This window comes from Massilia sp. 05N420, from assembly GCF_056397205.1.
Genome location: NZ_JBFTMX010000002.1, coordinates 1 through 57671, shown reverse-complemented (window position 1 = coordinate 57671; position 57671 = coordinate 1). Strand labels below are relative to the sequence as shown.

53 protein-coding genes (1 of these 53 running past the window's edge) are annotated in these 57671 nt (G+C 66.1%); 20 read left to right on the top strand and 33 right to left on the bottom strand.

Going from position 1 to position 57671, the window contains the following annotated elements:
• From lnt to AC1DIX_RS01280, 6 genes are all read left to right on the top strand, one after another.
• Positions 1–1506: the 3' portion of an apolipoprotein N-acyltransferase gene (lnt, locus tag AC1DIX_RS01305; protein WP_477321402.1), read on the top strand. The gene continues 78 nt to the left of window position 1, outside the view; the window shows 1506 of its 1584 coding nt (coding positions 79–1584); its start codon lies off the left edge, out of view; its stop codon occupies positions 1504–1506.
• A 114-nt stretch (positions 1507–1620) separates the two neighbouring features.
• Positions 1621–2583 (top strand): glycine--tRNA ligase subunit alpha, encoded by a 963-nt coding sequence (gene glyQ / locus AC1DIX_RS01300; protein WP_441934700.1) that lies wholly within the window; start codon positions 1621–1623, stop codon positions 2581–2583.
• 24 nt (positions 2584–2607) lie between these two features.
• The gene (glyS, locus tag AC1DIX_RS01295) at positions 2608–4719 is read left to right on the top strand and encodes a glycine--tRNA ligase subunit beta (RefSeq protein ID WP_477321400.1); all 2112 of its coding nucleotides are present in this window, start codon (positions 2608–2610) and stop codon (positions 4717–4719) included.
• A gap of 12 nt (positions 4720–4731) precedes the next feature.
• Complete coding sequence (gene gmhB, locus AC1DIX_RS01290; RefSeq protein WP_477321398.1) at positions 4732–5292, top strand: D-glycero-beta-D-manno-heptose 1,7-bisphosphate 7-phosphatase; 561 nt, start codon at positions 4732–4734, stop codon at positions 5290–5292.
• A 54-nt stretch (positions 5293–5346) separates the two neighbouring features.
• Complete coding sequence (locus AC1DIX_RS01285) at positions 5347–6078, top strand: lysophospholipid acyltransferase family protein (RefSeq protein ID WP_441934697.1); 732 nt, start codon at positions 5347–5349, stop codon at positions 6076–6078.
• Between the two features lie 65 nt (positions 6079–6143).
• On the top strand, positions 6144–7052 hold the full coding sequence (locus AC1DIX_RS01280) for a M48 family metallopeptidase (RefSeq protein ID WP_477321396.1): 909 nt from the start codon (positions 6144–6146) through the stop codon (positions 7050–7052).
• A 19-nt stretch (positions 7053–7071) separates the two neighbouring features.
• Here the strand turns inward: AC1DIX_RS01280 and AC1DIX_RS01275 are convergent, their stop codons facing one another.
• From AC1DIX_RS01275 to AC1DIX_RS01250, 6 genes are all read right to left on the bottom strand, one after another.
• Complete coding sequence (locus AC1DIX_RS01275) at positions 7072–7557, bottom strand: YcxB family protein (RefSeq protein WP_441934695.1); 486 nt, start codon at positions 7555–7557, stop codon at positions 7072–7074.
• A gap of 118 nt (positions 7558–7675) precedes the next feature.
• Positions 7676–8962, bottom strand: coding sequence for a lipid IV(A) 3-deoxy-D-manno-octulosonic acid transferase (gene waaA / locus AC1DIX_RS01270; RefSeq protein WP_477321394.1), 1287 nt, complete (start codon positions 8960–8962; stop codon positions 7676–7678).
• Complete coding sequence (gene waaC / locus AC1DIX_RS01265; protein WP_477250808.1) at positions 8959–9942, bottom strand: lipopolysaccharide heptosyltransferase I; 984 nt, start codon at positions 9940–9942, stop codon at positions 8959–8961. Before waaC ends, waaA begins: the two co-directional genes overlap by 4 nt.
• Positions 9943–9953: 11 nt before the next feature.
• Positions 9954–11336, bottom strand: coding sequence for a phosphomannomutase/phosphoglucomutase (locus AC1DIX_RS01260; RefSeq protein ID WP_477321392.1), 1383 nt, complete (start codon positions 11334–11336; stop codon positions 9954–9956).
• A gap of 230 nt (positions 11337–11566) precedes the next feature.
• Positions 11567–11896, bottom strand: coding sequence for an H-NS histone family protein (locus tag AC1DIX_RS01255; protein WP_441934840.1), 330 nt, complete (start codon positions 11894–11896; stop codon positions 11567–11569).
• An 86-nt stretch (positions 11897–11982) separates the two neighbouring features.
• Positions 11983–13077, bottom strand: a complete 1095-nt coding sequence (locus tag AC1DIX_RS01250; protein WP_441934691.1) for an MraY family glycosyltransferase — start codon at positions 13075–13077, stop codon at positions 11983–11985.
• Positions 13078–13381: 304 nt separating this feature from the next.
• Here AC1DIX_RS01250 and AC1DIX_RS01245 point away from each other — a divergent pair, with 304 nt between their 5' ends.
• A complete protein-coding gene (locus AC1DIX_RS01245) occupies positions 13382–14233 on the top strand; it encodes a symmetrical bis(5'-nucleosyl)-tetraphosphatase (RefSeq protein ID WP_441934839.1) in 852 nt (283 codons plus the stop codon).
• 49 nt (positions 14234–14282) lie between these two features.
• On the opposite strand, the gene AC1DIX_RS01240 is transcribed toward AC1DIX_RS01245, so the two are convergent.
• From AC1DIX_RS01240 to AC1DIX_RS01215, 6 genes are read right to left on the bottom strand one after another with little or no spacing between them, the layout of a single operon-like run.
• On the bottom strand, positions 14283–15029 hold the full coding sequence (locus tag AC1DIX_RS01240; RefSeq protein ID WP_477321587.1) for a lysophospholipid acyltransferase family protein: 747 nt from the start codon (positions 15027–15029) through the stop codon (positions 14283–14285).
• A 16-nt stretch (positions 15030–15045) separates the two neighbouring features.
• On the bottom strand, positions 15046–16329 hold the full coding sequence (locus AC1DIX_RS01235) for a dihydroorotase (protein WP_477321390.1): 1284 nt from the start codon (positions 16327–16329) through the stop codon (positions 15046–15048).
• An 8-nt stretch (positions 16330–16337) separates the two neighbouring features.
• The gene (locus AC1DIX_RS01230) at positions 16338–17303 is read right to left on the bottom strand and encodes an aspartate carbamoyltransferase catalytic subunit (RefSeq protein ID WP_441934688.1); all 966 of its coding nucleotides are present in this window, start codon (positions 17301–17303) and stop codon (positions 16338–16340) included.
• Entirely contained in the window at positions 17296–17820 is a 525-nt protein-coding gene (gene pyrR / locus AC1DIX_RS01225) for a bifunctional pyr operon transcriptional regulator/uracil phosphoribosyltransferase PyrR (protein WP_477321388.1), read from the bottom strand. Before pyrR ends, AC1DIX_RS01230 begins: the two co-directional genes overlap by 8 nt.
• Complete coding sequence (ruvX, locus tag AC1DIX_RS01220; protein ID WP_477321386.1) at positions 17804–18199, bottom strand: Holliday junction resolvase RuvX; 396 nt, start codon at positions 18197–18199, stop codon at positions 17804–17806. Before ruvX ends, pyrR begins: the two co-directional genes overlap by 17 nt.
• Before the next feature lie 30 nt (positions 18200–18229).
• Complete coding sequence (locus tag AC1DIX_RS01215) at positions 18230–18886, bottom strand: YqgE/AlgH family protein (protein WP_477321384.1); 657 nt, start codon at positions 18884–18886, stop codon at positions 18230–18232.
• 181 nt (positions 18887–19067) lie between these two features.
• On the opposite strand from AC1DIX_RS01215, the gene AC1DIX_RS01210 reads away from it, so the two are divergent.
• Complete coding sequence (locus tag AC1DIX_RS01210; protein ID WP_477321382.1) at positions 19068–20498, top strand: cryptochrome/photolyase family protein; 1431 nt, start codon at positions 19068–19070, stop codon at positions 20496–20498.
• Positions 20499–20541: 43 nt separating this feature from the next.
• On the opposite strand, the gene AC1DIX_RS01205 is transcribed toward AC1DIX_RS01210, so the two are convergent.
• The 6 genes from AC1DIX_RS01205 to AC1DIX_RS01180 all read right to left on the bottom strand — a co-directional run bounded on the left by AC1DIX_RS01205 (position 20542) and on the right by AC1DIX_RS01180 (position 29901).
• Positions 20542–25905, bottom strand: a complete 5364-nt coding sequence (locus AC1DIX_RS01205; RefSeq protein WP_477321380.1) for an Hpt domain-containing protein — start codon at positions 25903–25905, stop codon at positions 20542–20544.
• 9 nt (positions 25906–25914) lie between these two features.
• Entirely contained in the window at positions 25915–28239 is a 2325-nt protein-coding gene (locus tag AC1DIX_RS01200) for a methyl-accepting chemotaxis protein (protein ID WP_477321378.1), read from the bottom strand.
• Positions 28240–28275: 36 nt separating this feature from the next.
• A complete protein-coding gene (locus AC1DIX_RS01195; RefSeq protein WP_477321376.1) occupies positions 28276–28794 on the bottom strand; it encodes a chemotaxis protein CheW in 519 nt (172 codons plus the stop codon).
• A 2-nt stretch (positions 28795–28796) separates the two neighbouring features.
• The gene (locus AC1DIX_RS01190) at positions 28797–29165 is read right to left on the bottom strand and encodes a response regulator (RefSeq protein WP_441934681.1); all 369 of its coding nucleotides are present in this window, start codon (positions 29163–29165) and stop codon (positions 28797–28799) included.
• Positions 29166–29182: 17 nt separating this feature from the next.
• Entirely contained in the window at positions 29183–29572 is a 390-nt protein-coding gene (locus AC1DIX_RS01185) for a response regulator (protein WP_477321374.1), read from the bottom strand.
• A 176-nt stretch (positions 29573–29748) separates the two neighbouring features.
• Positions 29749–29901 (bottom strand): rubredoxin, encoded by a 153-nt coding sequence (locus AC1DIX_RS01180; protein ID WP_441934837.1) that lies wholly within the window; start codon positions 29899–29901, stop codon positions 29749–29751.
• 227 nt (positions 29902–30128) lie between these two features.
• Between AC1DIX_RS01180 and thiD the strand changes: the two genes are divergently transcribed.
• The 4 genes from thiD to AC1DIX_RS01160 all read left to right on the top strand — a co-directional run bounded on the left by thiD (position 30129) and on the right by AC1DIX_RS01160 (position 34432).
• Positions 30129–30947 (top strand): bifunctional hydroxymethylpyrimidine kinase/phosphomethylpyrimidine kinase, encoded by an 819-nt coding sequence (thiD, locus tag AC1DIX_RS01175; RefSeq protein WP_441934679.1) that lies wholly within the window; start codon positions 30129–30131, stop codon positions 30945–30947.
• On the top strand, positions 30940–32241 hold the full coding sequence (gene hemL / locus AC1DIX_RS01170; protein WP_441934678.1) for a glutamate-1-semialdehyde 2,1-aminomutase: 1302 nt from the start codon (positions 30940–30942) through the stop codon (positions 32239–32241). Before thiD ends, hemL begins: the two co-directional genes overlap by 8 nt.
• A gap of 107 nt (positions 32242–32348) precedes the next feature.
• On the top strand, positions 32349–33632 hold the full coding sequence (locus AC1DIX_RS01165; protein ID WP_441934677.1) for an NRAMP family divalent metal transporter: 1284 nt from the start codon (positions 32349–32351) through the stop codon (positions 33630–33632).
• Between the two features lie 392 nt (positions 33633–34024).
• On the top strand, positions 34025–34432 hold the full coding sequence (locus tag AC1DIX_RS01160) for a hypothetical protein (RefSeq protein ID WP_441934676.1): 408 nt from the start codon (positions 34025–34027) through the stop codon (positions 34430–34432).
• A 575-nt stretch (positions 34433–35007) separates the two neighbouring features.
• Here the strand turns inward: AC1DIX_RS01160 and corA are convergent.
• The 8 genes from corA to mpl all read right to left on the bottom strand — a co-directional run bounded on the left by corA (position 35008) and on the right by mpl (position 43616).
• On the bottom strand, positions 35008–35973 hold the full coding sequence (gene corA, locus AC1DIX_RS01155) for a magnesium/cobalt transporter CorA (RefSeq protein ID WP_441934674.1): 966 nt from the start codon (positions 35971–35973) through the stop codon (positions 35008–35010).
• Positions 35974–36288: 315 nt separating this feature from the next.
• Positions 36289–37041 (bottom strand): monofunctional biosynthetic peptidoglycan transglycosylase, encoded by a 753-nt coding sequence (mtgA, locus tag AC1DIX_RS01150; protein ID WP_441934836.1) that lies wholly within the window; start codon positions 37039–37041, stop codon positions 36289–36291.
• Positions 37041–37865, bottom strand: coding sequence for a shikimate dehydrogenase (gene aroE, locus AC1DIX_RS01145; protein ID WP_477321371.1), 825 nt, complete (start codon positions 37863–37865; stop codon positions 37041–37043). The genes mtgA and aroE overlap by 1 nt, the downstream gene beginning before the upstream one ends.
• Before the next feature lie 6 nt (positions 37866–37871).
• Entirely contained in the window at positions 37872–38756 is an 885-nt protein-coding gene (locus AC1DIX_RS01140; RefSeq protein ID WP_441934672.1) for a TonB C-terminal domain-containing protein, read from the bottom strand.
• A gap of 232 nt (positions 38757–38988) precedes the next feature.
• Positions 38989–41049 (bottom strand): ribonuclease catalytic domain-containing protein, encoded by a 2061-nt coding sequence (locus AC1DIX_RS01135; protein ID WP_477321369.1) that lies wholly within the window; start codon positions 41047–41049, stop codon positions 38989–38991.
• A 1-nt stretch (position 41050) separates the two neighbouring features.
• The gene (locus tag AC1DIX_RS01130) at positions 41051–41647 is read right to left on the bottom strand and encodes a chorismate--pyruvate lyase family protein (protein ID WP_477321367.1); all 597 of its coding nucleotides are present in this window, start codon (positions 41645–41647) and stop codon (positions 41051–41053) included.
• Positions 41644–42234: a YqiA/YcfP family alpha/beta fold hydrolase gene (locus tag AC1DIX_RS01125; protein ID WP_477321365.1), complete on the bottom strand. Its 591-nt coding sequence runs from the start codon at positions 42232–42234 to the stop codon at positions 41644–41646. Before AC1DIX_RS01125 ends, AC1DIX_RS01130 begins: the two co-directional genes overlap by 4 nt.
• Positions 42231–43616, bottom strand: coding sequence for a UDP-N-acetylmuramate:L-alanyl-gamma-D-glutamyl-meso-diaminopimelate ligase (gene mpl / locus AC1DIX_RS01120; RefSeq protein ID WP_441934668.1), 1386 nt, complete (start codon positions 43614–43616; stop codon positions 42231–42233). Before mpl ends, AC1DIX_RS01125 begins: the two co-directional genes overlap by 4 nt.
• 88 nt (positions 43617–43704) lie before the next feature.
• Here mpl and AC1DIX_RS01115 point away from each other — a divergent pair, with 88 nt between their 5' ends.
• The 8 genes from AC1DIX_RS01115 to AC1DIX_RS01080 all read left to right on the top strand — a co-directional run bounded on the left by AC1DIX_RS01115 (position 43705) and on the right by AC1DIX_RS01080 (position 50945).
• Positions 43705–44337: a hypothetical protein gene (locus AC1DIX_RS01115; protein ID WP_477321363.1), complete on the top strand. Its 633-nt coding sequence runs from the start codon at positions 43705–43707 to the stop codon at positions 44335–44337.
• The gene (locus AC1DIX_RS01110; protein WP_477250817.1) at positions 44330–44887 is read left to right on the top strand and encodes a TlpA family protein disulfide reductase; all 558 of its coding nucleotides are present in this window, start codon (positions 44330–44332) and stop codon (positions 44885–44887) included. Before AC1DIX_RS01115 ends, AC1DIX_RS01110 begins: the two co-directional genes overlap by 8 nt.
• 127 nt (positions 44888–45014) lie before the next feature.
• Entirely contained in the window at positions 45015–45452 is a 438-nt protein-coding gene (gene aroQ / locus AC1DIX_RS01105) for a type II 3-dehydroquinate dehydratase (RefSeq protein WP_441934665.1), read from the top strand.
• A gap of 88 nt (positions 45453–45540) precedes the next feature.
• Entirely contained in the window at positions 45541–46008 is a 468-nt protein-coding gene (gene accB / locus AC1DIX_RS01100; protein ID WP_441934664.1) for an acetyl-CoA carboxylase biotin carboxyl carrier protein, read from the top strand.
• A gap of 103 nt (positions 46009–46111) precedes the next feature.
• Positions 46112–47512, top strand: coding sequence for an acetyl-CoA carboxylase biotin carboxylase subunit (accC, locus tag AC1DIX_RS01095; protein WP_477321361.1), 1401 nt, complete (start codon positions 46112–46114; stop codon positions 47510–47512).
• Positions 47509–48423, top strand: a complete 915-nt coding sequence (prmA, locus tag AC1DIX_RS01090; protein WP_477321359.1) for a 50S ribosomal protein L11 methyltransferase — start codon at positions 47509–47511, stop codon at positions 48421–48423. Before accC ends, prmA begins: the two co-directional genes overlap by 4 nt.
• A 5-nt stretch (positions 48424–48428) precedes the next feature.
• On the top strand, positions 48429–49988 hold the full coding sequence (locus AC1DIX_RS01085) for a zinc-ribbon and DUF3426 domain-containing protein (protein ID WP_477321357.1): 1560 nt from the start codon (positions 48429–48431) through the stop codon (positions 49986–49988).
• Between the two features lie 18 nt (positions 49989–50006).
• On the top strand, positions 50007–50945 hold the full coding sequence (locus tag AC1DIX_RS01080) for a carbohydrate kinase family protein (RefSeq protein WP_477321355.1): 939 nt from the start codon (positions 50007–50009) through the stop codon (positions 50943–50945).
• A 16-nt stretch (positions 50946–50961) separates the two neighbouring features.
• Here AC1DIX_RS01080 and AC1DIX_RS01075 read toward each other — a convergent pair whose 3' ends face one another.
• The 7 genes from AC1DIX_RS01075 to AC1DIX_RS01045 all read right to left on the bottom strand — a co-directional run.
• Positions 50962–51486, bottom strand: coding sequence for a YggT family protein (locus tag AC1DIX_RS01075; protein ID WP_477321353.1), 525 nt, complete (start codon positions 51484–51486; stop codon positions 50962–50964).
• Positions 51487–51562: 76 nt separating this feature from the next.
• Positions 51563–52876, bottom strand: coding sequence for a transcriptional regulator (locus AC1DIX_RS01070; RefSeq protein ID WP_477321351.1), 1314 nt, complete (start codon positions 52874–52876; stop codon positions 51563–51565).
• Positions 52877–53285: 409 nt separating this feature from the next.
• Positions 53286–53537, bottom strand: a complete 252-nt coding sequence (locus AC1DIX_RS01065) for a hypothetical protein (RefSeq protein WP_477321349.1) — start codon at positions 53535–53537, stop codon at positions 53286–53288.
• 21 nt (positions 53538–53558) lie between these two features.
• Entirely contained in the window at positions 53559–55106 is a 1548-nt protein-coding gene (locus AC1DIX_RS01060; protein WP_477321347.1) for a glycosyltransferase family 4 protein, read from the bottom strand.
• The gene (locus tag AC1DIX_RS01055) at positions 55103–56359 is read right to left on the bottom strand and encodes a glycosyltransferase family 4 protein (protein ID WP_477321345.1); all 1257 of its coding nucleotides are present in this window, start codon (positions 56357–56359) and stop codon (positions 55103–55105) included. Before AC1DIX_RS01055 ends, AC1DIX_RS01060 begins: the two co-directional genes overlap by 4 nt.
• Before the next feature lie 70 nt (positions 56360–56429).
• A complete protein-coding gene (locus AC1DIX_RS01050; protein WP_477321343.1) occupies positions 56430–57110 on the bottom strand; it encodes a purine nucleoside phosphorylase YfiH/LACC1 family protein in 681 nt (226 codons plus the stop codon).
• A 118-nt stretch (positions 57111–57228) separates the two neighbouring features.
• On the bottom strand, positions 57229–57671 hold a 443-nt coding region (locus AC1DIX_RS01045; protein ID WP_477321341.1), incomplete at its 5' end, for a ribonucleotide-diphosphate reductase subunit beta.

The window sequence follows — 57671 nt, the reverse complement described above, 5'->3', positions numbered from 1 at the left end:
CTCGCCCTTGCCGCCATCGCCGGCGCGGCGAGCCTGTTCTCCTTCGAACCCTTCGGCTGGTGGCCGCTGCAGTTCCTCTGCCTGGCCTACTTCTTCTACCAGGTCGGCATGGGCAGCTCGACCCGCCGTGCGCTGTGGCTCGGCTGGGCTTTCGGCTTCGGCTGGTCGATTGGCGGCATGCACTGGCTGTATATCGCCCTGAACCGTTTCGGCGGCCTGGCCGCGCCGCTGTCGGCCGCCGCCATCGCCCTGCTCGGTCTCTACATGGGCCTGTTCGCAGCGTTCGCGGCAGGCGCCTCGAGCTGGTTGCGCAAGCGCTGGTCGCTGCCGGTGCCGGCCTTTTTGCTGCTGGTATTCCCGGTGCTGTGGGGCGTGTCGGAATGGATGCGCGGCTGGGTCTTCACCGGCTTTCCCTGGGCCGCTTCCGGCTATGCGCACAACACCGCGCCCCTCGCCGGTTTCGCGCCCATCCTCGGCGTCTACGGCATCGGCGTGCTGGTGGCCCTGTGCGCCTCCTGCCTGGTGATGCTGACCCAGCGCCGACGCCTGCCGGCGCTCGGCCTGGCGGCCGGCGTGCTGCTTGCCGGCTGGGGCCTCGGCCACGTGGAGTGGACCCATCCGGCCGGCCAGCCGATCAGCGTGCGCCTGCTGCAGGGGGACATCCGCCAGGACGAGAAATTCGCCTCCGCCTACCTGAACCAGATCCTGACGCGCTACCGCGACATGATCACGGCCGCGCCGGCCGACCTGATCGCCGCGCCGGAGACCGCCATTCCCGTGTTCCCGCAACAGCTGCCGCCGGACTACCTGGCCGGCTTTGGCGACTATGCGAAGCGCAGCAGCAGCTTCCTCATGTTCGGTATCCCGCTGGCCGACGGTCCCGACGCCTATGCCAACAGCGTGGCCGGCATCGGTCCGCAGGGCCAGACCTACCGCTACGACAAGCACCACCTGGTGCCTTTCGGCGAATTCATCCCGGCCGGCTTCCGCTGGTTCACGAACCTGATGAACATCCCGCTGGGCGACTTCACCCGCGGCCAGGCGGTGCAGGCGCCGTTTGCCGTGAAGGACCAGCTGGTGCTGCCCAACGTCTGCTACGAAGACGTGTTCGGCGAAGAGATCGCCAGGCAGCTGCGCGACGCCCCCCGTCCGGCCACGCTGCTGCTGAACGTGTCGAACCTGGCCTGGTATGGCGAGTCGGTGGCGATCCCGCAGCACCTGCAGATCTCGCGCATGCGCTCGCTCGAGACCGGGCGACCGATGCTGCGCGCGACGAACAACGGCGCCACCGCCATCATCGACGGCCGCGGCAATGTCCAGCAGGTGATTCCCTACTACCGCCAGGACGTCCTGACGGCCAGGGTGCAGGGCATGGCCGGCAGCACGCCGTATATCCGCTTCGGCAATCTGGCCTTCCTGGCGCTCGGCGCCCTGATGCTGCTGGGCGCCTGGCTGGCCGGACGTTCGCGCCGGATGCCGAAGAAAAGTGACCAAACCGCCGGCTGATTTCGCGATTCGTTTCGAGTCAGCCGTGAAAACCCGCTAAAATTGGCCTTTTAGCAAACTCACCGCGGTCGCGGCCAGCGTGCCCGACGCCGATATTTAGCTCCACGCCCAAAAATGCTTACATTCCAACAAATCATTTTGACCTTGCAAACCTACTGGGACAAGCAAGGTTGCGCCCTGCTCCAGCCGTACGACATGGAAGTCGGCGCGGGCACCTTCCATACCGGCACCTTCCTGCGCGCGATCGGCCCCGAGCCCTGGCGCGCCGCCTACGTGCAGCCTTCGCGCCGCCCGAAGGATGGCCGCTACGGCGAGAACCCGAACCGCCTGCAGCACTATTACCAGTACCAGGTGGTGCTCAAGCCCGCGCCTGAAAACATCCTCGACCTCTACCTCGGCTCGCTGGCCGCGCTGGGCCTGGACCTCAAGAAGAACGACGTCCGCTTCGTCGAGGACGACTGGGAAAGCCCGACCCTGGGCGCCTGGGGCCTGGGCTGGGAAGTCTGGCTGAACGGCATGGAGGTGACCCAGTTCACCTATTTCCAGCAGGTCGGCGGCCTCGATTGCAAGCCGGTGCTGGGCGAGATCACCTACGGCATCGAACGCCTGGCGATGTACCTGCAGGGCGTCGAGAACGTGTACGACCTGGTCTGGACCGAGTGGGAAGAAAACGGGGCGGCCGGCGAACCGGTAACCAAGCGCCTGTCCTACGGCGACGTCTTCCACCAGAACGAAGTCGAACAGTCGACCTACAACTTCGAGCACTCGAATACCGAACTGCTGTTCCAGGCCTTCAATAACCACGAGAGCGAGGCCAAGCGCCTGATCGAACTGGAGCTGACCCTGCCGGCCTACGAGCAGATCATGAAGGCGTCGCACAGCTTCAACCTGCTGGACGCGCGCGGTGCGATTTCCGTCACCGAACGCGCCGCCTACATCGGCCGCGTGCGCACGCTGTCGCGCATGGTCGCCCAGGCCTATCACGACTCGCGCGAGAAGCTCGGTTTCCCGATGCTGGGGGCCGCCGAGGCGCGAACTGGAAAAGATGTGAATGCCGAAGACGTCAAAGTCGGCTAAGCCCAGAACAAAGAATAGAAGACCATGAACCAGACCCTACTCGCTCAGACCTTGCTGATTGAGCTGCAGACCGAAGAGCTGCCGCCGAAGGCCCTCGTCAAACTGGGCGCCGCTTTTGCGAACGGCATCGCCAATGGCCTGAAGGCCCGCGACTTCCTCGACGCCGGAAGCGTCGTCACCGCCTATGCCACCCCGCGCCGCCTGGCCGTGTCGATCACGAACGTGCGCCCGACCTCGCCGGACAAGGCGATCCGCGAAAAAGTGCTGCCGGTTGCGGTGGCCCTGGACAAGGACGGCAAGCCGACCGCGCCGCTGGCCAAGAAGCTGGCCGCGCTGGGCTTCCCCGACCTGAAGATCGAAGACCTGGAACGCGCCCAGGACGGCAAGGCCGAGAGCTTCTTCTACAGCCATACCGCCCCGGGCAGCAAGCTGGCCGACGGCCTGCAGCCGGTGCTGGAGGAAACCGTCGCCAAGCTGCCGATCCCGAAGGTGATGAGCTACCAGCGGCCAAGCGGCGATACCGTGCAGTTCGTGCGCCCGGTCCACTCCCTGCTGGCCCTGCACGGCGAGGCCGTGGTGCCGCTGTCGCTGCTCGGCCTGGCCAGYGGCCGCGCCACCCTCGGCCACCGCTTCCTGTCGGACGGCCGGCCCTTCGACATCGCACACGCCGACCAGTACGCCGCCGTGCTGAAGGACCAGGGCAAGGTGGTCGCCAGCCCGGAAGACCGCAAGGACACCATCCGCACCCAGCTGCTGGCCAAGGCCGGCGGCGACCAGGTGCTGATGCCGGAATCGCTGCTGGACGAAGTGGCGGCCCTGGTCGAATGGCCGGTGGTCTACGAATGCCGCTTCGAGGACGTGTTCCTGTCGGTGCCGCAGGAATGCCTGATCCTGACCATGCAGACCAACCAGAAGTACTTCGCGCTGACGGACAGCGCCGGCAAGCTGCGCTCGCGCTTCCTGATCGTGTCCAATATCGAGACCGATGACCCGAGCGCCATCGTCGGCGGCAACGAGCGCGTGGTGCGCCCGCGCCTGTCGGACGCCAAGTTCTTCTTCGAGCAGGACAAGAAGAAGTCGCTGGAATCGCGCCTGCCGCTGCTGGCCAACGTGGTCTACCACAACAAGCTTGGCACCCAGGCCGAACGTACCCAGCGCGTCACCCGCCTGGCCGGCGCCATCGCGCGCCGCCTGGGCTACGACGTGCTGCTGTCCGAGCGCGGCGCCCAGCTGGCCAAGGCCGACCTGCTGACCGACATGGTCGGCGAGTTCCCGGAACTGCAGGGCATCATGGGTACCTATTACGCCCGCAACGACGGCGAGAACGAGGAAGTGGCGCTGGCCGCCTCCGAACACTACCAGCCGCGCTTCTCGGGCGACGCCCTGCCGTCGACGAATACCGGCCTGGCCGTGGCGCTGGCGGACAAGCTGGAAACCCTGGTCGGCATCTGGTCGATCGGCCTGCAGCCGACCGGCGAGAAGGATCCCTTCGCGCTGCGCCGCCACGCCCTGGGCGTGATGCGCATGTTGGTGGAGAAGCGCCTGCCGCTGGGTATCTCCGAGCTGCTGAAGGACGCCACCGGCGTGTTCGACTACATGGCGTCCTTCAAGGACCCGAGCGTGGAAGTCGGCGCCTTCATGCTGGACCGCCTGCGCGGCATGCTGCGCGACCGCGGCTTCTCGCCGAACGAGGTGGAAGCGGTGCTGGCCCAGAACCCGGACCGCGTCGACGACGTGGTGCAGCGCCTGGAAGCCGTGCAGGCCTTCGCCGCGCTGCCGGAAAGCGCTTCGCTGGCGGCCGCCAACAAGCGCATCACCAACATCCTCAAGAAGAACGAGGAAGCGCTGGCGCAAGCGGGTTCGGTCGACCCCGCCCTGCTGCAGGACGAGGCCGAGAAGCAGCTGTACGCCAGCGTGCAGCGCGTGCAGCCGGAAGTCGATGCCGCCTTCGCGCGCGGCGACTTCAGCGGCACGCTCAAGACCCTGGCCCAGCTGCGCGACGACGTCGACGCCTTCTTCAACGACGTGATGGTGATGGCCGAAGACGTCAAGCTGCGCAACAACCGCCTGGCCCTGCTGGCGATCCTGCACGGCATGATGAACCGCGTGGCCGACATCTCCAAACTGGCGGCATAGGCAAGACGCACCATGAAGCTGATCATTCTCGACCGGGACGGAGTCATCAACCACGACTCCCCCGAGTTCATCAAGTCGCCGGCCGAGTGGATCCCGATCCCGGGATCGCTCGAGGCGATCGCACGCCTGAACCAGGCCGGCTACCGCGTGGTGGTGGCCTCGAACCAGTCCGGCATCGCGCGCGAACTGTTCGACATCACCACCTTGAACGCCATCCACCAGAAGATGCACGCGGCGGCCCAGCTGGTCGGCGCCGACATCGACGCCATCTTCTTCTGCCCGCATGCGGCGATCGACAACTGCGACTGCCGCAAGCCGAAGGCCGGCATGTTCGAGGAGATCAGCAAGCGCTTCAAGCTCAGCCTGAAGGGCGTGCCGACCGTCGGCGACTCGCTGCGCGACCTGCAGGCCGGCTTCATCAGCGGCTGCTCTCCCTACCTGGTCCTGACCGGCAAGGGCGAGAAGACCTATGCCACCGGCGGCCTGCCGCCCGGCACCCAGGTCTTCCCGGACCTGGCGGCGATGGTCACCGCCTTCCTCAAGCAACCTGCCTCTAGCCCAGCAGCCGCCTGATCTGCTAAGCTGAGCTGAGCAACAACCATTGCCGATCCATCCGGAGACTGTTCCTTGCGTACTGCCATCCTGTTCCTGCGCTCCCTGTTGTTCACGATTGTCATGATCGTCGCCACCGTGGTCTGGGCCTGCGTCTGCTTCCTCGCCGCGCCCTTCAAGTACAACACGCGCTTCTGGGTGACCTCGCGCTGGAACGTCTTCGTCATCTGGCTCGCCAAGGTCCTGTGCGGCATCCGCTATGAATTCAAGGGCTACGACAACCTGCCGCAAGGCCCGGCGATCCTGCTGTCGAAGCACCAGTCGGCGTGGGAGACCATCTTCCTGCTGCCGAACATGACGCACCCGCTGGTGTTCGTCTTCAAGAAGGAAATCCTGTACATCCCCTTTTTCGGCTGGGCCATGGCGCTGCTGCGCATGATCCCGATCGACCGCAAGCGCGGCAAGCGCGCCTTCGCCGACGTGATCCGGCACGGCAAGCGCCGCCTGGCCGACGGCCAGTGGATCATCATGTTCCCGGAAGGGACCCGCATCCCGGTCGGCCAGAAAGGCCAGTACAAGAGCGGTGGCACGCGCCTGGCGATCGCCACCGGCGCCGTGGTCGTGCCGATCGCGCACAATTCGGGCGAATGCTGGCCCAAGAACTCGTTCATCAAGCGTCCGGGCCTGATCACGGTCTCGATTGGCAAGCCGATATCGCCGGAAAACCACACTCCCGACAGTCTGATGCAAGAGGTCGAAAATTGGATAGAATCGGAAATGCGCGTCATTTCGCCCCACGCCTACTGAGGTACCTGGACGAACTGGGCGAGCAGACCACAGCACCATCCAGAGTACCAACGCTGCAGCCCTCCATGACCTCCCCGAAGATCGACGCGACACAGCTCGAGCTGTTTGCGCAAGAATTTTTTGCGGCGCTCAAACCCGTCGCATCGCCACCGGCGGCTCCCAAGCCGCCGGTCCCGCTGTTCAAGGCGCCGCCCGCGCCGACGCGCACCCTGCCGATTCCGCCGGTTGGTCCGAACGACGGACCGCTGCGCAAGATCCAGCTCGGCTCCCACACCGTCCACTACCTGCTGCGCCGCTCGGCGCGGCGCTCCCACGGCTTCATGATCAGCGACGACGGCCTGCACGTGACCTCGCCGCGGCGTGCTCCGATGGACGACGTCGAACGCGCCATCCGCGCCAAGCAGAACTGGATCCTCACCAAGCTGTTCGAACGCAGCGAGCGGCGCAGCATGCGCGGGAAGCAGCCGCCGGTCGAATGGGTCGACGGCGCCTGCCTGCCCTACCTGGGCTTTGATGTCGTGCTGCGCCTGGAGCCGGCCGCACGCAGCCACTGCGTGTTCGATGCGGATTTGCGCGAGCTGCGCCTCAGTGTGACGCCGGGACTGGAGGAATGGCAGATCCGCGAACGGGTCAAGCTGTGGTTCCAGGACGAAGCCAGGAAGCTGTTCCGCGAACGCCTGGACCTGTATGCGCCGCGCGTCGGCGTGAGGTATAGCGCGTTCGCGCTGTCCTCGGCCGGCACGCGCTGGGGCTCGTGCACGGTGGCCGGCAACATCCGCCTGAACTGGAAGCTGATCCACTATCCGCTGGCGCTGCTGGATTACGTGGTGGTGCACGAACTGGCCCACCTGCGCGAGATGAACCACAGCCCGGCATTCTGGGCCGTGGTGGGCGACGTCTTCCCGGATTACGAGGGCGCCAAGGCGGGCCTCAGGAAGCGGTCGATCGAGATGCCGGTGCTGTTCCCGGAGTGAGCCGGGCTGGATGCCCGACTTACACCGACCCGCGCAACTGCAACTCACCCGCCGCGCGCGCCGCGGCGATTCCCTTCATCGCATCGACCTCTTTCGAGCTCAGGCAGCGGAAGGGAATCGGCAGCGTGCCGCGCTTGAGCACCATCATGAAGCCGTTCGTGTAAGTACGGATGCGCGCCACGTCGTCCCAGCCGATCAGCGTCACACCGGTATCGCTGGTGCGCACGATGCCGTGCTGGTCGATGGTGAACTCGTAGGTGCGGCGGCCGCGGCGCAGCAGCACGAAGTGGGTGGCGGCCGCCAGCGTGCTCTTGATGCGCAGGTAGAGGCCCATCGGCCGGCGGATGCGGCGGCGGCGGATCAGGTAGCCGCCGTGTTCCCACATGAAGCGTACATACTCCATCAGCGAGTAGCGGACCCAGAAATGCAGGCTGTAACGCGCTGCGGGTGGATGCACTACCGGAATCGGCGCCGGCGGCATTGCGTCGGCTCCAAGATCCCTCATTTCAGGCGCGTCCATGAGCGCGGCGCCGCCATCCACGTTGCCGCCCGCTCGCGCACGATTAGACCACAACATGTGCATCCCCTTTCGTTTACCAAGCTAAAGAGAATGGTAACAAAAGCTATGCAATAAGTTGTCGCAAGAGTTCAACAGTGCGCGCGGTCGCGCCACGATGGCGTCCGGCGAATGCCAGCGCCTGCTCGCCCATGCGCGCACGGGCGGCGCCGTCGCCCAGCAGGCGGGCGGCTTCGCTCATCAGCGCGCCGGCATCGGGCACACGCAGGGCCGCGCCGGCCCCGACGGCCTCATCCGTGGCCTGCAGGAAGTTGAAGGTGTGTTCGCCGACCAACACCGGTTTGCCGACGGCGCAGGCTTCGATCAGGTTCTGGCCGCCCAGCGGCATCAGGCTGCCGCCGATGAAGGCGCAGTCGCAGGCCGCGTAATAGGCGAACATCTCGCCCATCGAATCGCCCAGCAGCACGTCGGCATCGACGCGCTCGGGCAAGGCCGACCTGCGCGCCAGGCTCAGGCCGCGTTCCTCCACCATGCGCGCGACCTCGTCGAAGCGCTGCGGATGGCGCGGCACCAGCAGGAGCAGCATGCCCGGCGGCTTATTGGCCAGGTCAGCGGCCAGCGCGCGCCAGGCGTCGAGGATGAGCGCCTCCTCGCCTTCGCGGGTCGAGGCGCACAGCAGCACCGGACGCTCGACGAAGCGCGAACGCAGCATGGCGCCGGTCTGCAGCGCGCTTTCCGGCGGCACCACGTCGAACTTGATGCTGCCGGTGACGGCGACCTCGGGCGCGCCCAGCGAGGCGATGCGGGCCGCATCCGCCTCGGTCTGGGCCGCGGCCAGGGTGATGCCGCGCGCCGCTTCCATCATCAGTCCGCCAAACTGCTTCCCGCGCCGCAGCGAGCGTTCCGACAGGCGGGCGTTCACCAGCGCCACCGGCACCTCGTAGCGATCGCAGACGGCAACCAGGTTCGGCCACACTTCCGTCTCCATCAGGATGCAGATCGAGGGCTCGAAATGGCGCAGGAAGCGCCCGACCATGAAGCCGGTATCGTAGGGCAGGAAGGCCTGGACCACGCGGTCGCCGTGTTTGCCGAACAGCGCCTTGCCGGTGGCGCGCCCGGTCGGCGTCATGTGGGTCAGCAGGATGCGGCAGGCCGGCCATTCGCGCAGCAAAGCTTCGATCAGGGGCTCGGCGGCCCGGGTCTCGCCGACCGAGACCGCATGCACCATAATGGTGCGTTTCAGCTGCCGGTCGGGTCCTGGCTTGGGGCCGTAGAAGCCGAGGCGTTCGCCCAGGTGCTGGCGGTAGCCGGGCTCCCGGCGTCCGCGCCACCACAGGCGGCCCAGCACCAGCGGCAGCGCCAGCCACCACAGCAGGGAATACAGCAGTCTCATCGCGCTTGCTCCAGCAGGCGCCGCGCGGCGGCGATGACCTCGTCGCTGGAGGGCGGCCGGCCGGTATCGCCGAGATTCACGATGCGCGGCGACCAGTTGCCCTCGGTCTTCCAGCGCGGCGAATCGCAGTAGATCTCGACCGTCGGCCGGACGAAAGCGGCGGCGATGTGGGTCAGGCCGGTATCGACGCCGACCGCCAGCGCCGCGTGGCGGGCCAGCTCGACCGCGTCCATCATCGACAGCTTCGGCAGCACGCGCGCATTCGGCAGCGCGGCGGCCAGGCGCTCGGCTTCTTCCTTCTCCTTCGGCGAGCCCCAGGGCAGCAGAATCGTCATGGGCGCCAGCGCCTGGCCCAGCGCGATCCAGTTGGCAGGCGCCCACTTCTTGGCATCGCGCGCGGTGCCATGGAAGAACACGGCGTAATCCGCGGCCGGCATCCAGTCCGGACGCCGGCTTGGGTCGGGCGCGGGCAGGCCGAAGTCGGGCGGGGTGTCGGCCGCATAGCCGAGGCTTGCTGCGGCGATTTCGCGGCCGCGCTGGACCGCATGGGTGCGCAGCGCCACCGGAATGCTGCGGGTATGGAAGATGCGCGAGGCGCCCTCGTAGCCGGAATCCTCGGTGCCGTTCGCCATGCCGATCTTCTGGCCGCCGCGGCCCACCCGCGCGGCCGCCATCACGAGGCCGGTCTTGATCAGGCCTTGGGTATCGAACACGTAGTCGTACTGTTCCGCGCGCAGGTCGCGGAAGAAGGCGCGCACTTCGGCGCGCACGGCCTTGTCCTTCAAGCCCTTTTTCCAGCGCCGCAGCGCGAACGGGATCACCTTGCGCACATGCGGGTTCAGGCGCACCAGGCTGACATAGCCCTCTTCCACCACCCAGTCGATCTGGGCGTCCGGATGGTGGCGCAGGATGTCGGCCACCATCGGCAGGTTGTGCAGGACGTCGCCGAGGGACGACACCCGCACCAGCAGGATCTTCAACTTGGACTCGCTCAGAACGGCAGTTTGGCGTCGGGCTTGGCGGCCAGGATCACGCGCGCGAATTCCTTCTGGATGCGCGCCAGGGCTTCCGGGGTTTCGCCTTCGAAGCGCAGCACCACCACCGGGGTCGTGTTCGAGCCGCGCGCCAGGCCGAAGCCGTCGGCATACTCGACGCGCAGGCCGTCGATGTCGACCACCTGCTGCGCGCCCGGGAATTGCGCCTCCTTGCGCAGCTTCTCGATCAGCGCGAAATTCTCGCCTTCCTGCAGGTGCAGGTGCAGTTCCGGCGTGCTGCTGGCCTTCGGCAGCGCGTTCAGCACGGCGGACGGATCGGCCGAGCGGGTCAGGATCTCGAGCAGGCGCGCGCCGGTATAGAGGCCGTCGTCGAAGCCGAACCAGCGGTCCTTCCAGAAGATGTGGCCGCTCATCTCGCCGCCCAGCGGGGCGCCGGTTTCCTTCAGCTTGGCCTTGACCAGCGAGTGGCCGGTCTTCCACATCAGCGGGCGGCCGCCGTGCTGGGCGATCCAGGGGCCGAGGTGGCGCGTGCACTTGACGTCGTAGAGGATCTCGGCGCCCGGGTTGCGCGACAGGACGTCGGCCGAGAACAGCATCATCTGGCGGTCCGGGAAGATGATCTGGCCATCCTTGGTCACCACGCCGAGGCGGTCGCCGTCGCCGTCGAAGGCCAGGCCGATCTCGGCGTCGCCGTCGCGCACCGCGGCGATCAGGTCTTCCAGGTTTTCCGGATGCGCCGGGTCCGGATGGTGGTTCGGGAAGTGGCCGTCGACCTCGCAGAACAGTTCCGTCACCTCGCAGCCCATCGCGCGATACAGCTCGCCGACGAAGGCGCCGGCCACGCCGTTGCCGGCATCGACCGCGATCTTGATCGGACGGGCGATCCTGACGTCGCCGGCGATGCGCTGGATGTATTCATCCTTGATATCGTGGGTGGCATAGGCGCCCTGGCTTGCTGCCGGCTTGAAATCGCCGCGCTCGATGGACTGGTAGAGGGCCTGGATGGCGTCGCCGTAGATTGCTTCGCCGGCCAGCACCATCTTGAAGCCGTTGTAATCCGGCGGGTTGTGGCTGCCGGTGACCATGATGCCGCTGTGCGCGTCCAGCACATTGGTGGCGAAGTACACCATCGGGGTGGCGACCATGCCGAGGTCGATCACGTCGACGCCCGCTTCGCGCAGGCCCTCGGCCAATGCCGCCGCCAATGCGAGGCCGGACAGGCGGCCGTCGCGGCCGATCACGACCTTGCGCTCTCCCTTGGCCAGCGCTGCCGCGCCGAAGGCCTGCCCGATCTTCCTTGCGATGCCTGCGTCGAGCGTGCTATCGAGCACGCCGCGGATGTCGTATGCCTTGAAGATCGTTTTCGAGAGAGGGACCATTGCCTATACCTTGATGGAAAAAGAGCTTCATTGTAATGGCAAGCACGAGGCTTGGGAACGATGCGTCCCTGGTGTGCGGCGGCAAATCGGAAGTGTAACGCGGGGAGTGTAAAGCGGGAGATGTAATGCGGGAGGTGTAATGCGGGGATACGGCAGAAATGATCGGCAATCGGAATCGACGCCGGAAATCCGCCGCCGCTGATCAGGCGGCGGCGAGCGCGGAATTCGGATCAGACGCGCAGTTTGTCCAGCGATTTACCGCCTTCGACCCATTCCTTCACCCATTTCGGCTGACGGCCACGGCCGGTCCACTGCTGGGATTCATTGTCCGGATTACGATAACGAACGGCGACCGAGCCCGTACCCGATTTGGCGCCGGCCTTGGCGCCGCGGCCACCAGTGGCGATCAGGTCTTTCAGGGGAACGCCAACGCTTTGCGCGATCGCAATGATCTGTTCGCGAGCTTTTTGTACTTCCTGCTGTTCACGCTGTTTCATTTCCTGCTTGATCTGCTCCTGCAGGTTACGCAAATCGCCCAAGGACATATTAGACAGATCCATCATCGTTCCTTTATCAATGTTAAGTTGAAACAGATTTTATCGAAATCTCACCAATTGTCGCAATATACACCATTTGCAATAATCTGTTAGTTCTTTTTGTTCCAAATCAGCCAGCGCGGGGACTTGAATCGAACAATACGCGCGTACAACCAAACGTAACTGATAATGAACAACAAACAGAAGAATATCAGGGCGCCTGTATTCCGCCAGAACACGGTTGCCGGAATAACCGCAGTCAATGAAAACAGCCACAGGTAAGGAGAAGTACGGGCGTTTCTTTTCATGAGTGCGCGCGCTTCCTTGCGACCGACCGTCCATTGAACGATGCGCCGGAAAATCAGGCTATGCAGGTGAATACCGTCTGGCATTGCGGGAGATTTTCCCCGTACAAACATGCGCCTATAGGCAGAAAACAGGGTTTCGAAAGCCGGATAAATCAACAGTAACGCCGCATACCAGGTCGACACCGAGGGATTGCGCATCACCAGCAGCAGGGCCAGTTCGCCCAGCATGAAACCGATGAAGTAGGCGCCGCCGTCACCGAGGAAGATCAGGCCGACCGGATAATTCCAGATGAGGAAACCCGCGGTCGCGCCGGCCACCGTCAGCGCCGCCACCACGATGAACATGTCGCCCACCTGCATGGCGACATACGCCAGCGATACCAGCATGAATATCGTGACCACGCTGGCCAAGCCATTGAAGCCGTCGATGATATTCACCGCATTCGCGATCCCGGCCACCGCCAGCACCGTCAGCGGCAGCACGATCCATGGCGAGAGCAGGCTCCAGCTCATGAACGGCATATCCAGCCGCGCGATTTTCGCGTCCAGTACCAGATATCCGAACAGGGCCGCGATCATGGTTAATACCAGTCGCCGCGACGGCCTCACCTTGCCGGTATAGTCTTCGACGATTCCGCCGGCGAAGGCGATCGAGGAGCACACCAGCAGCGCCAGCAGCCAATAACCGAGGGAGGGCTGGCGCCATACCGAAATGCCCGCACTGATGGCAACCGCCAGGAAAATCGGCAGGCCGCCGATCCTCGCCACGTCGTGCAAATGGACCTTCTGGACACCGCTGAAATTGTTGTCGAGCGCAGGTCCATGCAATTTCGAATGCTTGATGACCAGCAGGGTCAGCAGTGCAGAGGAGACAAAGCTCACAAGGAATGAAAACATTTATTATTCTTCAAATGCAATAGCCGACCAGGCAATCCGCATGCAAGCCGCGCACCGGGCCCGAATATTGTGCTGGCTTCCGCTTCCTTACACCTATTCGATGCAGGCTGCGGCAAAACGCCATTGTACTGGATTAAGCGAAGCGTCCCGGAACCGAGCAGTTTACGCGCGCATGTCCTGTTCCGATTGACGGAGATCGGTATTTTCCCCGGCACCGCCAGGCAGCGGTCGACTAGTTACATTTAGAAATGAACTCATGACGGCCCTGCATCAATTCGTCCAAATACATTAGTATGGCTTCATGATGAAAACTTATGTGATTGGCGACCTGCAGGGTTGCGCCCATGAAGCCGGCCTGCTCCTGGAACGTATTGCCGCCGATGCGCACTCGATGGAGGAAGCGCGCGTTCTTTTCGTCGGCGACTTGATCAACCGCGGTCCGGAATCGCTGACTGCGCTGCGGCGCATGAAGACGCTGTCCGAAGCCAGCGGCGGCAGGGTCGAGGCCCTGCTCGGCAACCACGACCTGCACCTGCTGGCAGTGGCGGCCGGAGTCCAGAAGACCAGCCGCTCGGATACCCTGGACGAGATCCTGGCCGCGCCCGACCGCGACGAACTGATCGCCTGGCTGCGCCGGCGCCCGCTGGCGATGTTCGTCGATGCGCATTTGCTGGTCCACGCCGGCGTGCCGCCGCAATGGACTGCGGAGCAGACCATGCGGCTGGCGGCCGAGGTCGAGGCGGTGCTGCGCGGCGACGGCTGGACCGACTTCCTGGCGCAAATGTACGGCAACGAACCGGACCGCTGGGACGAGGCGCTGACCGGCATCGACCGCCTGCGCTGCATCGTCAACGCCCTCACCCGCATGCGCCTGTGCGACCCAAGCGGCCGCATGGACTTCCAGCACAAGGAAAGCGACAAGGGACCGGACGGTTCGGACCTGCTGCCCTGGTTCGACGTGCCGGGCCGCCGCACCGCCGACGTCACCGTGGTGTTCGGCCACTGGTCGGCGCTGGGCCTGGTGCTGCGTCCGAATCTGGTGGGCCTGGACAGCGGTTGCGTGTGGGGTGGGAAGCTGACTGCGGTGTGCCTGGATGACCGGACTTTGCTGCAGGTGGATTGTCCCGCGTATCGGGAGCATAGCGGTAAAAAATGAAGCCTTCGCTGGCTCCTGCACGTCACCCCCGCGAAAGGGGAATGACGTTCTATTTCTCGACTACCGCCACCCCAAGCGAACCCGCAATCGCATCATGCGCCGCCCGCGCAAGCTCGCGCCGGTGCGCCCCCTGCGTCTCGATCGGCGCCAGGCAAGCCAGCCGCGCCCGCACCGGCTCGCCGCCCAGGATGCGGAAGATACTGTCCACGAACGTGGTCTCACCGGTGTAGTCCACGGCGGGATGCCAGTCACCGCCCGCGTCGAGGTAGGACAGCGCCACCGGCTGCACCGGGACCCGGGCGTCGATCGCCGCTTCGAACAGGTTGGCGTGAAAAGGCAGCAGGCTGCCCTGGCTGGCCGTGGTCCCTTCCGGGAAGAAGGCCACCCGCTGGTGCTGGGCCAGCGCGTCCACCAGTCCCTTGAAGATGTGGCGCAGGTCGCGCCGGTTGCCACGCGCGATGAACACGGTGCCGGCCTGCGCGACCAGCCAGCCGACCACCGGCCAGGCGCGGATCTCGGCCTTGGCCACGAAGCGGCAGGGGTGCAGGGAATTGATGACGAAGATGTCGAGCCAGGAGATGTGGTTCGACACGATCAGGGCGTGCCGCAGCGGCATGCCCTCTCCGCCCCGCTCGAGCTCCACCCGGCAGATGCCCAGCAGGCGCGCCGACCAGTGCCGCACCAGGCGCTCGCGCAGCGGCGCGCCGGCCCAGGGGAACGCCAGCGCGCAGGTAAGCAGGCCTTGCAACAGATGGAGTACGATGCGCGCGAGGCGCCACGCGAGCCGGATCTTCACACCGTGGGGGCGCTGCTCAACGCTCCCAGGCAAGGTGGCCGGCGACGACGGTCGCCTTTACCTGGCCGGAGAGCTCGTAGCCGAGGAAAGGCGTGTGCTTGCCCTGGCTGGCCAGCGCCGACGGCGCAACCAGCCAGCGCGCCTGCGGATCGAACAGCACCACGTCGGCGCTGGCGCCGACCGACAGCGTGCCCGCCGACAGGCCGGCCGTGCGCGCCGGATCGGCGGTGATCTTGCGGATCGCCCGGGGCAGCGCATCGGCCTGGCCGTGCTGCTCTTCGGCCCACTTCAGCATCAGCGACAGCAGCAGTTCCAGGCCGGTGGCGCCGGGCGAGGCTTCGGCGAAGGGCAGCAGCTTCTCGTCGTCGTCGACCGGGGTGTGGTCGGAGCAGACGGCATCGATGGTGCCGTCCAGCAGTGCGGCGCGGATCGCCTCGCGGTCGCGCTGGCTGCGCAGCGGCGGGGTCAGGCGCGCGTTCGGGTCGAAGAAGCCGATGTCGGCATCGGTCATGTGCAGGTGGTGCACGCCGACGTCGCAGGTGACCGGCAGGCCTTCCCGCTTGGCCGCGCGGATCAGGTCCAGCGCCGCGGCGGACGAGATGCGGCACAGGTGCACGCGTGCGCCGGTCGCGCGCATCAGTTCGAAGATGGTGTGCAGGGCGATGGTCTCGGACATCACCGGCACGCCGGACAGGCCCATGCGCGAGGCCAGCGGGCCGGCGTGGGCGATGCCGCCGCGGCCGATGTGCGGGTCCTGCGGACGCAGCCAGACCGTGTAGCCGAAGGTCTTGGCGTACTGCAGGGCGCGCAGCAGCACCGTGGTGTCCTCGATCGGCTCCTCGGCCTGGGCAAAGCCGATGCAGCCGGCCTCGGTCAGCTCGGCCATCTCGGTCAGGGCCTTGCCCTTCAGGCCGACGGTCAGCGCGCCGAGCGGATGCACATTGGCCTGGTTCAGGATGCGCGCGCGGTGCTTGAGCATCTCGACCAGGCCCGGCTCGTCGAGCACCGGGTCGGTGTCCGGCGGGCAGACCAGGGTGGTCACGCCGCCCTGCACCGCCGCCTGCATTTCCGATTCCAGCGTCGCCTTGTATTCGTAGCCTGGCTCGCGCAGGCGCGCGGACAGGTCCACCAGGCCGGGCGCCACCACCAGGCCGCCGGCGTCGATGGTGCGCTCGGCGGCAAAGCCTTCCGGCGCGCTGCCCACGGCGGCGATCTTGCCGTCGGCGATGAAAAGGTCCTGTACGGCGTCGATGCCGTTTGCCGGGTCGATCACCCGGCCGTTCTTGATATGTAGTTTCATGCCCGAGTTCATCCGTGAGTACCTGCCAGAATGCTCATCACCGCCATGCGCGTGGCGATGCCGAACGTCACCTGCGGCAGGATCACCGCCTGCGCGCCGTCCGCCACCCTGGAATCGATCTCGACGCCGCGGTTGATGGGGCCCGGGTGCATCACGATCGCGTCCGGCTTGGCCAGCGCCAGGCGTTCCGGGGTCAGGCCGTAGCTCTTGAAGTATTCGCCGGCCGAAGGCAGCAGCGCGCCCGACATGCGTTCATTCTGCAGGCGCAGCATGATGATCACGTCGACGTCCTTCAGGCCCTCTTCGATGTTCGTGAAGACGCGCACGCCCATCTGTTCCAGGCCGCCCGGCAGCAGGGTGTGCGGACCGATGGCGCGCACTTCCGGCACGCCCAGCGTGGTCAGCGCGTGGATGTCCGAACGCGCCACCCGGCTGTGCAGGATGTCGCCGACGATCGCCACCCGCAGGTTGGTGAAGTCCTTTTTATAGTGGCGGATGGTGTACATGTCGAGCAGGCCCTGGGTCGGGTGCGCATGGCGCCCGTCGCCGGCGTTCACCACGTGCACGTGGTTCTGCCTGGTGTCGTTCAGGTGCTTGGCGATCAGGTAGGGCGCGCCCGACTGCGAGTGGCGCACCACGAACATGTCGGCATGCATGGCCGCCAGGTTGTCGATGGTGTCGAGCAGGGACTCGCCCTTGCTGGTCGAGGAAGCCGCGATGTTCAGGTTGATGACGTCGGCCGACAGGCGCTTCGAGGCGATCTCGAAGGTGGTGCGGGTGCGGGTCGAGTTCTCGAAGAACAGGTTGAACACGCTCTTGCCGCGCATGAGAGGCACCTTCTTGACCTCGCGGTCGGAGATGCTCACGAAGCTCGATGCGGTATCGAGGATGTGGTTGATGATGGACTTGGGCAGGCCTTCGATGGTGAGAAGGTGCTGCAGCTCGCCGTTCTTGTTGAGTTGCGGGTTATGCATTGTCGTCTTCGATCGTGAGCGAGAGTTGGCCGGCGGCGTCGCGCGCCAGGGACAGCGACTGGCCGGCTTGGAGCGTGGCGTGGGAGCCGACGAAATCGGCGGCCACCGGCAACTCGCGGCCACCACGGTCGGCCAGCGCCGCCAGCATGATGCGCTGCGGGCGGCCGTAGTCGAACAGCACGTTGATCGCGGCGCGCACCGTGCGGCCGGTGTACAGGACGTCGTCGACCAGCACGATGGCCGCGCCGTCGACATTGAAGTCGATGCGGGTCGGCTTCACGTCCGGGTGCAGGCCCTTCTTCGCATAGTCGTCGCGGTAGAACGAGACGTCGATGAAGCCCAGGCGGTTTTGCAGGCCGAGGTCGGCGGCGAGCCGTTCGGCCAGCCAGGCGCCGCCCGAATGGATGCCGACGATGGCGGCATCGGGCAGACCGGCAAGCCCGGCGCGCAGCTGCTCGAGCAGGGTCCGGTACAGCGCCTCCGCATCGAAGTCCGGAGTTTCAATAGTTGTTGGCATGGTCGTCAAAGTATTGTTGCAAAATGATGGCGGCGGCCTTGGCGTCGATGATCTCGCCGCGCCTGGCGGGGATCACGGCCGACGAGTAGCGTTCGTCGACCAGCTCGACGGGCAGGTTGAAACGGCCGTGCAGCTGGTTGGCGAAGCGGCGCGAACGCTGGGTCATCTCGTGCTCGGCGCCGTCGGGATGGCGCGGCTCGCCGACGACGAGAAGCGCCGGCTTCCATTGCTCGATGAGTTCGCCGATGACCTTGAAACGGGTTGCGTTGTCGATGGCCTTGATGACGGACAAGGGCTGTGCCTGTCCGGTCAGCGTGTTGCCCATCGCGATGCCGATGCGCTTCACGCCGAAGTCGAATCCGAAAACGATCTCTACCATTACAGGGACACGATCCCCTTCCGGATCCCTTTATGCATGGCCGGCTTCCGATGCGAGCATCAGCGGGTCGATGCCCAGCAGCTTGATGGCGGCGACGTAGCGCTCCTCGATCGGCAGGTCGAACAGCACGCGGGCGTCGGCGCCCACGGTGAGCCAGCCGTTGCGGGCGATTTCCTCTTCCAGCTGGCCCGGGCTCCAGCCGGCATAGCCGATCGAGACCAGCATGCGCTGCGGCCCGGTGCCGTTGGCGACGGCTTCCAGTACGTCGATCGAGGTGGTGAAGGCGACATCGTCGGTGACGCTGAGCGAGGACGAATAACGGCCGCCCGGCGAATGCAGCACGAAGCCGCGGTCGTCCTGCACCGGGCCGCCGAACATGATGGGTTCGTCGACCACGTTGGGGCGCAGGGTGTCGGTGACCTTGAGGTCGATGCGGTCGAACAGCACGTCCATGGTCATGTCGGTCGGCTTGTTGATGACGACGCCGAGGACACCCTTGTCGTTGTGTTCGCAGATATAGACGACCGTGCCGCCGAAGATCGGGTCATTCATCGACGGCATGGCGATCAGGAAATGATTAGCCAGGTTCAGCTCGGACTGGACCGAAACCGGTTGCATCAGGCGCTCGGGAGCCTCCTGCGGCATTCCGGGCATGATTAGAGGCTTGCCGACCTTACTTTTCTTCATACTCATACTCTCTGTTGGCTCACTCTCTCCGACCGCTGGTGGTCCACACGCTAAGCTTGGGTTTTTCGCTAGTTTACACCCATTTGCTTACGCGGCCATGAAGGCACGTTCGGACGCCCCTCCAGGTCGAAAGAATGGTAGACAGTAAAATTGCCCTTTACCTTGACTCCGCACACAAAAGATGACTCTAAGAAACTCTCTGGTCTGGTTCCGGCGTGACCTGCGGGTCGAGGACCATGCTGCGCTGCACCATGCACTGAGATCGTCGGATCGTGTGTTCTGTGCCTTCGTGTTCGACACCGACATCCTGGCCGGCCTGCCGCGCGACGACCGCCGCGTGCAGTTCATCCATGCCAGCCTGGGCGAACTCGACGCCCGCCTGCGTGCATGGGGAGCTTACCTGATCGTGCGACAGGGGCGCGCCGCAGACGAGATCGTCCGCCTGGCTGCCGAGCTGGACGTGGAGTCGGTATTCGCCAACCGCGACCACGAACCGCAGGCGCTGGCGCGCGACGGCGAGGTCCAGCAACGCCTGCGCGAAGCCGGCCGCAGCCTGCAGACCTTCAAGGACCAGGTGATCTTCGAGCAGGACGAGGTGCTGACCCAGGCCGGCGGCCCCTTCTCGGTCTTCACGCCGTACAAAAATGCCTGGCTGAAACAGCTGGCCGCCCATCCGGAAGCGGCCGATGCCTGGGAGACCGCGCCCTGGGCCGGCGCACTGGCGCCCGCACCCGCAGGGCATGCCCTGCCCACCCTGGGCGAGCTCGGCTTCACGCCGCATGCCGACCCCGTCGTCCCGACCGGCATCTCCGGCGCGCAAGCGCTGCTGGACGCCTTCCTGCAACGCATCGACGGCTACCATACCGACCGCGACTTTCCCGCCCTCGACAGCACCTCGCGCCTGTCGGTGCACCTGCGCTTCGGCACGCTGCCGGTCCGCGCCCTGGTGCGCCTGCTGCGGGAACGGAGCGGCATTGGTGCCAGTACCTGGCTGTCGGAGCTGATCTGGCGCGAGTTCTACATGGCGATCCTGCAGCGCCATCCGCGCGTGGTGACGCACTCCTTCAAGGCGGCTTTCGACAGCTTGCGCTGGGAAGAAGGTCTTGAAGCCGACGCCGCCTTCGCCGCCTGGTGCGAGGGCCGCACCGGCTATCCGCTGGTGGATGCGGCGATGGCGCAGCTGAACCGCAGCGGCTTCATGCACAACCGCCTGCGCATGGTGACGGCCAGCTTCCTGACCAAGGACCTCGGCATTTCATGGGTACACGGCGAGCGCTATTTCGCGCAGCACCTGAACGACTACGAGCTGGCGTCCAACAACGGCGGCTGGCAGTGGGCGGCATCGACCGGCTGCGATGCCCAGCCCTGGTTCCGCATCTTCAATCCGGTCACGCAGTCGAAGCGCTTCGATCCGGACGGCGCCTTCATCCGCCGCTGGCTGCCCCAGCTGGCCGGACTCGACAGGACGGCGATCCACGCGCCCTGGCTGGCCAGGCCGGCGCTGCTGGAGCGCGCCGGCCTGGTGCTGGGACGGGATTATCCGCATCCCATCGTCGACCACGAACAGGCGCGCGAACGCACGCTGGCGCGCTTCGGCGTGCTGAAGACCTAGGGTGGGCACGCCGTGCCCACGATGAGCAGGCGTCGCGCCAACCCTACGCCAGCAGGCCCTCGATCGCGGCCAGCAGCGCGTCTTCCTGGAAGGGCTTGCCGAAGTAGGCATTCACGCCCAGGCCGAGCGCATAGTTGCGGTGCTTGTCGGCCGTGCGCGAGGTGATCATGATGATCGGGATGCCTTGCGTGGCGTCGTTGTCGCGCACGTTGCGGGTCAGGTCGAAGCCGTCCATGCGCGGCATCTCGATATCGACCAGCATCAGGTCCGGGCGGGTGTCAGGTGCCTGCATCTGTTCGAGCGCCTCGACGCCATCCTTGGCCAGCAGCACGCGGTAGCCTTCGCGCTCCAGCAGGCGCTGGGTCACGCGGCGCACGGTCAGCGAATCGTCGACCACCATGATGGTGGCGCGGTGCGCCGGCAGCGCGGCCGTCTCCGGCTGCGCGTGGGCATGGTCCTGGCCGTGGTCGGGCAGCAGCAGCGGGTTCAGGATCAGCACGATCTCGCCCGAGCCCAGCACGGTGGCGCCGGCGATGCCCGGCATGCGCGCCAGCTGCGGACCGACGTTCTTGATCACCACCTCGCGGTTGCCCAGCACTTCGTCGACCTGCAGCGCCAGGCGGTGGGCGCCGGCGCCCAGCACCAGCACCGGCACGGAACGCTGTGCGGCGGCGCCGCCCGGCTCGTTCAGCAGCTCCGGCAGGTAGCGCAGCGGCACCGCCTCGCCCTGCACGTGGATGGCGCCGGCCGCGCGCGCGGCATGCAGCTCGGCCTCGCGCACCTGCGCTACCATCCCGACCAGGTTGGCCGGCAGCGCATAGGTCCTGGGACCGCTGGCCACCAGCACGACCTGGTTGACGGCCAGGGTCAGCGGCAGGTGGATGGTGAAGGCGGCGCCCTTCCCGGCCTCGCTGTCGACCTCGACCCGGCCGCCCAGGGCGCGCGCTTCGGAGCGCACCACATCCATGCCGACCCCGCGGCCGGCCAGCTCCGTCAGCGTGTCCGCGGTCGAGAAGCCCGGTTCGAAGATCAGGTCCGCCACCTCGAGGTCGGACAGCGCCTCGCCGGCGCCGAGCAGGCCGCTGGATTCGGCCTTGGCGCGGATCCGCGCCAGGTCCAGGCCGGCGCCGTCGTCGGCGAAGCGGATCTGCACCTCGTTGCCCTGCTGGCTGACCTGCACCAGCAGCTCGCCGGTTTCTTCCTTGCCACCGTCGACGCGGCGCGCGCGCGGCTCGATGCCGTGCACGATGGCGTTGCGCAGCAGGTGTTCGAAGGGCGCCGCCATCCTTTCCAGCACGCTGCGGTCGATCTCGACCGCGCCGCCGCGGATATCCAGGTTGACGCGCTTGTCGGTCTCCTTGGCGGTCTGGCGCGCGACCCGGAACAGGCGCTCGGACAGGCTGGCGAAGGGCACCATCCGCACCCGCATCAGGTCGCGCTGCAGCTCGCGCGTCAGGCGCGACTGCGCGCCCAGGTCGTCGACGGCGGCGTCCACCGTGCGGCTCAGGCCTTCATGGAAGGAGGCCACGTCGTTGACGCTCTCGGCCATCATGCGGGTCAGTTCCTGCAGGCGCGTGAAGCGGTCGAATTCGAGCGGATCGAATTCGCGCTCGCCGGCGATCGACAGGCGCGACGCGATCTGCGATTCGGCCTGCATCTCGACCTCGCGCAGCTGGCGGCGCAGGCGTCCCAGGTTGTCCGAAAAATCGGCCAGCGCCGACTTCAGCGAGCCGACCTGGGTCTCCAGCTTGGAACGCGTGATCGACACTTCGCCGGCCTGGTTGACCAGGCGGTCGAGGATGTCGGCGCGCACCCGCACCAGCGGCGCGCGCACGTCGTCCTGGCGGCGGTTCTGGGTCGGCGCGGCGGCCGGCGCCTGCGGGGCTGCCGTTGCTTCGGCGGACTCCACAGGCTCCGCCGCCGGCTGCTGCAGCTGTTCGAACAGCAGCACGGCCTGGTCGTAGTTGGCCAGCAGTTCGTCGAAGGCCGCCGGGCTGGTGGTGCCGGCGTGCAGCATGTTCTCGACCTGGGTTTCCAGTGCATGCGTGTGCTGGCCCAGGCGCATCGCGCCGGCCATGCGGGCGCTGCCCTTCACCGTGTGCAGGGCGCGCAGCAGGCCGTGCGCCACCGCGTTGGCGGCCGGGTCCTGCTGCCACTGGCGCAGGTCCTTGCCGATCTGCGGCAGCAGGTCGGCCGCCTCTTCCRTGAAGACCGGCAGCAGGTCGGGGTCGAGCTCGTCGGTGAAGACGGGCTCGGTAGCCAGCACCGGTTCCGGCGCGGCCTCCTCGGCGTCGGCATCGAGCGCGATGGCTTCCGGTTCGGCGGCCGGGAATTCGTCGTCGAGGACGGCGCTGTCGAATGCCGGTTCGGTTTCGGGCTGCGGCTCGGGCTCGGGCGCAGGCGCCACGGCCTGCTCCAGGCTGGGCGCGGCAAACGGGTCGTCGAAATAGCTGTCGAACAGGTCGTCGACGGCGGCCACGACCGGGTCGACCGGCGGCTGCTCGGCCGCCTGCGGCACGGGCGCCGGCATGTCGGACTGCGGCACCGGCAGCGGACCGGCCGGCAGCGGCGGATCGGCCAGGATGCTGTCGTAGGTGGCGGCGAACAGCGCGTCCAGGCGCTGCGCCAGCTCCTCGTCGGCGCCGTCGAACACGCTGTCGGCCTTCCTGCGTCCGAGCTCGTCGCGCATGAGCTCCAGGCGCGCCAGCAGTTCCGGCTGCGGCGGCGCCAGCTCGCCGAGCGAGAACACCTGGCGCATGATGCGCACGCGCTCCACGGTTTCCTCGATCAGCTGGAACTGCTCTTCGCCCAGCGGCGGCGTCGCCACCTGCAGCGCCTCTTCCAGCGCGAAGGCGATCTCGCGCAGCGCATGGAAGCCGACCGTGGCCGAGGTGCCGCCCAGCGTGTGCGCGGCCTTCAGGGCCTGCGCCGACACCGCGCGCAGCGGCTCTTCGCGCCATTCGGCGAAGTCGCGCGCCAGCGTACCGATCAATTCCTCGGTCTCGCCCAGGTAGATGTTATACAGCGGCAGCGGGATCTCGAGCCCGGCGATGCGCTTGATGTTCTCTTCGGCCAGCGGGAAGGCGAGCACGTTCTGCGGCAGCGCGGCTTCTTCGGCATGGGACGCGCCCGGAGTCGCCTCCACGGCCGGCTCGGCGGCAGGCTGCTCCGGCTGTTCCAGCGCGAAGGTCCCGCCCTCCTGCACCCGCACCGCGGCCTCGGCCAGCGCTTCGCCGCTGCGCGCAGGCTGTGCACCCGCGGCCAGCTCGGCCACCCAGGCGGACAGCTCGGCATGCGCGTGGTCCAGCAGCCCCAAGAGATCCGGCGTGGCGGCGCGCGATTCGGCCAGCCACAGGTTCATGACTTTTTCGATGGCGGCGGCGGCATGCGCGAACTGCTCCAGGCCCACCATGCGGCCGCTGCCCTTCAGCGTGTGGAAGGAACGGCGCAGGCGGGTCAGGGTTTCCTGACTGTCCGGACTGGCGTGCGCGGCCGGCAGCGTCTCGGCCACCACGGCCAGCACTTCCTGGGCTTCGCCGATGAAGATGTCCAGCAGCTCGGCCTCGATGGCCGCATCGGCCTGCACGATGCCGGGGGCCGCCAGCGCGGGCGCGGCGGGAGCCGGCATGCCGGCCGCAGCGGCGGCGGGAGCCGGCGCGCCCTGCTTCGCCACCGCATCGAAGGGCTGTTCGCGGAACAGCTGCTCGCCGGCGTCGAAGCGGAAGCGCTGGCGCGCGCCCTCGGGATTCTGGGCCAGCGCGTCGATGAAGAAGCCGAGCGCGCCCACGTTCTGGGCCAGGTTTTCCAGGACCTGCTTGCGGGCCGCGTCATCGATGCCGCCGGCGGCCAGCTCGCGCACGCGTTCGCGTACGTGGCCAATGGTCTGGGTGGCCTGGTCCTGGTCGAGGATGGACAAGGCGCCGGCCAGCTGGTGCAGCAGCGGGTCGGCCTGCTCCAATGCGTCCAAGCGGGCCGGGTCTTCGTAGTATTCGTCGATCAGCTTCTCGACCTGGCGCAGGCCGGTGCGGATCTCGCCCGCCAGGACGGCCACGGTCTGGCCCTGCTGCAGCTCGCGCGCCAGTTCGCCCTGCCAGACCGGCGCTTCGGGCGGGGTTTCGCCCTGTGCCAGCGCCAGCAGGCGCTGGCCGACGGCTTCGGCATGCTGGTCGAAATCCTCGGGCAGCTGGCGCACCTGGTCGAGTCCGTGCTCGACGAACAGCATCGCCGTCGCCATCTCCATGCTGAACTGGTCGCTGCGCCCGCCGCTCATGGCCTGGCGCGCGGCCTGGCCCAGTTCGCGCAGCAGCTGCGCCAGCGGCGGAGCGCCCAACTTCTCGCTGGCGCCGGCCAGTCTGGACAGGGCGGCGTCGAAGCCGGCTTCCTGCCCGGGCGCGCCCTCGCTGGCGATGCGGTCCCAGCCTTCCTTGGTCTGGGCCAGCGCCTCTTTCGCATCCTTCAGCGCTTCGCGGTCGATGCGGCCGTAGCGGCGTTCCAGGTAATCATGCGGCACCTGGCCTTCCAGGCCGTAGGCATCGCGCAGCCGGCGAGCATCCTCGGTGGGCTCGGCCGCCTGGGCGATGAAGAACAGGGCGTCGCGTAGCATCGCTTCCGGCAGGCTGGTGTGGCCTTGCACCAGGCGCCGCAGCTGCAGGTTGATCTGGCCGAGCAGCTGCTTCAGATAGATGTCGGCAGTCAGCTGCCCGCGGGCGGCCAGGTCGGCGACGCTCTGCATCGCCAGCCAGAAGGCATGGGGACGCGCTTCGCGCTGGGCGCCTGCGATCGGCGCCAGGGCCTCGCGCATTTCGCCTGCGGCATCCAGGCTGCCGCTCTTCAGGAAAGGCAGCAGCGCCTTCTCGAAACGCGCGCGGCAGGCCGCCAGGTCGGGCGCCTCGTCACCACCGCCTGGCAACGGCAGGGCCGCGCCCGGATCCAGCGCCAGCATCTCGCCCGGATGCACGCGCTCGGCGCCCAGCAGTTCCTGCAGCGCGCGGTAATAGGGGAACAGGCGCACCGGCTGCTGACGGATCATGCCGGCGCCGGCCAGCAGCTCTTCCAGGTACTCCACCAGCGCCTGGTAGGCCTGCGCCACCACCGCCGCGTGTTCGTCGTTCACCGCCAGCGACCCGTCCTTGAAGCGGTCGAGCGCCTTCTCGGCGGCGCCGGTGATGCGGTCGACGCCCTCGACGTCCACCATCTGCAGCGCGCCGTGGGCCTGGTGCAGGTGGGTCTTGGCGTGCAGCAGCAGGGTCGGCTGGGCTTCCGCGCTGCGTCCCGCCGCATCCTGCAGCGCCTTGGCCGAACGCTCGAGGGCGTCGCGGATCTCGCCGATCACCCAGGACAGGGGATCGGTATCGAACGGGGCCATGGACGTGGACTGGATCAAAGGCAGGGACGAAGAGTGGGTCATGGATTGTTCTTAAGCGGCGGAGACGCGGAAGCGCGACACCGAGTTTTTCAGCTCCTGCGCGAGCATGGCCAGTTCGCGGATCGACTGCGCGGTCTGCTGCGTGCCGTCCTGCGCCTGACCGGTGATCGCCAGGATGTGCTGCATATTGTGCGCCACCCCGTTCGCGGACGTCGCCTGCATGCCGGTCGCGGTCGAAATCCCCTGGATCAGCTCAGCCAGGCGGTTCGACACGCGCGAGATGTCGGCCAGCGCGGCGCCGGCGGCGTCCGACAGGCGCGCGCCCTCGACCACGCCCTGGGTCGACTTCTCCATCGCCGCCACGGCGTCGTGGGTGTCGGTCTGGATGGTGCGCACCAGCGCGCCGATCTGCTTGGCCGCCTCGCCGGAGCGTTCCGCCAGCCGCTGCACCTCTTCGGCCACGACCGAGAAGCCGCGTCCCGCCTCGCCGGCCGACGCCGCCTGGATCGCCGCGTTCAGCGCCAGCACGTTGGTCTGTTCCGTGATGTCCGAGATCAGCTCGGTGATCTCGCCGATCTCCTGCGAGGATTCGCCCAGGCGCTTGATGCGCTTCGAGGTTTCCTGGATCTGCTCGCGGATCTCGCCCATGCCCTTGATCGCGTTCTGCACCGCGGTCGCGCCCTGCTCCGCCGCGGCCACCGACTGGCGCGCCACCTCGGCCGATTCGTTGGCCGACTGCGACACGCCGGTGATCTCGCCCGCCATCCTCAGCATGGTCGACGAAGTGTCCTGGATCTCGCGGGCCTGCTGGCCGGCCGCGACCAGCAGGTCGCTCGAGATCTTCTGCGCCTGGTTCGACGCCTGCGTCACTTTTCCGGCGGTGTCGATGACGCGCACCACCAGGCCGCGCAATTCCTCGACCGTGTAGTTGACCGAGTCGGCAATCGCGCCGGTGATGTCTTCGGACACGGTGGCGTAGACGGTCAGGTCGCCGTCCGCCACTTCCTGCAGTTCGTTCATCAGGCGCAGGATCGCGGCCTGGTTCTGGTCGTTGGTGGCCTTCGCCTCCTCTTCCTTGGCCTGGGCCAGCAGGCGCATCGCTTCCGCTTCCTGGCGGCGGGCGTCGGCACCGCGGGTGCGGTTGCGCGAGTCCTGCAGCATCACGCGCGAGATGCTGCCGGCCATCGCCAGCGTGAAGATGGAGGCCGCCACCAGCAGCCAGAACCAGGGGCCCTTGACCCCTTCGCCGATACGGAAATCGCCCTGCAGCGCGGTCAGCTGGGCGCGCAGGTCTTCGTTGTCGCGGAAGATGGTCTGTTCGGCGGCCTTGGCGGCGGTCAGGTCGGACAGGTTGTTCAGGAACGAAGCCACCACCTTCTGGCAGATCTCGAATTTGGACTGGACTTCCTCCAGTTTCGCGCGCAGGTCGTCCTCGCGCAGCGGCGCCAGTCCGAGCTGCGCGTTCCCGTGCAGCAGGCCGTCGACGGTGGCGCGGAAGGTGGCGGTGTCGCGGCCCATCTGGAACGCGGTTTCCGGGCTGATGCCGCCCGAGGTCAGGAATTCGCTGGCGCTGCGCGACASGCGCTGGGTCAGCATCATCAGGCGGCCGAGCGCGGCCAGTTCGCGCGGGCTGCCGCCCTTCGCGGTGCGCTGGGTCAGGATCTCTTCGGTCAGCGCCAGCATTTCCGGCGACAGGATGTTGAGCTGCTTGAGGCTCTTGTCGAAGCCGACCAGCTCGGGCTTCATCTTGAGGATGCTGGCGGCGGCGGCATCCGAACCCTTCCACTTGGCGCGCACCTTGTCCAGCTGGTCCAGGGTATCGCCGGACGCGGCCGGAATCTCGTGGCCGTTGTACTCGCCGCCCTTGGCCAGCAGGACCAGCTGGCGGCCCAGGGCCAGCTGGCTGTCCTGCAGCTGGGCGAAGGCGTCCGGGTGGCCCTGCATCGCGTTCGGCGCCGCCTTGCCGACGCGCTGCGAATGCATCAGCGCTTCGCTGGCGATCTGGGTCTGGCTGGACGCCACCGCGCCGCTGCCGGCGTTGCGCCACAGCGAGAAGATGGTGACCAGGATGCCGACCGCGAAGGCCACCAGCAGGATGCGCAGCTGGCGCGGCAGCGACAGGTGGCCGATCAGCGGCAGGCGCAGGTCCTCGTCGTCGCCCCCGGCGGCGGCGGCGGCGCGCTGCTTGCGGCCGGCCAGGTTGCCGAGCCGTTCCGCGGCCTCGTCGGCCGAACCGGAGGACGGCGCAGGATCGGCGATGCCCGCGGCCGGCATCACGCCGGCGCCGAACTGGGTGTCGGGCGAAGCCAGCACGGTGGCGCCGTCGTCCTTGTCCTTGGGGAGAAAATTCACCGAGAGTTTAGATGCGAATCCCATTCCAGCTCCAGTCCTGAACCTGTTGTCGTTATTTGTTTAAAGGCCAACCTGCAGGAAGCGTTCGTCCTGCGCCAGCGCGGCCAGCGCCAGCGGCGTCCAGGCATTGCCGTCGGCGTCGACGAGGCGGCCGTCCTGCGGGCTCATGTCGGCCGCCTGGCGCAGACCGTGCACGCGCGCCGCCAGGAAGCCGCAGGGCAGGCCGAGGCCAGGGGCGAAGGTGACCAGGCGCGTCGCCGGGCCGATGGCGGCGCCTTCCTGGGCGCCGCGCTGTGGTCCGAGAAAGCGCGCCAGGTCGACCACGCCGACCAGGCTGCCGCGGATGTTGGCCAGCCCCAGGTACCAGGGCTGGGTCAGCGGCACCGTGGTAAGCGCCGGCACCGGCACGATCTCGCCGGCTTCGAGCAGGTCGAGCAGGTAGCGCTCGCCGCCGATCTCGACGCCCAGTTCGTGCGTGCGCTGGCCACTGCCGGTGCGCGCGACCTGCACGCGCTCTAGCAACTCTTCCTGGTACTGGCGCAGGCGGGCGCGCCGGGCGGCGGGATCGAGGCCGGCCATGGTCAGGCGCCGAGGGCGGCGATCCTGGCCAGCAGCGCTTGCGCGTCGACCGGCTTGACGAAGTAATCCTTCGCGCCCTGGCGCATGCCCCAGATGCGGTCGGTTTCCTGGTTCTTGCTGCTGCAGATGATGATCGGCACCGAGGCCAGCTCGGGATCGCGCGTGATCGAACGCGTGATCTGGAAGCCGTTCGCGCCCGGCATGACGACGTCCATCAGGATCAGCTCAGGACGGTCGGCGCGGATCTTGGCCAGCGCCTCCTCGCCGTTCTCGGCGGTGGTGACGGTAAAGCCGTTGCGCACCAGGATGTCGGTCAGGTAGTAGCGCTCGGTCGGGGAATCGTCGACGATCAGAATCTTTTGTATGGCCACGATGGGCTCCGGAGTATTCATGCCGCCGCGGCCGTGTGATCACGCACGGCCGCCAGCAGGCTGTCTTTGGAAAACGGTTTGGTGAGGTAGGCGATCGAGCCGACCATCGCGCCGCGCGCGCGGTCGAACAGGCCATCCTTGGAGGACAGCATCACCACCGGGGTCGCATGGAATTTCGCGCTCTTCTTGACCAGGGCGCAGGTCTGGTAGCCGTCCAGGCGCGGCATCAGGATGTCGCAGAACACCAGCGCCGGCTGATGGTCGTTGATCTTGGCCAGCGCATCGAAGCCGTCTTCCGCCAGCACCACCTGATACCCGGCCTGGGTCAGGAAGATCTCGGCGGAGCGGCGGATCGTGTTGCTGTCGTCGATCACCATGATCTTCAGGCCTGTCGCTTGCGTCGTCATATTAGTTTCACTTCAGCATGAACCCGCACGATAGCATAGGGCGCTGGCCTTGTGCGCGAAGTGTTGCTATACGTCAACTAGCTGAAAACCAAGACGATGATTGTTTGACAAGAAGCTTGGCAAGAAGGCATCGCCAAAGGYGGAAATGCCCCGATTTCGCTGGCTAAAACGACAACTCAGATGGCGGTCATTTCGAAATCGTCCTTGCGCGCGCCGCATTCCGGGCAAGTCCAGTTCATCGGCACGTCGGCCCAGCGCGTGCCGGGCGGGATGCCGTCTTCCGGGCTGCCTGTGGCTTCGTCGTAGACCCACCCACAAATCAGGCACATCCAGGTTTGGTAAACCTGCGTTTCATTACTCACGTCGAATCCTTCTTTATAAAATTAGGTAAAGCATCAGGGACCTCCAGAACCGTAGCGAGCGGAAGCTGGAGCATCCGAGAAGCGCAGCCGTACTTGGGTACGGCGAGCATCGCAGGACGGTCCAGCGACGCGCAGTAGGTTATGGAGGTTCCCATCTAGTAAAATGGGAAGCTAGGTATCTTAATCTAACGCTTGTGCAAAACCAACCGTCTACACTCATCCTCACCTTCGGGCCGGCCGATCCGGTCGGCGCGATGGGCATCCAGTCCGACGTGGCCGTCTTCGCCATGCACGGCTGCCATGGCCTGTCGGTGGTGACCGGGCTGCTGGTGGCCGACTCCGCGCGCGTCGACGACATCCATCCGGTCGAATCCAGCAGCGTGGTCGAACAGGCCCGCATGCTGCTCGAGGACATGCCGATCGCGGCGATCAAGGTCGGCACCATGGCCAGCCTGGAGCAGATCGCGGCGATCGCGGAAATCGTCTCCGACTATGCCCAGGTGCCGCTGATCCTCGATCCCTTCACTTCCGGCCTGCCGGACTGCGGCGTGCGCGACGACGACATCATGACCCTGATCCACCAGCTGCTGGTGCCGCAGGCGCACGTGCTGGTGATGTCCCAGCCCGAGCTGGCGCGCTTCGCCGACTGCTGGCGCGACCCGGGTTCGATCGCCACCGTGGCCGAGGACGCGGCCGAGCTGACCGGCTTCGGCTGCGGCCACGTGCTGGTCACCGGCATCGGCGGCGGCGACGGCGTCCGCGCCGACAACCTGTACGACCCCGACGGCCTGGCCGTCAGCCTGTCCTGGAACCAGCACCTGCCCGGTCCCTTCGTCGGCGCCGGCAACACGCTGTCGGCCGCGCTGGCGGCGCGCATGGCGCAGGGCATGGACGCGATCGAGGCCCTGACCTACGCCCAGGACTACACTTTCGGCACCCTGCAGCATGCCTGCCGCTTCGGCATGGGCAGGCTCATTCCCAACAAGCTGTACAAGAAGAACAACCATGACTGAACATACCGAACACACCTCCAGGAACGACACCCTGTTCGCCCGCGCCCAGCAGACCACGCCGGGCGGCGTGAACTCCCCGGTCCGTGCCTTCCGCTCGGTCGGCGGCACCCCGCGCTTCATCACCCGCGCCGAAGGCCCGTATTTCTGGGACGCGGACGGCAAGCGCTACATCGACTACATCGGCTCCTGGGGCCCGGCGATCGTCGGCCACGCCCATCCGCAAGTGGTCAAGGCGGTGCAGGACGCTTGCGCCCGCGGCCTGTCCTTCGGCGCCCCGACCGAAGGCGAGATCGAGATCGCCGAAGAGATCTGCCGCCTGGTGCCTTCGATCGAGCAGGTGCGCCTGGTCTCCTCCGGCACCGAAGCGACCATGAGCGCGCTGCGCCTGGCGCGCGGCGCCACCGGCCGCGACAAGATCGTCAAGTTCGAAGGCTGCTACCACGGCCACGCCGATTCCCTGCTGGTGAAGGCCGGTTCCGGCCTGCTCACCTTCGGCAACCCAACCTCGGCCGGCGTGCCGGAAGACTTCGTCAAGCACACCCTGGTCCTCGACTACAACAACATCCCGCAGCTGGAAGACGCCTTCGAATCGATGGGCGACACCATCGCCTGCGTGATCGTGGAAGCCGTGGCCGGCAACATGAACCTGATCCGCGCGACGCCGGAATTCCTGCGCCGCATGCGCGAGCTGTGCACCGAGTACGGCGCGATCCTGATCTTCGACGAAGTGATGTCGGGCTTCCGCGTCGGCCTCGGCGGCGCCCAGGCCCTGTACGGCATCACCCCGGACCTGACCGCGCTGGGCAAGGTGATCGGCGGCGGCCTGCCGGTGGCGGCCTTCGGCGGGCGCGCCGAGCTGATGCACAATATGGCGCCGATCGGCCCGGTCTACCAGGCCGGCACCCTGTCCGGCAACCCGGTCGCGGTGGCGGCCGGCATGACCACCCTGAAGCTGGTGCAGGAACCGGGCTTCTACGAGAAGCTGTCCGCGCAGACCACCCGCCTGGTCGACGGCCTGAGCAAGGCGGCGAAGGAAGCCGGCGTGGCCTTCTGCGCCGATGCCGTCGGCGGCATGTTCGGCATGTACTTCTCGCACCACGTCCCGTCGAGCTACGGCCAGATGATGGCCGGCGACAAGGAGCGCTTCAACCGCTTCTTCCACGGCATGCTGGACGAAGGCGTGTACTTCGCGCCCGCGATGTTCGAAGCCGGCTTCGTCTCCGCGGCCCACGACGACGCCGTGATCGACGAGACCATCGAAGCGGCGCGCCGCGTGTTCGCGCGCATCGCCTAGTCGATCGCTTAGTTGATCACTTAAGCCTGACTTATTTTCACGGCGGACGCCCCTTGCGGGTTTCCCGCCGTGCTACACTCCGCGCCGACCCATCCTCGTCGGCCGCCATGAAGTCCAAGCCCAAGCTCTTCCGCCGTCTCACCGACAACGCCACCCTCAAATCCCTCGGCCCCGGCCTCATCACCGGCGCAGCGGACGACGATCCATCCGGCATCGCCACCTATTCCCAGGCCGGCGCGCAATTCGGCTTCAATACCCTGTGGACCCTGGTGCTGACCTATCCCTTCATGGTCGGCATCCAGCTGGTGTCGGCGCGCATCGGCCGCGTCACCGGACGCGGGCTGGCCGCCAACATCCGCCGCGCCTATCCGCCCTGGCTGCTGTACGTGGTGGTGCTGCTCCTGCTGGTGGCGAACGTGATCAACATCGCCGCCGACATCGCCGCCATGGGCGAAGCCCTGCGCCTGGTGACGGGCGTCGGCTCGCAGCACATGTATTCGCTGGGCTTCGGCATCCTGTGCCTGCTTTTACAGGTCTTCCTGCCCTACAGCACCTATGTGCGCTACCTGAAATGGCTGACGCTCGGCCTGCTGGCTTACGTTGCCACCGCCTTCGCCGTGCACATGCCCTGGACCGAGGTGCTGGCGCGCACCGTGTGGCCGCACTTCAGCTTCACCAAGGACTCGGTGGCCCTGGTCGTCGCCGTGTTCGGCACCACGATCAGCCCCTACCTGTTCTTCTGGCAGGCCTCGCAGGAAGTCGAGGAGATCCGCAACGATCGCAACACCCGTGCCCTGCGCACCCGGCCGAAGGATGCCAAGGCCCAGCTCAGGCGCATCCGGGCCGATACCCTGATCGGCATGGGCTTCTCGAACCTGGTCGCCTTCTTCATCATCCTGACCACGGCGGTGACCCTGGGCGCGCACGGCATCACCGATATTCAATCGTCCTCCCAGGCCGCCGAAGCCCTGCGCCCGGTGGCGGGAGAATTCGCCTTCCTGCTGTTCGCGCTGGGGATCATCGGCACCGGCATGCTGGCGGTGCCGGTACTGGCCGGCTCGGCCGCCTATGCCGTCACCGAGAGCTTCCGCTGGCGGAATGGCCTGGACCTGAAGGTGGTCGAGGCGCGCGAGTTCTACGGCATCATCGCGCTGGCGACGCTGGGCGGCGTGCTGCTCGACTTCGCCCCGATCGATCCGATCGCGGCCCTGGTGCTGTCGGCTCAGATCAACGGCGTGATCGCGGTGCCGATCATGACCGTCATGATGATGCTGGCGCATAACCGCAAGATCATGGGCAGCTATACGCTGAGCACCCGCCACACCGTGATCGGCTGGTTCGGCGTGGCCATCATGCTGGTGGCGGTGGTGGCGATGTTCGCTACGATGTGAGCTAGCTGCCTTCCTCCATCAGCTGGACCTCGGCCCAGCGGCCGGCATGGACGTCGTCGATGCGGCCGTCCAGGGTCTCGAAGCGGATGGCGTTGGGGCCGGCGTGATGCGTAAGCGTCTGTTCGATCTCGATGTAGGCGCAGTCCGGGCTGACGCCACGATGACGCGGGCGCCGTCGCGGACCGGGCGGCCAGGGTCAGGGTCAGGGTCAGGCATGCCAGTGCGAAACTCGATTTCCTGCTGAGTTGCATTTTCATCCTTTCGGTGAAGGACCGCGCGCCATCCCCCACGTATGGGGCTGCACTTTGGCGCCATCCCTGCCTACGATGCTTGTACTGGGGGATCGGTTCGCGATCCAGATTCCAAAACTATATCGTACGGGAAAAATTATCATGCAAACCTCTGTCACCTCTTCCGCACCGCGCTTTTCGGACGCCGGCGTCATCTGGCTGAAGCTGGCGGTGGTCTACCTCATCATCGGCATTTCGATGGGCATCGCCATGGGCGCCAGCCAGAACTTCACTCTCCGCCCGGTGCACGCCCACATCAACCTGCTGGGCTGGACCACGATGGCGCTGGCAGGCCTGATCTACAGCGTGTTTCCGAAGGCCGGCGAGAGCCGCCTGGCGCGCCTGCACTTCTGGTTGCTGAACCTGGCGCTGCCGGTGATGATGTCGGCGCTGGCCCTGCTGCTGTTCGGCCAGGTCGGCGTGGCGCCCGTGCTGGCGCTGGCGGAGATCGTCGCCGCGCTGGGGATCGTGGCCTTCGCGGTCAATATGTTCATCAACCTGAAGCATTGAGGCCGGCGGCGCGGCCATACTGTCCCGCTGCAGACGGCAGATCGGGACAAATGAAAAACAAAGGGTTCATCGGGATGTTGGCAGTATTGGCGGCGCCGCGCCCCGGCTCTACTTCTTCGACAACTGGGACGGCTGTCCGCAGAAAGGCGCGTCCTGCCAAACCAAGGCCTACGTGGTTCCTGGTGATCGCCTCCTGCTCGGCAAGACGCATGGGGAATGGACCTGCGCCTGGTACCAGGGCAAGTCGCACGAGACCGTCGCTTGGGTGCGCAAGCGCGACCTGGCGATCCAGGCGGCTGCCGAACCGGCGCCGGCCGACTGGACGGGCCGCTGGAAGATCTACAGGGAACGCGGCCAGATCGACATCAACCGCAAGGGCACGGCCTGGTACGTGGACGGGATGGCATTCTGGGGCAGCGGCGCCTCGACCAATTCAGGCCAGCTGGGAGGGGAGCTGCTCATCCAGGGACGCCGACCTGGCACGCATCGGCGACTTCCTCATCGTGCACGACAACCAACGCTGCGGTGGCCTCAACGTTCGCTTCGACGGCGTCTACGCCCGTGTGCGATGAGTCTTATTTCAGCCAGCCGCGGTGGCGGAAATACAGGAAAGGCGCGATCGCGCTGATCAGCATCAGGCTGAGCGACCAGCCATAGCCGAACTTCCAGTCCAGCTCGGGCAGGAACTTGAAGTTCATGCCGTAGATGCTGGCGATCAGGGTCGGCGGCAGGAAGGCCACCGAGGCCACCGAGAAGATCTTGATGATCTTGTTCTGGTTGATGTTGATGAAGCCGACGGTGGCGTCCATCAGGAAGTTGATCTTGTCGAAGAGGAAGGAAGTGTGGCCGTCCAGCGATTCGATGTCGCGCAGAATCTGGCGCGCTTCCTCGAACTGTTCCGAATTGAGGAGTCGGCCGCGCATCAGAAAGCTGACCGCGCGCCGGGTGTCCATCATGTTGCGGCGGATGCGGCCGTTCAAGTCTTCCTCGTGGGCGATCGCATTCAGCGCGGAGGCCGCGTCCTGGTCGGTGAATTCCTTCTGCAGCACGCGCTGGCTGACCTCTTCCAGGCTCTCGTAGATGCCCTCGAGCGCGTCGGCCGAGTACTCGGCGTCGGTCGCGTACAGGTCGAGCAGCACGTCCATGTAATCCTCGATCGAACCGGGACGCGAACGCGCGCGCAGGCGCACCAGGCGGAACACCGGCAGGTCATCGTTGTGCACCGAAAACAGGATCTTCTTGGCCAGGATGAAGGCCACGGTGACGATGCGCGAGGGACCATCCTCTTCCTCGCGCAGGAAGTCGGTGCGCAGATGCAGGTCGCCGTTTTCCGCCTCGTAATAGCGGGCCGAGGCTTCGATGTCGGAAACTTCGTCCTCGCCCGGCAGGATCACGCCATACATGGCCTTGACCACGGCACGCTCTTCGTCGGTGGGATCGGTCAGATCGACCCAGACGGGCGTTACTTTCTCCAGATCGGCGCGCGACGCAATCGCTACCTGGTTCAGTCGGCCATTTTGTAGGACAAATACATTGATCATGCGCTGCTTTCTCGGCCGGATTCGGAAACAGCGCAAGTGTACCCGTAAGCCCTGAGCCCGGCCACCCCGTAGGCAACAAATTTGCTTTACGACACCATCAATTCGGGGTCAGAGCACATTCCGCCAAAAATTCGGGGTCAGAGCACATTTTGAGGAAATGACGCCTCGGAACAATTGCAGCAAGAGCACAACGTTTTTGCCCCAATAGCCCCGGATAGGCAGCCAATGCGCGTCCGTGTAGCCAAGCGGCGAAATGTGCTCTGACCCCGAATTAAGCGAATAATGTGCTCTGACCCCGAATTTTTGGGCGGAATTTCAGGGGAGGTCGGCGGCGTTCATCCGGCGCTGGATGACGCCGGTTCGGCGCGACAGGTAGTTGGTCTGGCGGTGGGCGTCGTAGTAGCGGGGGTTCGGCAGCATGACCGCCAGGCGCGCGGCCTGGGTCGGGTCGAGGCGGGCGGCGGAGGTCTTGTAATAGTGGCGGGCGGCGGCTTCGGCGCCGAACACGCCGCGGCCGAATTCGACCACGTTCAGGTAGATTTCGAGGATGCGCTGCTTGCTCATCACCGCCTCCAGCATATAGGCGATGACCAGCTCCTGGCCCTTGCGCAGGTAGTTGCGCGAGCCGGACAGGAAGAGGTTCTTCGCCAGCTGCTGGGTGATGGTGGAACCGCCGCCGATCACCTTGTGGCGCTTGTTGTTGCGCTGCCAGGCTTTTTCCAGCGCTTCCCAGTCGACGCCGTCGTGTTCGGTGAAATTGGCGTCTTCCGAGGCGATCACCGCGCGCTTCAGGTTGTCCGAGATGCGCTCGTAAGGAACCCAGACCTGTTCCAGCCTGGCGTTCGGGTTCTTTTCGCGCAGGCTTGATAGCTGCTGGCGCATCATGCTGGTCGACGATGGATTGAACTGGGTCCACCAGAGAATCATCACAAAGAAGTACAGCTGGATCAGCAGCACCAGCAGCAGCGGTCCCAGGACGATCCATTTCAGCCAGCGCCGGCGGCTCTTGCCGCTGGCCGTGCTGGCAGTCTTGCCACCGGCGGCAAGACCCGCCCTGAGCGCTTTCATCATAGCTGTCGCCGCATCTGTTCCAGGATGGTGGAGGTCTGCGGCCGCACGCCACGCCAGATGGCGAAGGCTTCGGCGGCCTGCTCGACCAGCATGCCCAGGCCGTCGCGGGTCGCGGCGCCATGGCTGGCGGCGAATTCCATGAACGGGCTCGGCATTTTCCCGTACATCATATCCAATGCCAGCGTGTCCTGGCAAAACGCCAGCGCCGGCACCGGCGGCATCGCGCTCGACAGGCTGGCGGAGGTGGCGTTGACGACGACGTCGAAGGCGGCGTCGATGTCCTCGAAGCCGCAAGCGGATACCTGGCCCGGATGCGCAGTGTGCGCCGCAAACTGCGCGACCAGGGCGTCGGCGGTGGCGCGGGTGCGGTTGGCGATCACGATCATCGCGGGGCCATGCTGCAGGATCGGCAGCACCACGCCGCGCGCCGCGCCGCCCGCGCCCAGCAGCAGCACGCGCTTGGCCCCAAGGGGCACGCCGGCATTGCGGACGATGTCGGCGACCAGGCCGGGGCCGTCGGTATTGTCGCCGACGATCTCGCCGTTCTCGAAGCGCAGGGTGTTGACGGCGCCGGCCAGGCGCGCGCGCTCTTCCAGCCGGGTGGCGAGAGCCGCCGCTTCCAGCTTGAAGGGCACGGTGACGTTGGCGCCGCGGTAGCCGCGCGCGATCAGCTCCTGCACGGTGTCTTTGAAGCCGTCCAGCGGCGCCAGGCAGCGCTCGTAGACGATGTCCTGGCCGGTTTCAAGCGCGAAGGCGGCGTGGATGTCCGGCGACTTGCTGTGGGCGATCGGATTGCCGATCACGCAGTATTTATCGCTCATATAAGCTCATGCTCCTTTTTCTTCACGCAGTTCGGCCTGCAGCTTGCCTTCCCGGGTGAAGGTGAAGGTCGTGATGACGATCCACAGGTCGTCCTTGTCGCTGGAGCGCATATTGGCCGGGAATTTGCCGAACGGGGCCGCACGCCGCACGATGCCCAGCGCGGCCTGGTCCAGCGCGCGGTTGCCGGACGAACGCTCGATGCGCGGTCCGCCTTCCTTTTCATAGATGCTGCCGTCCTGGAACACCGGGATGTACATCACCAGCTCGCCGTACAGCTTGCGGCCGTTCTGCTGCGGGAAGCTGAGGGTGCCGACCTCCTCCACCCGCTTCTGCAGGGCCTTGTAATAAATGGCGTAGCCGACCCCGCGGGTGCTCGGGCTGATGAAGGTCTTCTTCGGACGCTTGTTCTGGTCGACGATGCGCTGGGTGATCTCGGCCGTCTGGCGCGCGATGGCGCGGCTGGTCTCGAGCATGTCGGCGCCGTTGCGCGACGGATCGGGCTTGTCCTGCTGGGCGATCGGGGGGGCGGCGAACGCGGACGGGTGGGTCTGGGTCAGGAGTTTCTGGCGCTGTTCCAGGTCGGCGATGCGGCGCTGCAGGGTCTTGATGCTGTCGCCATCCTCGATCTTGCGCAGGTCCGGCAGCGGCGACTGGGCGCGGCCGGCATCGGCATTGCCGCCGCCGTCGAGGTTGGCCTGGGCCAGCGCCTCGGCCTTGACCGGCGCGCGCTCGTGCCTGGCATTGACGAGGATGACTTCCAGCCCCGGATCGGTCGGCTGCAGCCGGAACGCGTCCGGCGCGGCGAAGCGGATCGCCAGCAGGGAGGCGTGCGCCAGCACCGAGAAGGCAATGGCGATCGTCAGGGGGCGGTTGTGTTGAAGGCTCTTCACGTGCTGCTGGACGGGACGGTTGGGAGTACGGAACTACCCATTCTACCGTGCGCGAGAAGGACTTTGTTAGTCCCCGCGGCAACAAACAGTCTTGCTAGCAACAGTGGGTTGTTGCTGTTTTAAGTTCGGTTATTCAAGAGTCAACAGGGAGTGTCAATGTACTCACTGTTCATGTGCGCCTTGGATTCCCGCGAAGGCGGAAGAGTGCTCCCGGCACGCTTCCGCCAAGTTCTCAAGCCGCAGGCACGTCCGTCTGCGTCACCGGATCCGTCACGGTAACGGAACCTTCGGCCTCGACAGCTTCAACAGCCGCCGCCTCGCCGGTATCCTCGGCCGTCGACGCCGCCTCTTCCTCCTCCTCGAACTCGAGCGCCGCGGCCGCATCCGGCGCCGGCTCGGCCACCTCGAGCAGGCGGGCTTCCAGCGACAGGTCGACCTCGTCCCAGCGCACGATATCCAGGCGGACCTGGGCGCCGCGGGCCACCTGCGGCATGCCCGGCAGGCGGATCACCAGCGGGATCTCGACCAGGCGCAGCACCTCGTCCTTCAGCACCACTGCCTCGACCTGGCGCGCGTTTTCCTGGCCCAGCCAGCGCAGGCACCAGTAGCGTTCCATGTTCTGCTGGAACTCGTTATAGGCCGCATAGGCGGCGTCGAAGGCCGAGACGATCGAGAACAGGGTGGCGTCGCGCGGCTTGAACGGGGCCACCAGCGGCGCCGTCACGCCGTGGGAGGCGCAGGCCAGGATCTGCCACTGGTTGACCAGGTCCGTATAGCGGCGCAGCGGCGATGTGCTCCAGGCGTACTGGTCGACGCCCAGGCCCTGGTGCGGGGCCGCGTGGGTCACCATGCGCACCTGGATCTTGGCGTTCCAGCCGCCGGCGCCCGGTCCCTGCGAGCGGTAGATGCCCGGCACGCCGGAGTCGTGCAGCAGCTTGCCCCAGGTGCTGTTGGCGAAGATCATCAGCTCGGCCACGATCTTGTCCAGCGGCGCGCCGCGCTTGCGGCGGACGATGGTCACCACGTCGTCCTCGACGTAGAAGTTGAAGTCGACGCGGTTGCCCTGCTCAGGCTTCAGGCCAAAGGCTTCGCGCTTTTTCATGCGGCCGGCTTCGAGCTGCAGCGCCCACTTCCACAGCAGGCCCAGTTCGTCCTTGTGCGGATAGTCGCCGGCGCCGCTTTCCAGCACGTCCTCGGTCACCAGGGCATCGAGTTCGTTGAGGCGCAGGTTGGTCTTGATCGGCACGCGCTCGGCGCGGGTCTCGGTCGACAGCACCGACCAGGTATCCGGATCAAGAGTCGCGTACAGCGACAGCGCCGGGCAATCCCTGCCTTCGGCCAGGGTGTAGGCTTCGACCACTTCGTCCGGCAGCATGGTGATCTTATCGCCCGGCATATACACGGTCGACATGCGCGCGCGCGCGATCTTGTCGAGCACGTCGTCGGGGCGGATCGCCAGGCCGGGCGCGGCGATGTGGATGCCGACCCGCACCGTACCGTCGTCCAGGTGCTCGACCGACAGGGCGTCGTCGATCTCGGTGGTGGTCACGTCGTCGATCGAGAACGCCGCCACCTTGGCCAGCGGCAGCTCAAGCGGCGCGCTTGGCACCGGCACCTGCGGGAAGCCGGCGCCGCGCGGGAAGTGCTCGAACAGGAAGCGCGACATGTGCAGGTCCTTGGCCGACGCGATGCCGCCCGTGCTCAGCATCAGGCGCTGGGCGGTGGTCTGCAGTTCGCTGGCGGCGGTCTCCAAAGCCTTGTATTCGATGCCGTTCTTGTCCGGCTTGAACAGCAGCTGCTGCACCAGCGGCTGCATGGCGGCGGGCAGGCGGCCCGCCTTCAGTTCCTCGACATACGAGGCTTGCACGAGGGCCTGCTGCCTCTTCTTTTCGATGCCGGCCAGGGCCGCGCGCAGCGACTGTTCCGGCGCGGCCTTGTAGCGGCCGCGGCCCTTCTTGTAGAAATAGATGGGCGCGTTGTGCAGCGCCAGCACCAGGCCGGCGGCCTCGAAAGGCAGCGGCGCGTGACCGAAATATTCGGCGCCCAGCTCGGTAAAGCCGAACTCTTCCTGGCCTGCGACTTCCCACAGGAATTCGAGGTCGACGTCGCCGGCGACCGTCTTGGCCTGCTCCAGCAGCGTGGCAGGATCGGGTTTGTCGAACTGCAGCAGCACGTCGCGGGCCTTGACCTTGGTGCGCTTACCGCTCGGCATCTCGACCTGGTAGGCCTCGCCCGCCTGCGACAGCACGGTGCCGACCTTGAAGTCGCCGGATTCTTCGAAAAAGAGGTTCATGTTATTTCGTGTTCAAATTGGTTGCGGCCGCCGCCAGGTTCAGCACCGCGGGCAAAAATACCTCGGTGACCAGCAGCAGGCCTTGACGGCGGCGATAGAGGCAACGCCGTGCATGATAGACAGTATCGGACCCCAGGCTCCGGCCCTCCCTGGCGAGCGCCGCTTGCACGCGCGCCAGCAGGGGATGGCCCGGACGGATCCGGGCAAATTCGAGCTGGCCGCGCCTGACCAGCGGATCGCGGAACAGCGTGGTGCCGAGCGAGCGCTCGCCCAGCGCCGAGAACAGCGGCCAGTCCTGCGCCGTCGCGCTCGTCGGCACCACGGTATGGCCGTAGACCACCGGCTCGCCGTCGCAGCGCAGCAGCACCTCGCGTTCCCACACGCGGCGCGGCCGCGCGAGGCCGATCGCCACGGCTTCGTCCGCCAGGCACAGATTAGTCTCCTGGCGCAGCTTCTGCACGCGGAACTGGCGGCTGTGCGCGATCAGGCGCGCGGTCAGCGAGCCCGGCGTGGTCAGCCAGTCGCGCATGGCGGCGCCGGCGCCCACGCTATCCGGATGCCCCAGCCAGCGGGCCCGGYGCAGCGAAGCCGGCCTCACGACGCCGTGCCCGATCTACAGAAGTCCAGCACCTCGTCGACATACTGTTCGAATTCCGACACCGCATGGTCGCTGCCCTCGATCACGTGCTGACGGGCGCCGGCATAATGGGCGACCATGTCGCGGTAGTCCAGCACCTCGTCGCCGGTGGCGGCCAACAGGAAGTAGCGTTCGGGACGCGTGATCCGCGCCACTTTCAGCTCGGCCAGCTCGTCGATGTACTCGCGCTTGAACTCGAAGGGCTCGTCGGAATGCCAGGCGGTGGTCACGCCGACGTGCTTGTCCAGGTCCTTCAGCGGATCGACCGCCGGATTGATCAGCACCGCGCGGCAGCCGAAGCGCTCGGCCAGCCAGGTCGCGTAAAAGCCGCCCAGCGAGGAGCCGACGATGGCCAGATTGTCCCGATGGCGCTCGACCAGGGTCAGCACCAGCTCCATCGCCGCCCTGGGCGAGGCCGGCAGCTGCGAGCAGATCAGCTTCGATGCGCAGCCGAGCTGCTCCATGCGCTGCTGCACCACCCGCGCCTTGAAGGATTTCGGCGAGGAGCGGAAGCCGTGCAGGTATAACAGATGCGGAAAACCGCTCATTCCGCCAGCGCCTCCAGCAGCTTCTGGTGCACGCCGCCGAAGCCGCCGTTGCTCATCACGAGGATGTGGTCGCCCGGCTGGGCGGCCTGCACGATGGCCTTCACCATATAGTCGAGCTGGTCGAAGCTGTGGGCGATGCCGCCCAGCGGTTTCAGGGCATCGGCCAGCGACCAGCCCAGCGCCTGCTGGCTGCCGAAGCCGAACACCAGGTCGGCATCCTTCAGGCTGCCCGGCAGCGCATCCTTCATCGCACCCAGCTTCATGGTGTTCGAGCGCGGCTCGAGCACGGCCAGGATGCGGCCCGGGGTGCCGGCTTTACTTGTTCCGATCTTCTGGCGCAGGCCGGCAACCGTGGTCGCGATCGCGGTCGGGTGGTGGGCGAAGTCGTCGTACACGGTCACGTCCTTCACCACGCCGCGCACCTCCATGCGCCGCTTGACGCTCTGGAAGCGCGCCAGCGATTCGATCGCCTGGGCCGGGGGCACGCCGACGTGGCGGGCGGCGGCGATCGCGGCCAGCGCATTGTTGCGGTTGTGGTGCCCTGTCAGGTCCCAGTGCACGGTGCCCTGCAGTTCGCCATTGAAGAGGACGTCGAAGCTGGACCCGCCCGGATGCTCGACCAGGCTCCAGTTCGTGCCTTCGGATGCACCGAAGGCTTCCTTTTCGCTCCAGCAGCCGCGCTTGAGCACGCGCGCCAGCGAGGCTTCGTCGCCGTTCACGATCAGGCGGCCGACGCCCGGCACGGTGCGCACCAGGTGGTGGAACTGGGTCTCGATGGCGCCGATGTCCGGGAAGATATCGGCGTGGTCGTATTCGAGATTGTTCAGCACCGCCGTCTTGGCGTGGTAATGCACGAACTTGGAGCGCTTGTCGAAGAAGGCGGTGTCGTACTCGTCGGCTTCGATGACGAAGAAGTCGGATTCCGCTTCGCCCGACAGGCGCGCCGAGATGCCGAAGTTCATCGGCACGCCACCGATCAGGAAGCCCGGCGAATAGCCGGCATCTTCGAGGATCCAGGCCAGCATCGAGGTGGTCGTGGTCTTGCCGTGGGTACCGGCGACGGCCAGCACCCATTTATTACGCAGGATATGTTCACCGATCCACTGCGGGCCCGACATATAAGGAAGGCCGCGGTTCAGGATTTCCTCGATCAGCGGATTGCCACGCGTCATCACATTCCCGATCACGTACAGGTCGGGCTCGAGCGCCACCTGGTCCGGGCTGTAGCCCTGGATCAGCTCGATGCCCTGGGCCTCGAGCTGGGTGCTCATCGGAGGATAGACGTTGGCGTCGCACCCGGTGACGCGGTGGCCGGCCTCTTTTGCCAGGACTGCCAGCCCGCCCATGAAGGTGCCGCAAATGCCGAGGATGTGGATGTGCATGTTTGTTGGCGCTACTGCCGGGAAAATTGCGAATACGCGATTTTACCCGACACGATGCCATTTTCCGTTCAAGAGTATGATCACGGACATGATGCCAACGCCAAATGACGACCTCCAACAGTTACGCGCACGTATTGCGGCCACCGCCGCGCGCATGATTGCGCAGGATGGGGCCGACTATGCCACCGCCAAGGCCAAGGCCGCCCGCCAGGTGCTGGGCGTGGACCGGCCCTCCCCCAACCATTTACCGGACAATATCCAGGTCGAAGACGAAGTGCGCCGTTACCAGGCCCTGTTCCAGGGGCCGGCCCAGGCCGCCCGCCTGCAGCATCTGCGCGGCACCGCCCTCGAGGTGATGGAGCAGTTGGCCGAGTTCCGGCCCTACCTCACCGGCGCCGTGCTGAACGGCACCGCGGGCGAGCACGACGACATCCACCTGCAACTGTTCGCCGACAGCGCCAAGGAAGTCGAGATCTTCCTGTTGAACCGCAACGTCGACATCGACATCTCGGAAACGCCGCACTTCAAGGGCGGCCGCCACGAGCCGGTCGAAACCGTCAGCTTTCAATGGAAGAAGGAGACCGTCCACGCCGAGCTGTATGAAATGAACGACTTGCGCGGCGCCCTGAAACCGCGCGCCGACGGCCGCCTGCAGCGCGTGGACGCTGCCGGCCTGCGCGCCCTGATGATTACCGACGAGACCTTAGAGCAAGATGAATAAGAAGAATCTGGCCGGCTACGCCATCCTGGCGGCCGCCTTTGCCGTGTTCGGCGCCATCGCCGCCGTCAAGCAGGAAGCCAAGGGTCCCCTGACCACCGCCTATTCGCCGACCAGCGACGGCCGCCCGCACAGCGCGGTCAGCAATCTGTATGCACAGTCGCTGAACGACCTGTCCGGCAAATCCCAGTCCCTGGGCCAGTGGAAAGGCAAGCCGCTGCTGGTGAATTTCTGGGCATCGTGGTGCGCGCCCTGCGTGCAGGAGATGCCGGAACTGTCCGAGCTGGCGGCCAAGGATGGCGGCAAACGCTTCAATGTCATCGGCATCGGCATCGATTCGCCGGCGAACCTCGCGGAATTCGTCAAGAAGACGAAGGTGTCCTACCCCTTGTATGTAGGCGGCATGAGCGGCACCGATCTGTCCCGCGAACTCGGCAACGTGAATGGCGGCCTGCCGTTCACGGTGCTGATCGGCCCGGACGGCCAGGTGCGCAAGACGTATCTGGGGCGCCTGAAGTTCGATCAACTTCGGGCAGATCTCGCTAAGCTGTAGTCATCCGGCATTTTGGCGGCGCACAAGCGAACGGTCGTTCACTTATATTCAGAGCGCTTTTTATCGCTTGCCAACACACAATGTTGACGGCAAAATGCCTGTCTTTCGGGCAAATAGACGGTTCATCATGGCGAAAAAGCTACTGCTGCTCAACGGCCCCAACCTGAATCTATTGGGGACGCGCGAGCCTGCGGTGTACGGCGCAACGACCTTGGCCGACATCGAGCAGGCCGCCACTGCCCAGGCAGCAGCGGTGGGAGCAAGCATTGCTTGCTTCCAGAGCAACCATGAAGGCGCGTTGATCGACCGTATCCATGCTGCCAGGCAGGAAGGAGTGGATGCGATCGTCATCAACCCGGGCGGGCTGACCCACACCAGCGTTGCCCTGCGCGATGCGCTGGCGGCGGTGGACATCCCGTTCGTGGAGGTCCACCTCTCTAATATTTATAAGCGTGAGGAGTTTCGTCACCACTCGTTTTTGTCTGCGATCGCACAAGGGACGATCTGTGGACTGGGAGCTGATGGATATCGCTTTGCCATCGACTTTGCGCTCAAAGAGCGTTAATCTACGTCAACTTCACGCATTCTGTGCGGATTCGCGCTAACCACCTGACGCGCCGCATTCAACTACAAATAATTCCAAGGGGTTTCACATGGATCTAAGAAAACTCAAGACATTGATCGACCTCGTTGCCGAATCGGACATCGCTGAACTCGAAGTGACCGAAGGCGAAAGCAAGGTTCGCATCGTCAAATCCTCCGCAATCCCGCAGAATCAGGTGGTCATGGTTCCGCCGCAAGGCGTCCAGCAGTACGCCGCACCGGCCGTCGCCGGCGCCCCGGCACCTGCAGCCCCGGCCGCAGCGCCGGCAGCCGCCGAACCGACCGGCCACGTCGTCAAGTCGCCGATGGTCGGCACCTTCTACCGTTCGTCGGCGCCGGGCGCTCCGGCCTTCGTCGAAGTGGGCGCCACCGTCAAGGAAGGCGACACCCTGTGCATCATCGAAGCGATGAAGCTCCTGAACGAAATCGATTCCGACATCTCCGGCACCGTCACCAAGATCCTGGTGGAAAACGGCCAGCCCGTCGAATTCGGCCAGCCGCTGTTCGTGATCGGCTAAGTACCAAACATCAAGGCCCGGACTCTCAGAAAGAGATCCGGGCCCGATTCATTTCTTCCTGTTGCATCCGGCTCCGCCGGCACTCACAGAAACACCGCATACCATGTTTGAAAAAATTCTTATCGCCAATCGTGGTGAAATCGCGCTGCGTATCCAGCGCGCCTGCCGCGAGATGGGCATCAAGACGGTCGTCGTGCACTCGGAGGCCGACAAGGACGCCAAGTACGTGAAACTGGCCGATGAATCCGTCTGCATCGGTCCCGCGCAATCCGCGCAGAGCTACCTGAGCATGCCGGCGATCATCAGCGCGGCCGAAGTCACCGACGCCGAAGCGATCCACCCGGGCTATGGCTTCCTGTCGGAAAATGCCGACTTCGCCGAACGCGTCGAGAAATCGGGTTTCGTCTTCATCGGCCCGCGTCCGGAATCGATCCGCATGATGGGTGACAAGGTGTCGGCCAAGCAGGCGATGATCCGCGCCGGCGTGCCCTGCGTGCCGGGTTCGGAAGGCGCCCTGCCGGACGAGCCGAAGGAAATCATCCAGATCGCGCGCAAGATCGGCTATCCGGTCATCATCAAGGCCGCCGGCGGCGGCGGCGGACGCGGCATGCGCGTCGTCCACACCGAGGCAGCCCTGCTGTCCGCCGTGCAGATGACCAAGACCGAAGCCGGCACTGCCTTCGGAAATCCCGAAGTCTATATGGAGAAGTACCTGGAAAATCCGCGCCACGTGGAGATCCAGGTCCTGGCCGACGAGCACAAGCAGGCGGTCTGGCTGGGCGAGCGCGACTGCWCGMTGCAGCGCCGCCACCAGAAGGTGATCGAGGAAGCGCCGGCACCGGGCATCCCGCGCAAGACCATCGAGAAGATCGGCGAACGCTGCGCCGAAGCCTGCCGCAAGATCGGCTACCGCGGCGCCGGCACCTTCGAATTCCTGTACGAGAACGGCGAGTTCTACTTCATCGAGATGAACACCCGCGTGCAGGTCGAACACCCGGTCACCGAGATGATCACCGGGATCGACATCGTCCAGGAACAGATCCGCATCGCCTGCGGCGAGCGCCTGCGCTTCAAGCAGCGCGACATCATGCTGTCGGGCCATGCGATCGAGTGCCGCATCAACGCCGAAGATCCGTTCAAGTTCACCCCGTCGCCGGGCCGCATCACCAGCTGGCATCCGCCGGGCGGCCCCGGCATCCGCGTCGATTCGCACTCCTACGCCGGCTACTACGTGCCGCCGCACTACGACTCGATGATCGGCAAGGTGATCGCTTACGGCGCGACCCGCGAGCAGGCGATCCGCCGCATGCAGATCGCGTTGTCGGAAATGGTGGTCGAGGGTATCCTGACGAACATCCCGCTGCACCGCGAACTGATGGTCGACGCCCGCTTCATCGAGGGCGGCACCAACATCCACTACCTGGAGCAGAAACTGGCCCACAAGCCGGACCTGCCGAAGGATGGCGCGATCGGTTCCAAATCCGAGACCAAGGGCGAACAATGAGCTGGACTGAAGTCGTCATCGAGATCGCACGCGAACACGCCGAGGGCCTGTCCGACGCCCTGATGGAAGCGGGTGCGCTGTCGGTCTCGGTCGAGGACGCCGACGAAGGCACCGCCCAGGAAAGGCCGCTGTTCGGCGAGCCGGGCATGGTGCCGACCGAGGCAGCCTGGGATCACAGCCGCGTGGTCGCGCTGACGGATGTCGACGCCGACCAGGCCGCGATCGTGGCCGAGGCTTCGGCCGCGATCGGCCTGGGCACCGTACCGTCGTTCACCACCCGTCAGGTGGCGGATGCCGACTGGGTGCGCCTGACGCAGTCGCAGTTCGAACCCATCCACATCGGCAAGAACATCTGGGTCGTGCCGAGCTGGCACGAAGCCCCGGACCCGAACGGCCTGATCCTGGAAGTCGATCCGGGCCTGGCCTTCGGCACCGGCAGCCACCCCACCACCCGCCTGTGCATGGAGTGGCTGGAAGCCCATCCGGCGCCGGGCAAGTCGGTGCTGGACTACGGCTGCGGCTCGGGCATCCTGGCGATGGTCGCCAGGAAGCTCGGGGCACAGGACGTGGTCGGGGTCGACATCGACCCGCAGGCGATCGAATCGGCCAGGCTGAACGCCGAACGCAACAACTGCGAGATCGACTTCTACGTGCCGGAAGAATTCGGCGCCTCGAAGTATGGCAACAGCTGTTTCGACATCGTGGTCGCCAACATCCTGTCGAGCCCCCTGAAGCTGATGGCGCCGATGCTGTCCGGCCGCGTCGCGCCGGGCGGTGCGCTGATCCTGTCGGGCGTGCTGGCACGCCAGGCCGAGGAAGTGGCCGCCGCCTACGCACCTTTCATCAAGCTGAGCGTCTGGGCCGAGCTGGACGGCTGGGTCGCTCTGCACGGCACCCACGGCGCTGACTAAGCGGCATGGCGCTCGCCACCCAGTGCCCTCATTGCCACACCACGTTCCGGGTCGCCTCGGACCAGCTCAAGCTCCGCGGCGGCATCGTCCGCTGCGGCGCCTGCCAGAGCATCTTTGACGGCAACGCCCACCTGATCGACCTGGATGCGCTGGCGGCCAGCAAGGCCGGCGGCGCGCCGGCGCCGGCGCCTTCCCCTGCCACAGCTCCCGCCGCGGAACCTGCACCTGAGGGAGCTGCCACGGCTCCCGCCCCGCTGACTACCACCGACGAGCACGGCGCGCAGCCGCAGGACGATGCCGCCGAGGCCCTGCCCGTCTACACCCTCGATTTCGACCACACCTTCGACCCGCTCGGCATCCTGCCGAAACCGGCGCCCGAGGAGCCGGCGGCTGCGCCCGTGCCTGCGACTGCGCCGCGTGCGCAGGTCTGGCGTAACGGCGGCGGCATGGCGGCCGCTCGGCTTGTGCCCGAGCCCCAGCCCGAGACTGAACCCGCGCCCGCGCCGGGAACGATTCCGGAAGCGGAAGCTGCGCCCGAACCGGCGCCGGAAGCCGAACCGGCGGTGCCGGAAGAACCGGCAGTGCAAGCCGATGTCGCGCCTGAAGCGGCGGAGACGGCTCCCGCTGCCATCGCCGAGCCGGTACCGGCCGAAACGCCCGCCGAAGCTGCGCCGCCGCCGCCGGCTGCTTCCGCCTACGCGCCCCAGGGCCGCATCGAGCCCAGCTTCGATCTGCCGGTGGACGAGGAACTGGTTGCCCGTCCGCTGCCCGGCGACGAGGACGCCGATGCCGACGAAGCGCCCGCAGCGCCGGCCATAACCGCCACCACCAGCACCCCGCCGGACGATATTCCATCCGCCGCACTGCCCATGCGCGCCTCCGCGGCCGGCGTCGACACCTTGATGCCGTCATCCGCCCCGGCGCCCGGACCGGCGATGAAATCGGCGCGCGCCAAGGCCGTCGAGGCCCGCACGCGCCGCTCCAGGCTCACGCCTACCAGGATCGATGCGCCCAAGCTGCGCGTGCCGGCGTCCCTCGAGACCGACGAGCCGGAGTTCGTCAAGCGCAGCCGCAAGCAGGAAGAGTCGGGCCGGACCCGGCGCCTCCTGATGATCGGCGGCGCCGTGGTCCTGGCGCTGCTGCTGGCGGCCCAGCTGGTGCTCGACTTCCGCAACGTGCTGGCGGCGCGCTATCCGGGCGCCAGGCCGCTGCTCGGCAGCGCCTGCGCCGTGCTGGGCTGCCGCGTCGGCCTCCCGAGCCAGGTCGAGAACCTGTCGATCGAGACCGGCGAACTGACCACCCTCGGCGTCGACACCTATTCGCTCAACACGCTGCTGCGCAACCAGGGCAGCCTCGCGCAGGCCTGGCCCAGCATCCAGCTCGAACTGACCGACGCCAACGACAAGCCGCTGCTGCGCCGCGTCTTCGGCCCCGCCGACTATCTGCCGAAGGGCGTGCCGGTGGCCGCCGGCTTCGCCGCGCGTTCGGAACAGCCGGTCCGGCTGAACTTCACGCTCACGGATCTGAAGCCGTCCGGCTACCATATGATCGTTTTTTATCCCTAGTTTGACTCAGGACCCAACATGACCAAGACTGCGCTGATCTGCGGCTCGATTGCCTTCGACAAGATCATGCAATACCAAGGCCGCTTCGGCGAAACCCTGCTGGCCGACCAGCTGCACCGCGTGAACGTATCCTTCCTGGTGCCGACCCTGCGCACCGAGTTCGGCGGCTGCTCCGTCAACATCGCCTACAACCTGAAGATGCTGGGTGGCGATCCGCTGATCATGGGCACCATCGGCCAGGACGGCGGCGGCTACCTCGAGCGCATGGAAAAGCAGGGGCTGGCGACCAATGCGATCCGCACCATCGACCACGCCTACACCGCCCAGTGCTTCGTCACCGCCGACCTGGATAACAACCAGATCAACGCCTTCCACCCGGGCGCAATGCAGTTTTCGCACGAGAACAGCCTGGCGGACTACCTGCCGCTGCGCGTCGCGATCGTCTCGCCGGATGGCCGCGACGGCATGATCAAGCATGCGCGCGACTGCGCGGAGCGCGGCGTGCCGCTGATGTTCGATCCGGGCCAGCAGCTGCCGATGTTCAACGGCGACGAGCTGCTGACCTTCCTCGACCAGGCCAGCTACCTCGCCTGCAACGATTACGAATTCGAGATGGTGATGGACCGTACCGGCCTGACGCTGCAGGACATCGCTTCGCGCCTGGACGCGCTGATCGTCACCCGTGGCGAGCAGGGTTCGGACATCTATGCCGGCGGCGAGCACCACAAGATTCCGGCGGTACCGGCCAGCAGCGTGGTCGATCCGACCGGCTGCGGCGACGCCTATCGCGCCGGCTTGCTGTACGGTATCGCGAACGATCTGGACTGGCCGACCAGCGGCCGCCTGGCCAGCCTGCTCGGCTCCATCAAGATCGCCCACCAGGGCGGCCAGAACCACAGCTTCACGCCCGAGGACATCGCGGAGAAGTTCGAAGCGGCATTCGGCTACCGCTTCTGATCACTGGGTCAGGACTTCAGAACAGCGCCTGGCCCAGGAGGTACTTGACGATCTGCAGCAGGATCAGCGCAACCAGTACCGACAGGTCCAGGCCACCCACCGGCGGGATCACGCGGCGCAAGGGCCGCAGCAGCGGGTCGTTGAGCGCCCGGATGAAAGGCGCCAGCGGCGCATGCGGATTGATCCAGCTGAACACCACTTCGATGATCAACAGGCCCATGAAGCCGTAGATGATCCAGTTCAGGAAGCGGAACACGGCGTACAGCACGACGGTGTATCCGCTCCACCCCGCCACCAGCATCACTGAACTCGCCACCAGCACGATCAGGAAAGCGCCGATCAGGCTAGCCCAGTCATAGCCGCCGAGACCCGGCAGCAGACGGCGCAGCGGGCGTACCAGCCAATCGGTCAAGGTGAAGATGAATTGGCCGATCGACATGGGCGGCCGCACGCGGATCGCCTGCATCCAGAAGCGCAACAACAAGACTCCACCGACGACGCTGGCCGCGGTATCGACGATCAACTGAAGAATGGGCAGCACAAGGACTCCTTAAAAAAAAACCGCTGTGTGAATTTCTCACACAGCGGTATTTTGCCTGAACCAGGCAAGAAAGGTATTACGGACGGCTGCTGGTCGGGAACGGCCATGCTGCCGGCACCGGCACGGTCTTGGCGGTCGACTGGGCTGCCTGGCCTGCCGATGCGCTGTCCTGCTTGGCTTCGGTTTTCGCTTCGGCCTTGGCTTCCGGCTTGGCTTCCGCTTTCGCTTCCGGCTTGGCTTCCGGCTTGGCTTCGGCCTTCGGCGCGGCGGCTTTCTTTGCGGCCGGCTTGGCTGCCGGCTTGGCGGCGGCCTTCACTGCCGGCTTGGACTCGGCGGTTTTGGCAGCAGCCGGTGCCTTGGTGGCAGCGGTTTTGCTTGCGGCAGGCTTGGCGCCCGTCTTCGCCACTGGCGAAGCCGAGCCCTTGGCAGCGGTGGTCTTGGTTGCAGCAGCTTTGGCCGGAGCTTTGGCAGCGGTCTTGCTTGCAGCAGCGTTAGCCGGGGCTTTGGCAGCGGTCTTGCTTGCAGCAGCCTTGGTCGGGGCTTTGGCAGCGGTTTTGCTTGCAGCAGCTTTGGCAGGAGCTTTAGCGGCGGTCTTGCTTGCAGCAGCTTTGGCCGGAGCTTTGGCGGCGGTCTTGCTTACAGCAGGCTTGGCGCCCGTCTTCGCCACTGGCGAAGCCGAGCCCTTGGCTGCGGTCTTGGTTGCAGCAGCTTTCTTGGCCGGCGCTTTGGCAGCGGTCTTGSTTGCAGYRGCTTTCTTGGCCGGAGCTTTGGCAGCGGTCTTGGTTGCAGCAGCTTTCTTGGCCGGCGCTTTGGCAGCGGTCTTGGTTGCRGCAGCTTTCTTGGCCGGAGCTTTGGCAGCGGTCTTGGTTGCGGCGGCTTTCTTGGCCGGTGCAGCTGCCTTGGCGGCGGTCTTGCTTGCAGCCTTGGCCGGAGCTTTGGCAGCGGTCTTGGTTGCTGCGGCTTTCTTGGCCGGTGCTTTCGCTACGGTCTTGGTTGCAGCAGTTTTGCTTGCTGCGGCTTTCTTTGCCGGAGCTTTGGCAGCGGTTTTGCTTGCAGCGGCTTTCTTTGCCGGTGCAGCTGCTTTGGTTGCAGCAGCTTTCTTGGCCGGAGCTTTAGCAGCGGTCTTGGTTGCAGCGGCTTTCTTTGCAGCCGGTTTTGCTGCGGCTTTTGCTGCCGGTTTTGCTGCGGCTTTAGCTGCCGGTTTAGCGGCGGCTTTAGCAGCCGGTTTTGCAGCGGCTTTGGCGGCCGGTTTGGCGGCGGCTTTAGCGGCCGGTTTGGCGGCGGCTTTAGCGGCCGGTTTGGCGGCTACCGTCTTTTTAGMGGCGACGGTTTTTTCTGCGGCGGCCTTTGCGGCCGGCTTTGCTGCGGTTTTCTTAGCGGCTGTTGCCATTTTAAGTTCTCCTTCTCTGCGATGAGAAAATACGCTACAAGGTTTGAACCCGTCCAACCCGGTCTGCTTGGTCGGGCGAATTATTCATCGGCGCACACTCGGCGTCTGCGTCAATGAATCCGGCACCAGCTGAACTGCTGCAACTCCTCAAGTCTGCAGCACTTCAGCTATCGTCGTCGCCGACGACCGAAACGACAAAAGTTCGATGGTTCACTGCGCTGTCCACACCGCTGCCCGCGAGAGCGCGAAAAGAAAAAGCCGCCATGCCCGACATTAATCAGGCAATGCGGCTTGTTCTTTTCGCGAAGCTTACGTGCATACTGAATGAATCAGCGTCCCATTTTTTGATCGGTTTGCCACCCGTTAAACACGCTTAAAAAATTGCGTGTTCACGTTTTGACAAATTCAATCACGTAAAGTACACGAAAACCTTGTCAGTGCGCAACCCGCACACAGTATTTTTCATGTCTTTCCGCTTGGGCGAAGTGCTATCGGCAGCTTTCAATCGATCGTCGCGATAACTTTGATCCCATTCGTACTTCAGCTCCTTCAAAAACAAGCGCGCACCTGCCGCGCATTCCATTAAGTCTTCATACCAATACGCAGCAAATCCATCTTGCAAAGCCACGCCAATCCGCGCAGCAAAGTCGGCCGATCGCAAGGCCCGAGCGCGTCGAGCAATTCATCGACCTGCGTCGGCCGCGATTCGATCGAACCGAAGATCTGGCCGAATTCTTCGAGCGTCGGCAAGGACGACGCGGCGAAGCGGTTGATTCCCATTTCGCGGTATTCGCGCAACTGCGCAAGCGATGCATCCGGCGCCAGTTCGACGATCGATTCCCGGCGTCAACTGCGCGCTCGGATAACTCGCGAACGCCGCGAAGGGATCGAGCCGGTCCGGCACCGATTGCGGCAGCGCCGGCACCAGCGCGGCATCGGCGCGGCGCCGCTCATCGAGCTCGCTCCACAGCGCGCGGTAGCGCCCGAACACCACCTGCCAGTCGAACTCCTCGCGTGCGCGCTGGCGTCCGCTTTCGCCCAGCTGGCGGCGCAGTCCGGCATCCTTGATCAGGCGCTCGTAGGCCTGGGCGAGCTGCGCGCCATCCACCGCCACCGCCTGGCTGGTATGACCGCAATACTGGTCGTAACTGTCGACGCCATCGTCGTAACGCTGCGCGAGGTCAAGGCCGGCGCCCGCGCCGGGCATGATGGTCGGGATGCGATAGCCGTCGACGCCGTCGCGCACCGTGTCGCGGTAGCCGTTCCAGTCGCTCACCACGCAAGCCAGGCCGGCCGCCATCGCCTCGAGCGGCGTCAGGCCGAAGCTTTCCTGCATATTGTCCGCCAGCGAAGTGAAAACGTCGGCGGCGGCCCAGGCGGCCTGGCTGTCCGCTGTGCGGCCGTCGAGCACCGTCAGCCGCACCGATGGACACAGCAGCGCGGCGGCCTCGCGGAAAGCCTTCTCGATCGCCTCGCTGGCGAACCATCCGCACAGGATCAGGTGCACCTGGCGCCCGCCCTTGTCGGCGCGCTCGAGTGCGCTGAACATCTGCTGCGGATGCGCCTTCGCATGAAAGGAAAGCCGGCCCGGGAACAGGAAGGCGACGTCCTCGTCTTCGATGCCGAGCCGGCGCCGCGCCGCACCGCGGCCGGCTTCGTCGAATGCGAAGTCGCGGCCGTGCACGCCGAGCGGAATCAGCGGCAGCTGCGGCAGCTCGAAACGCTGCGCTCCCAGGCGCGCACGCAGGTAGTCGGCCTGGCGCTCCAGCACTTCGCGCACGCTGTCGCGCACCACGCGCGAGGTGCAGATCACCGCATCCCAGCTGCGCACCGGCGCCACCAGGAGGTTGGCGATTGCGCTCATCACCGCGTGGCTGGACGTGGTGTGCGTGACGCCGCACAGGCTGTAGCGGCGCTCGCCGATGCCCAGGCGGCGCCAGGCCAGGCGCTCGATGCCGGGCGCCGGATGGTAGAGCGTGCCGAAACGCTCGAGCTGCTGCGGCCTGCCCTGGCTCACCCGCTCGACCGCGCCCTTGAATCCTTGCTCACGCAGCGCGCGCTCGCATTCGCCGGCATGGGCTTCGCCGGCGGCAAAACAGCCGACCGCGGACAATTCGCTCTGCGCGACGGCGCGCATCAGTGCGGCGCCGGCCGCCTGACGTCCCATCGGTTTCGGTCCCGCGACGGAATATGCCTCGGGGACGAAATGCAGTGCGAAGCGTTCCTTCATCTGTCTCCCTCTTCAGCGAACTGCCGCAATGGCTTCAGCAGCTCGAGGTAGGCCGGCAAGCCCACCGATTCGAAATCGTAGTTGCGCAATACCGTCTCGCGCCCGCGCAATCCGGCCGCGGCGGTCTCGTCGCGGCGCGCGATCAGTTCGAGCGCGCGGTCGGCCAGCGCGTCGCTGTCGAAGAATCCGGTCAGGTAGCCATTCTCGCCGTCGCAAATCACTTCGCGCACCGGCGCCGTATCCGAACCGAGTACCGGCACGCCCACCGCCATCGCTTCCAGCACCGACCACGAGAGCACGAACGGATAAGTGAGGTAAATGTGCAGGCTCGAGACCTGCAGCACCGTGCGGTAGCTCGCATATGGCAGCTTGCCGAGGAAATGAACGCGCGACCAGTCCACGGAATCCTCCAATTTCGCGCACAGGGCCTCGCGATAGCTGGCGTATCCTTCGGGCGGACGGCGGCCGTAGCTGACGCCGTCGCCGCCGACCACGACCACCCGCAGATCCGGATTGCCGGCCAACAGGCGAGGCAGGCTGCGCATGAAGACGTGGAAGCCGCGGTAGGGCTCGAGGTTGCGGGCGACGTAGGTCAGCACCGGCTGCGCGCGGCTCAGGACCCTGCCGTCCGGCAGCGTCAGGCGCGCATGCGGATCGGGCCTCAGGTACGCGGTGTCGATGCCCTCGTGGATCCGGTGGATCTTGTGGCGCAGCTCGGGCGGGTGCGCGTTCAGCTGCCAGGCGGTCGGGGTGACGCCGTCGTCGGCCGCCAGCAGCGACTGCATCAGCACCGAATTCTTGATGCGGATCCGCAAGCGGTCGTCGAAGCTGGCCGGGTACTCGGGATCGAAGCCGACGTCGAGTCCGTCGGCGGCCCACCAGAATTCGCAGAACACGACCAGGCGCGCACGCGGGAACACGTCCTTGACGAACAGGCCCTCGCCCCAGCCCGGATGGCAGATCACGACGTCGGGAATCCAGCCCTGCTTCTTCAGCTCGACGCAGACGCGGGTGACGGTCTGCCCGCGCCGGACGCAGGCCTCGAAATACTTCAGGTAGTGGTGGGTCTTCTCGCCGGCTCCGTCGGGCTTCGGGTAGCCGATCGTGCGCAGCTTCGGTCCGAGCTTCTCGCGCGCGACGGCTGCCTCTTCGCCGATCGCGGTGAGCTCTACGTCGGGCCGCGTCTGCAGATAGCGGATCAGGCGCCGGAACTGGCCGGGCAGGTTCTGATGGATGAAGAGAACGCGTAGCATGGCAGGCATGATAGCTTTAGTAGCAAGCCTGTGGCGCAATGGATGATGGCATCCCTTGCGCGAATCGCGCTCAAGACGCTGCGATCGCGATCACCGACCACTGCACGTCGACGATCGGGGTGCGCGTTTCGCGGTCGCGGCGGTAGCTGTGATAGACAAAGCGGTCGCCGCCGCCGCGCGCGCACATGGTGCAGTCGAGCCGGGCCGACACGTGTTCGAAGCCGGCCTGCGCGAGCTGCCAGCGCACGATCGCCGGCAGGTCGAGCCGGCGCGGCCGCGGCGCGACGGTCTCCCGCGGCAGCCCGGTACGCTCCTGGAACGCGTCGACCAGGTCCTCCGACACTTCATAACAGCAGGCGTGGGCCGCCGGTCCGATCGCCGCGATCCAGTCGCCGGGATCGCCGCCGCGCTCGCGCACGAGCAGCGAAAAACAGTCGACGATGCCGGCGTGGGCGCCGCGCCAGCCGACATGCAGGGCCGCCACCTCGCGCCCGTCCTGGCGCGCCAGCAGCACCGGCACGCAGTCGGCGGTGGCGATCGCCAGCAGCAGGCCGGGACGGTCGGTCAGCATGCCGTCGGCTTCGCCGCAATCCTCGTTGGGTTCGGTCGCGACGGCGATGTGGGTGCCGTGGCGTTCGTGCTGGATCGGGCGGCGGGGCCAGTAGGCGGGCAGGAGCTGGGCCATATCGTCGTGGCGGGTGCCGAAGCCGTGGACGATGGCGGGATGGTCGAGGTGCGGGCTGGTAAACATCGTGAGGCTGCCATGCAAAGGTGCGGGCAGCATAACAGACAGTCCGCGGACTGTCCGGCGCGGCAAACAAAAAGCCCGCCGGGCGGCGGGCTTGAAGGACGGGACGGCTGCGCCGGGATCAGTCCCAGCTCAGCGCACCACCGGTCTGGTACTCGGTCACGCGGGTCTCGAAGAAGTTGCGTTCCTTCTTCAGGTCGATCATCTCGCTCATCCACGGGAAGGGGTTTTCCTCGTTCGGGAACAGCGCATCCAGGCCGATCTGGACGGCGCGGCGGTTGGCGATGAAGCGCAGGTAGCCCTTGAACATCGGGGCATTCAGGCCCAGCACGCCGCGCGGCATGGTGTCTTCGGCGTAGCGGTACTCGAGCTCGACGGCCTTCAGGAACAGCTGCTTGATCTCTTCCTTGAACTCGGCGGTCCACAGCTGCGGGTTTTCCATCTTGATCGTGTTGATCAGGTCGATGCCGAAGTTGCAGTGCATCGACTCGTCGCGCAGGATGTACTGGTACTGCTCGGCGGCGCCGGTCATTTTATTTTGACGGCCGAGCGCCAGGATCTGGG

Coding starts and splice junctions, on each gene's coding strand:
- glyQ (WP_441934700.1), top strand. CDS start 1,621: ATGCTTACATTCCAACAAATCATTTTGACCTTGCAAACCTACTGGGAC.
- gmhB (WP_477321398.1), top strand. CDS start 4,732: ATGAAGCTGATCATTCTCGACCGGGACGGAGTCATCAACCACGACTCC.
- AC1DIX_RS01280 (WP_477321396.1), top strand. CDS start 6,144: ATGACCTCCCCGAAGATCGACGCGACACAGCTCGAGCTGTTTGCGCAA.
- AC1DIX_RS01275 (WP_441934695.1), bottom strand. CDS start 7,557: ATGAGGGATCTTGGAGCCGACGCAATGCCGCCGGCGCCGATTCCGGTA.
- waaA (WP_477321394.1), bottom strand. CDS start 8,962: ATGAGACTGCTGTATTCCCTGCTGTGGTGGCTGGCGCTGCCGCTGGTG.
- AC1DIX_RS01260 (WP_477321392.1), bottom strand. CDS start 11,336: ATGGTCCCTCTCTCGAAAACGATCTTCAAGGCATACGACATCCGCGGC.
- AC1DIX_RS01255 (WP_441934840.1), bottom strand. CDS start 11,896: ATGGATCTGTCTAATATGTCCTTGGGCGATTTGCGTAACCTGCAGGAG.
- AC1DIX_RS01250 (WP_441934691.1), bottom strand. CDS start 13,077: ATGTTTTCATTCCTTGTGAGCTTTGTCTCCTCTGCACTGCTGACCCTG.
- AC1DIX_RS01245 (WP_441934839.1), top strand. CDS start 13,382: ATGAAAACTTATGTGATTGGCGACCTGCAGGGTTGCGCCCATGAAGCC.
- AC1DIX_RS01235 (WP_477321390.1), bottom strand. CDS start 16,329: ATGAAACTACATATCAAGAACGGCCGGGTGATCGACCCGGCAAACGGC.
- AC1DIX_RS01230 (WP_441934688.1), bottom strand. CDS start 17,303: ATGCATAACCCGCAACTCAACAAGAACGGCGAGCTGCAGCACCTTCTC.
- pyrR (WP_477321388.1), bottom strand. CDS start 17,820: ATGCCAACAACTATTGAAACTCCGGACTTCGATGCGGAGGCGCTGTAC.
- ruvX (WP_477321386.1), bottom strand. CDS start 18,199: ATGGTAGAGATCGTTTTCGGATTCGACTTCGGCGTGAAGCGCATCGGC.
- AC1DIX_RS01215 (WP_477321384.1), bottom strand. CDS start 18,886: ATGAAGAAAAGTAAGGTCGGCAAGCCTCTAATCATGCCCGGAATGCCG.
- AC1DIX_RS01210 (WP_477321382.1), top strand. CDS start 19,068: ATGACTCTAAGAAACTCTCTGGTCTGGTTCCGGCGTGACCTGCGGGTC.
- AC1DIX_RS01195 (WP_477321376.1), bottom strand. CDS start 28,794: ATGGCCGGCCTCGATCCCGCCGCCCGGCGCGCCCGCCTGCGCCAGTAC.
- AC1DIX_RS01185 (WP_477321374.1), bottom strand. CDS start 29,572: ATGACGACGCAAGCGACAGGCCTGAAGATCATGGTGATCGACGACAGC.
- AC1DIX_RS01180 (WP_441934837.1), bottom strand. CDS start 29,901: ATGTGCCTGATTTGTGGGTGGGTCTACGACGAAGCCACAGGCAGCCCG.
- hemL (WP_441934678.1), top strand. CDS start 30,940: ATGACTGAACATACCGAACACACCTCCAGGAACGACACCCTGTTCGCC.
- AC1DIX_RS01165 (WP_441934677.1), top strand. CDS start 32,349: ATGAAGTCCAAGCCCAAGCTCTTCCGCCGTCTCACCGACAACGCCACC.
- AC1DIX_RS01160 (WP_441934676.1), top strand. CDS start 34,025: ATGCAAACCTCTGTCACCTCTTCCGCACCGCGCTTTTCGGACGCCGGC.
- corA (WP_441934674.1), bottom strand. CDS start 35,973: ATGATCAATGTATTTGTCCTACAAAATGGCCGACTGAACCAGGTAGCG.
- mtgA (WP_441934836.1), bottom strand. CDS start 37,041: ATGAAAGCGCTCAGGGCGGGTCTTGCCGCCGGTGGCAAGACTGCCAGC.
- aroE (WP_477321371.1), bottom strand. CDS start 37,865: ATGAGCGATAAATACTGCGTGATCGGCAATCCGATCGCCCACAGCAAG.
- AC1DIX_RS01135 (WP_477321369.1), bottom strand. CDS start 41,049: ATGAACCTCTTTTTCGAAGAATCCGGCGACTTCAAGGTCGGCACCGTG.
- AC1DIX_RS01125 (WP_477321365.1), bottom strand. CDS start 42,234: ATGAGCGGTTTTCCGCATCTGTTATACCTGCACGGCTTCCGCTCCTCG.
- mpl (WP_441934668.1), bottom strand. CDS start 43,616: ATGCACATCCACATCCTCGGCATTTGCGGCACCTTCATGGGCGGGCTG.
- AC1DIX_RS01115 (WP_477321363.1), top strand. CDS start 43,705: ATGATGCCAACGCCAAATGACGACCTCCAACAGTTACGCGCACGTATT.
- AC1DIX_RS01110 (WP_477250817.1), top strand. CDS start 44,330: ATGAATAAGAAGAATCTGGCCGGCTACGCCATCCTGGCGGCCGCCTTT.
- aroQ (WP_441934665.1), top strand. CDS start 45,015: ATGGCGAAAAAGCTACTGCTGCTCAACGGCCCCAACCTGAATCTATTG.
- accB (WP_441934664.1), top strand. CDS start 45,541: ATGGATCTAAGAAAACTCAAGACATTGATCGACCTCGTTGCCGAATCG.
- prmA (WP_477321359.1), top strand. CDS start 47,509: ATGAGCTGGACTGAAGTCGTCATCGAGATCGCACGCGAACACGCCGAG.
- AC1DIX_RS01085 (WP_477321357.1), top strand. CDS start 48,429: ATGGCGCTCGCCACCCAGTGCCCTCATTGCCACACCACGTTCCGGGTC.
- AC1DIX_RS01080 (WP_477321355.1), top strand. CDS start 50,007: ATGACCAAGACTGCGCTGATCTGCGGCTCGATTGCCTTCGACAAGATC.
- AC1DIX_RS01060 (WP_477321347.1), bottom strand. CDS start 55,106: ATGAAGGAACGCTTCGCACTGCATTTCGTCCCCGAGGCATATTCCGTC.
- AC1DIX_RS01055 (WP_477321345.1), bottom strand. CDS start 56,359: ATGCTACGCGTTCTCTTCATCCATCAGAACCTGCCCGGCCAGTTCCGG.
- AC1DIX_RS01050 (WP_477321343.1), bottom strand. CDS start 57,110: ATGTTTACCAGCCCGCACCTCGACCATCCCGCCATCGTCCACGGCTTC.